The sequence below is a fragment of the Anoxybacillus thermarum genome (genome assembly GCF_000836725.1).
Classification (GTDB): domain Bacteria; phylum Bacillota; class Bacilli; order Bacillales; family Anoxybacillaceae; genus Anoxybacillus; species Anoxybacillus thermarum.
In genome coordinates, this window is sequence record NZ_JXTH01000018.1 from 1 (window position 1) to 42779 (window position 42779).

General features: G+C 41.3%; 43 protein-coding genes and 2 pseudogenes. 21 read left to right on the top strand and 24 right to left on the bottom strand.

Going from position 1 to position 42779, the window contains the following annotated elements; genetic code table 11:
* Nucleotides 1-143, top strand: a pseudogene (locus LH47_RS15115) (UPF0236 family protein); the annotation flags it as partial.
* A gap of 227 nt (nucleotides 144-370) precedes the next feature.
* The gene (locus tag LH47_RS06050; RefSeq protein ID WP_043965617.1) at nucleotides 371-3508 is read left to right on the top strand and encodes a DUF3427 domain-containing protein; all 3138 of its coding nucleotides are present in this window, start codon (nucleotides 371-373) and stop codon (nucleotides 3506-3508) included.
* On the opposite strand, the gene LH47_RS06055 is transcribed toward LH47_RS06050, so the two are convergent.
* The 6 genes from LH47_RS06055 to LH47_RS06080 all read right to left on the bottom strand — a co-directional run bounded on the left by LH47_RS06055 (nucleotide 3485) and on the right by LH47_RS06080 (nucleotide 8949).
* The gene (locus LH47_RS06055; protein ID WP_043965618.1) at nucleotides 3485-3889 is read right to left on the bottom strand and encodes a (deoxy)nucleoside triphosphate pyrophosphohydrolase; all 405 of its coding nucleotides are present in this window, start codon (nucleotides 3887-3889) and stop codon (nucleotides 3485-3487) included. The genes LH47_RS06050 and LH47_RS06055 overlap by 24 nt on opposite strands.
* Before the next feature lie 112 nt (nucleotides 3890-4001).
* On the bottom strand, nucleotides 4002-5360 hold the full coding sequence (gene rlmD, locus LH47_RS06060) for a 23S rRNA (uracil(1939)-C(5))-methyltransferase RlmD (RefSeq protein ID WP_043965622.1): 1359 nt from the start codon (nucleotides 5358-5360) through the stop codon (nucleotides 4002-4004).
* Between the two features lie 11 nt (nucleotides 5361-5371).
* Nucleotides 5372-6220, bottom strand: coding sequence for a DNA-3-methyladenine glycosylase family protein (locus tag LH47_RS06065; protein ID WP_084221265.1), 849 nt, complete (start codon nucleotides 6218-6220; stop codon nucleotides 5372-5374).
* A 51-nt stretch (nucleotides 6221-6271) separates the two neighbouring features.
* Nucleotides 6272-7102: a delta-lactam-biosynthetic de-N-acetylase gene (gene pdaA, locus LH47_RS06070; RefSeq protein WP_152619597.1), complete on the bottom strand. Its 831-nt coding sequence runs from the start codon at nucleotides 7100-7102 to the stop codon at nucleotides 6272-6274.
* Between the two features lie 36 nt (nucleotides 7103-7138).
* The gene (locus LH47_RS06075) at nucleotides 7139-8662 is read right to left on the bottom strand and encodes a fumarate hydratase (protein WP_043965695.1); all 1524 of its coding nucleotides are present in this window, start codon (nucleotides 8660-8662) and stop codon (nucleotides 7139-7141) included.
* A 92-nt stretch (nucleotides 8663-8754) separates the two neighbouring features.
* Entirely contained in the window at nucleotides 8755-8949 is a 195-nt protein-coding gene (locus tag LH47_RS06080; protein ID WP_043965626.1) for an SE1561 family protein, read from the bottom strand.
* A 114-nt stretch (nucleotides 8950-9063) separates the two neighbouring features.
* Here LH47_RS06080 and yfkAB point away from each other — a divergent pair, with 114 nt between their 5' ends.
* The gene (yfkAB, locus tag LH47_RS06085) at nucleotides 9064-10188 is read left to right on the top strand and encodes a radical SAM/CxCxxxxC motif protein YfkAB (protein WP_043965628.1); all 1125 of its coding nucleotides are present in this window, start codon (nucleotides 9064-9066) and stop codon (nucleotides 10186-10188) included.
* Nucleotides 10189-10484: 296 nt separating this feature from the next.
* Here yfkAB and LH47_RS06090 read toward each other — a convergent pair whose 3' ends face one another.
* Nucleotides 10485-11237: a YfkD famly protein gene (locus tag LH47_RS06090; RefSeq protein ID WP_235341072.1), complete on the bottom strand. Its 753-nt coding sequence runs from the start codon at nucleotides 11235-11237 to the stop codon at nucleotides 10485-10487.
* Between the two features lie 124 nt (nucleotides 11238-11361).
* Nucleotides 11362-12411 carry a calcium/proton exchanger gene (gene cax, locus LH47_RS06095; RefSeq protein ID WP_043965634.1) on the bottom strand — a complete coding sequence of 350 codons (1050 nt, stop codon included), beginning with the start codon at nucleotides 12409-12411 and terminating at the stop codon, nucleotides 11362-11364.
* A gap of 139 nt (nucleotides 12412-12550) precedes the next feature.
* On the opposite strand from cax, the gene LH47_RS06100 reads away from it, so the two are divergent.
* Entirely contained in the window at nucleotides 12551-13723 is a 1173-nt protein-coding gene (locus tag LH47_RS06100; RefSeq protein ID WP_043965636.1) for an MFS transporter, read from the top strand.
* Nucleotides 13724-13785: 62 nt separating this feature from the next.
* Nucleotides 13786-13935, top strand: a complete 150-nt coding sequence (locus LH47_RS06105) for a BH0509 family protein (RefSeq protein ID WP_009360828.1) — start codon at nucleotides 13786-13788, stop codon at nucleotides 13933-13935.
* Nucleotides 13936-14141: 206 nt separating this feature from the next.
* On the opposite strand, the gene LH47_RS06110 is transcribed toward LH47_RS06105, so the two are convergent.
* Genes LH47_RS06110 through LH47_RS06120 form a run of 3 tightly spaced genes read right to left on the bottom strand, consistent with a single transcriptional unit; the run spans nucleotide 14142 to nucleotide 15740 of the window.
* Entirely contained in the window at nucleotides 14142-14975 is an 834-nt protein-coding gene (locus tag LH47_RS06110) for a YihY/virulence factor BrkB family protein (protein WP_043965638.1), read from the bottom strand.
* 18 nt (nucleotides 14976-14993) lie between these two features.
* Complete coding sequence (locus tag LH47_RS06115; protein ID WP_043965640.1) at nucleotides 14994-15257, bottom strand: hypothetical protein; 264 nt, start codon at nucleotides 15255-15257, stop codon at nucleotides 14994-14996.
* A gap of 12 nt (nucleotides 15258-15269) precedes the next feature.
* Nucleotides 15270-15740 carry a low molecular weight protein-tyrosine-phosphatase gene (locus LH47_RS06120; RefSeq protein ID WP_043965642.1) on the bottom strand — a complete coding sequence of 157 codons (471 nt, stop codon included), beginning with the start codon at nucleotides 15738-15740 and terminating at the stop codon, nucleotides 15270-15272.
* 70 nt (nucleotides 15741-15810) lie between these two features.
* On the opposite strand from LH47_RS06120, the gene LH47_RS06125 reads away from it, so the two are divergent.
* Nucleotides 15811-16029 (top strand): DUF1128 domain-containing protein, encoded by a 219-nt coding sequence (locus LH47_RS06125; protein ID WP_019418581.1) that lies wholly within the window; start codon nucleotides 15811-15813, stop codon nucleotides 16027-16029.
* Here LH47_RS06125 and LH47_RS06130 read toward each other — a convergent pair.
* Nucleotides 16024-17001: an HD-GYP domain-containing protein gene (locus LH47_RS06130; RefSeq protein ID WP_043965698.1), complete on the bottom strand. Its 978-nt coding sequence runs from the start codon at nucleotides 16999-17001 to the stop codon at nucleotides 16024-16026. The genes LH47_RS06125 and LH47_RS06130 overlap by 6 nt on opposite strands.
* A gap of 183 nt (nucleotides 17002-17184) precedes the next feature.
* Between LH47_RS06130 and LH47_RS06135 the strand changes: the two genes are divergently transcribed.
* The 7 genes from LH47_RS06135 to LH47_RS06165 are packed head-to-tail and all read left to right on the top strand — an operon-like array spanning nucleotide 17185 to nucleotide 22656.
* Nucleotides 17185-17892, top strand: coding sequence for a phosphoadenylyl-sulfate reductase (locus LH47_RS06135; RefSeq protein ID WP_043965644.1), 708 nt, complete (start codon nucleotides 17185-17187; stop codon nucleotides 17890-17892).
* A gap of 13 nt (nucleotides 17893-17905) precedes the next feature.
* A complete protein-coding gene (locus LH47_RS06140; RefSeq protein ID WP_084221266.1) occupies nucleotides 17906-18952 on the top strand; it encodes an inorganic phosphate transporter in 1047 nt (348 codons plus the stop codon).
* Nucleotides 18953-18996: 44 nt separating this feature from the next.
* Nucleotides 18997-20076: a sulfate adenylyltransferase gene (sat, locus tag LH47_RS06145; protein WP_043965647.1), complete on the top strand. Its 1080-nt coding sequence runs from the start codon at nucleotides 18997-18999 to the stop codon at nucleotides 20074-20076.
* A complete protein-coding gene (cysC, locus tag LH47_RS06150) occupies nucleotides 20073-20660 on the top strand; it encodes an adenylyl-sulfate kinase (RefSeq protein WP_043965649.1) in 588 nt (195 codons plus the stop codon). The genes sat and cysC overlap by 4 nt, the downstream gene beginning before the upstream one ends.
* Nucleotides 20661-20669: 9 nt before the next feature.
* The gene (gene cobA, locus LH47_RS06155; protein ID WP_043965651.1) at nucleotides 20670-21443 is read left to right on the top strand and encodes a uroporphyrinogen-III C-methyltransferase; all 774 of its coding nucleotides are present in this window, start codon (nucleotides 20670-20672) and stop codon (nucleotides 21441-21443) included.
* 3 nt (nucleotides 21444-21446) lie between these two features.
* On the top strand, nucleotides 21447-22154 hold the full coding sequence (locus LH47_RS06160; protein ID WP_043965652.1) for a sirohydrochlorin chelatase: 708 nt from the start codon (nucleotides 21447-21449) through the stop codon (nucleotides 22152-22154).
* Between the two features lie 4 nt (nucleotides 22155-22158).
* Complete coding sequence (locus tag LH47_RS06165; protein ID WP_043965654.1) at nucleotides 22159-22656, top strand: NAD(P)-dependent oxidoreductase; 498 nt, start codon at nucleotides 22159-22161, stop codon at nucleotides 22654-22656.
* A 25-nt stretch (nucleotides 22657-22681) separates the two neighbouring features.
* On the opposite strand, the gene LH47_RS06170 is transcribed toward LH47_RS06165, so the two are convergent.
* Complete coding sequence (locus LH47_RS06170) at nucleotides 22682-23422, bottom strand: DUF4397 domain-containing protein (RefSeq protein ID WP_043965656.1); 741 nt, start codon at nucleotides 23420-23422, stop codon at nucleotides 22682-22684.
* A gap of 105 nt (nucleotides 23423-23527) precedes the next feature.
* Here LH47_RS06170 and LH47_RS06175 point away from each other — a divergent pair, with 105 nt between their 5' ends.
* A complete protein-coding gene (locus tag LH47_RS06175) occupies nucleotides 23528-23806 on the top strand; it encodes an acylphosphatase (protein ID WP_019418589.1) in 279 nt (92 codons plus the stop codon).
* A gap of 16 nt (nucleotides 23807-23822) precedes the next feature.
* Here LH47_RS06175 and LH47_RS06180 read toward each other — a convergent pair whose 3' ends face one another.
* The 4 genes from LH47_RS06180 to LH47_RS06195 all read right to left on the bottom strand — a co-directional run bounded on the left by LH47_RS06180 (nucleotide 23823) and on the right by LH47_RS06195 (nucleotide 27028).
* Nucleotides 23823-23969, bottom strand: coding sequence for a FeoB-associated Cys-rich membrane protein (locus tag LH47_RS06180; protein ID WP_043965659.1), 147 nt, complete (start codon nucleotides 23967-23969; stop codon nucleotides 23823-23825).
* 14 nt (nucleotides 23970-23983) lie between these two features.
* The gene (feoB, locus tag LH47_RS06185) at nucleotides 23984-25987 is read right to left on the bottom strand and encodes a ferrous iron transport protein B (RefSeq protein WP_043965665.1); all 2004 of its coding nucleotides are present in this window, start codon (nucleotides 25985-25987) and stop codon (nucleotides 23984-23986) included.
* The gene (locus LH47_RS06190) at nucleotides 25984-26214 is read right to left on the bottom strand and encodes a FeoA family protein (protein ID WP_009360812.1); all 231 of its coding nucleotides are present in this window, start codon (nucleotides 26212-26214) and stop codon (nucleotides 25984-25986) included. The genes feoB and LH47_RS06190 overlap by 4 nt, the downstream gene beginning before the upstream one ends.
* A gap of 97 nt (nucleotides 26215-26311) precedes the next feature.
* Nucleotides 26312-27028 (bottom strand): arginase family protein, encoded by a 717-nt coding sequence (locus LH47_RS06195; protein ID WP_043965667.1) that lies wholly within the window; start codon nucleotides 27026-27028, stop codon nucleotides 26312-26314.
* 179 nt (nucleotides 27029-27207) lie between these two features.
* Here LH47_RS06195 and cdr point away from each other — a divergent pair, with 179 nt between their 5' ends.
* A complete protein-coding gene (gene cdr / locus LH47_RS06200) occupies nucleotides 27208-29646 on the top strand; it encodes a CoA-disulfide reductase (RefSeq protein ID WP_043965669.1) in 2439 nt (812 codons plus the stop codon).
* 128 nt (nucleotides 29647-29774) lie between these two features.
* Here the strand turns inward: cdr and LH47_RS06205 are convergent, their stop codons facing one another.
* Nucleotides 29775-30464, bottom strand: a complete 690-nt coding sequence (locus tag LH47_RS06205; RefSeq protein ID WP_043965671.1) for a TerC family protein — start codon at nucleotides 30462-30464, stop codon at nucleotides 29775-29777.
* 225 nt (nucleotides 30465-30689) lie between these two features.
* Here LH47_RS06205 and LH47_RS06210 point away from each other — a divergent pair, with 225 nt between their 5' ends.
* The 3 genes from LH47_RS06210 to LH47_RS06220 all read left to right on the top strand — a co-directional run bounded on the left by LH47_RS06210 (nucleotide 30690) and on the right by LH47_RS06220 (nucleotide 35349).
* Nucleotides 30690-31139 carry a C40 family peptidase gene (locus tag LH47_RS06210; RefSeq protein WP_043965672.1) on the top strand — a complete coding sequence of 150 codons (450 nt, stop codon included), beginning with the start codon at nucleotides 30690-30692 and terminating at the stop codon, nucleotides 31137-31139.
* Nucleotides 31140-31306: 167 nt separating this feature from the next.
* Nucleotides 31307-33430 (top strand): bifunctional diguanylate cyclase/phosphodiesterase, encoded by a 2124-nt coding sequence (locus LH47_RS06215; protein ID WP_043965674.1) that lies wholly within the window; start codon nucleotides 31307-31309, stop codon nucleotides 33428-33430.
* A 20-nt stretch (nucleotides 33431-33450) separates the two neighbouring features.
* Entirely contained in the window at nucleotides 33451-35349 is a 1899-nt protein-coding gene (locus tag LH47_RS06220; protein ID WP_043965677.1) for a protoglobin domain-containing protein, read from the top strand.
* 34 nt (nucleotides 35350-35383) lie between these two features.
* Here LH47_RS06220 and LH47_RS06225 read toward each other — a convergent pair whose 3' ends face one another.
* Complete coding sequence (locus LH47_RS06225; protein WP_043965681.1) at nucleotides 35384-36865, bottom strand: methyl-accepting chemotaxis protein; 1482 nt, start codon at nucleotides 36863-36865, stop codon at nucleotides 35384-35386.
* A gap of 120 nt (nucleotides 36866-36985) precedes the next feature.
* Entirely contained in the window at nucleotides 36986-38053 is a 1068-nt protein-coding gene (locus tag LH47_RS06230) for a nitric oxide synthase oxygenase (RefSeq protein ID WP_235341070.1), read from the bottom strand.
* 219 nt (nucleotides 38054-38272) lie between these two features.
* Between LH47_RS06230 and LH47_RS06235 the strand changes: the two genes are divergently transcribed.
* Nucleotides 38273-38602, top strand: a complete 330-nt coding sequence (locus LH47_RS06235; protein ID WP_043965685.1) for a hypothetical protein — start codon at nucleotides 38273-38275, stop codon at nucleotides 38600-38602.
* Nucleotides 38603-38621: 19 nt separating this feature from the next.
* Here the strand turns inward: LH47_RS06235 and LH47_RS06240 are convergent, their stop codons facing one another.
* The 3 genes from LH47_RS06240 to LH47_RS06250 form a co-directional block, all read right to left on the bottom strand.
* Nucleotides 38622-39791 (bottom strand): immunoglobulin-like domain-containing protein, encoded by a 1170-nt coding sequence (locus tag LH47_RS06240; protein ID WP_043965687.1) that lies wholly within the window; start codon nucleotides 39789-39791, stop codon nucleotides 38622-38624.
* Nucleotides 39778-40260, bottom strand: coding sequence for a sigma-70 family RNA polymerase sigma factor (locus LH47_RS06245; RefSeq protein WP_084221267.1), 483 nt, complete (start codon nucleotides 40258-40260; stop codon nucleotides 39778-39780). The genes LH47_RS06240 and LH47_RS06245 overlap by 14 nt, the downstream gene beginning before the upstream one ends.
* Before the next feature lie 117 nt (nucleotides 40261-40377).
* Nucleotides 40378-41022: a peroxiredoxin gene (locus LH47_RS06250; protein WP_084221268.1), complete on the bottom strand. Its 645-nt coding sequence runs from the start codon at nucleotides 41020-41022 to the stop codon at nucleotides 40378-40380.
* Nucleotides 41023-41194: 172 nt separating this feature from the next.
* Between LH47_RS06250 and LH47_RS06255 the strand changes: the two genes are divergently transcribed.
* A complete protein-coding gene (locus LH47_RS06255; protein ID WP_235341071.1) occupies nucleotides 41195-42247 on the top strand; it encodes a 4Fe-4S dicluster domain-containing protein in 1053 nt (350 codons plus the stop codon).
* Nucleotides 42228-42542, top strand: coding sequence for a cytochrome b/b6 domain-containing protein (locus LH47_RS06260; RefSeq protein ID WP_200890852.1), 315 nt, complete (start codon nucleotides 42228-42230; stop codon nucleotides 42540-42542). The genes LH47_RS06255 and LH47_RS06260 overlap by 20 nt, the downstream gene beginning before the upstream one ends.
* A gap of 65 nt (nucleotides 42543-42607) precedes the next feature.
* On the opposite strand, the pseudogene LH47_RS15900 reads toward LH47_RS06260, so the two are convergent.
* Nucleotides 42608-42779: pseudogene (locus tag LH47_RS15900) on the bottom strand (IS1634 family transposase); the annotation flags it as partial.

Below are 42779 nucleotides of genomic sequence, written 5' to 3' on the forward strand. Positions count from 1 at the left end.
CCAAGCGGGTTGAACAGGCCAAACGGAAGGCAGGACGGTTGTGGGCAGATGTGGTGCGTCAGAATCTACCGTGTCTGCAGCGGTCATCCGGGACGCCGATCCATCAAGCGTTGTCGGCGCTTCGGGATTTTGGTTGGGTGTAAAAAAATGGAATACAATATCATCACTTCAAGATGAGGGATGAGAGTCCAAAAGCGCTTACGATATCAATTCCTGAAAATGGTTCGCTAACTAGTGATTGACAACACCCGTAGTGAACCGAAAAAATGTTCTCCACAAAGTCTTGACTGACTCATTTTCAATATAATAATGGAATAACTACATATATCATGGTAAAATTTTATAAAACATTCGTTAGGTGGTTTTATTTATGGATAAAAGTTTTTTCGAGGAACTACAACTTCTTGCTAAACAATATCCTGATACAAGCATTATACAACGTCTATCACCGAAAGATTATATTGAGGTTCTCGTTCTTCATTCTGCCAAACAACTTGCTCATAAGTTAAAAACTTTGGCTGAAGAAAACCGTTTTGATGAAATCATTCGATTAACTCAACACATTTCTGCATTAGTATCAAATAACAACGATTCTTTTTCCTTGCCGCTCTCTATGATCACATACACATATGGACAACGAGAAATACCAATTATAGAGGACTTTTTCTTATCTAGATTACACTTACTATATAATGACAAACATACAATGAAAAACTTCTTCAAAACATTAAAATATGAAATGCTGACAGCTGACTCTGTTGATTTGATGGTTAGCTTCATTCGGATGTCCGGACTACAATTATTGATTCGTCCATTACTTATGCTTGAAAAAGAACGTATTCCTGTACGTATCATTACATCGACCTATCTAGGCATTACAGAACCAAAAGCGCTTGAAAAACTTATGCAGTTTTCAAACGTACAAGTAAAAATAATTGATACGCATCAACAATCTTTTCATACGAAAGCATATATGTTTCATCGACGTTCAGGATTAAATACAGTAATCATAGGCTCATCAAACATTTCACACTCAGCCCTTATTAACGGACATGAGCTAAATGTGAAGCTACCGGATACAAGCTTTTTACCGATTTATGAGCATACAAAGCAAATGTTTGAGAAAATATGGGATCATACAGACACGATTTCTCTTGATCACGCCTTCATTCAAAAATATAAACAACAAACAATAAGGGAGGAAAACAAACCTCTAGCTGCTGAGCCAAAAGAAAAATATATCGTTACATCAAATGTGAAACCGAATGATATGCAAAAAAAAGCATTAAAAAACCTTGAACATACAAGAAAAAGTGGTAATACAAAAGGAGTCATTATCGCTGCTACTGGAACTGGAAAAACGTATTTAGCAGCTTTTGACGTAAAAGCATATGATCCAAAAAAGCTTTTATTTATCGCTCATCGTGAAGAATTGCTAGATAAAGCAATTGAAACGTTCAAACATGTGCTAGGTAACGATCATCTATTTGGGAAAATTACAGGGACAGTAAAACAATTCCATAAACCGTATTTATTTAGCACCGTTCAATCGCTATCTAAAGATGAAACGTTGCAAAAGTTTGGGCAACATGAATTTGACTATATAATTATCGATGAATTTCATCATGCCGAAGCACCTACATATCAAAAAGTTATTCGCTATTTCCAACCAAAATTTTTACTCGGCTTAACAGCAACACCAGAAAGAATGGATGGAAGAGACGTTTTGGCGATTTGTGACCATAATGTCGTATATGAAATACGCTTACGAGAAGCGTTAGAAGAACAGTTGCTTGCACCATTTCACTACTTTGGCATTTCAGATCGTACGGTGGACTATAGTCAAATTCCATTAAAAAACGGCATGTTTGATGAAGCGTCGCTTGTGAAAGCTTTAAAAACAAATGAACGAACAGATTTTATTATCGAAATGATTCGTACATATGGTTACGATGGTGATCGCATCATTGGGCTTGCATTTTGCGTAAATATTGAACATGCAAAATATATGAGTGAACAATTTAATAAACGCGGATATTGCACAACATACTTAACTGGTGAACATAGCGTGGAATATCGTGAACAGATTATAAAGAGACTAGAAAATCCAGACGATCCACTTGAATTCATCTTTACTGTTAACATTTTTAACGAAGGAATTGATATTCCAAGTTTAAATCTTTTATTATTTTTAAGACCTACCGAATCATCGACTGTATTTATTCAACAATTAGGAAGAGGACTAAGAAAAGTAAAAGGAAAAGAGTTTGTGACGGTTTTGGATTTTGTAGGAAATTACCAAAAATCGTTTATGATTCCGCTCGCTCTCGCTGGGCAACTGAACGACAAAGCGTTTGATAAAGATTCCCTCCGTGTTGCAATTACACACGAATTTGCCGATCTACCAGGCGGCGCATATGTCGATTTAGATCCTGTGACACAAAGAGAAATTTTAGACCGTATTGACTCCATTAAAATGAACTCGACAGATATGTTAAAAATGCTATATCAACAATTTAAAAATGAACTTGGACGGTCACCAGAAATATTAGATTTTTTATATTACGAACAATCGCCAACCTTAACGTTCTTTATATATAAGTATCGTTCATGGGTCAAAACAAAAGAAAAAATGAATGATATGAACGAGCTTGATCAAATGATTTTACACCACCCATTGATGTGTGAGTGCATTGAACGGCTAGAAAATCAACTTCCGATCAAATGGCCTTACGATTTTGCTGTTTTGCAATTAGCTTTTTTGCAAAAGGTTGTGTCTTGTGAAGATGTTGTAAAACAACTTTCCAAAAAGTTTGCTGTAGATGTGCCATTAGAAAAACACGAAAAAATGATTATGCAATCGATGGACCGCCTAGCGTTGCCGTATAAAAAACAAAAATGGGCGTTTGGACAACGAAATGGGCACCAATTTATACTGAATGACGACATTCTTGAGTTAACAGAAAACCAACAGTTTTTCAATTACATGAAAGACCGTATTGATTACGGGCTTATTGAATTTAGACGAACATATCGCCCCGAAAGATTTTTAGCTAAAGGAGAAAAGCTTACTCTTTATCAAAACTATACGAGAAACGATTTAATTTTCTTATTTGAAGCAGAAGTAAAAGAAGGATCGTGGCGAGAAGGAGTCAGTAAAGTTAGAAATCATTATTTACTGTTCGTCAATTTAAATAAATCGGAAAGAGTGAAAGAACATTTACATTACAAAGATTATTTTCTCGACCAAAAACATTTCCATTGGCAAAGCCAAAATCAAACGTCCCATCATTCTTCTGTCGGACAAAATTTTATTCGTCATAAAGAACTTGGAATTCATATTCACCTATTTGTTCGAAAGTTTGAAGACTTGCACGGAATGACATTGCCATTCACTTATCTCGGTGAAGTCGATTACGTATCAAGCTACGGAGATAAGCCGATGAGCATCACATGGCGCCTACATCATCCCGTGCCGGAAGATTTATATATTGACTTTATTCGCTAATAAAACGTCTACAGTCGGAATATCTGCGGGTGCCCATTCAAGAGATTTTAGATCTCCGAGTGGCACCCATCTTAATTCAGCATGTTCTTTCGCTTTCGGTTCTCCCTCAATAATTGTTGCTTTATATGTGAGTAAATTGACGATAACTTGAGGGTACTCATAATGCACTTCTTCAATTTTTTCATGCACTTGGATTGTACACCCTAATTCCTCATGAATTTCTCTTACTAACGTTTCTTCTTCCTTTTCCCCTTCTTCAATTTTCCCACCTGGAAATTCCCAAAGGTTAGGGAGTGACATCGTATTCGACCGAAGTGCGCACAACACACGATTTTGGTCGTCAAATATAACCGCCCCTACGACACGAACTGTTTTTTTCATGAACGTTTCCCCTCTATCTTCATTATTTTGCGAATACTTTCATTCTACAAAAAAGCCTTCCTTTTTTCTACGCCCGTACGAATGCATAAAAAGATTCCCTATGAGCGCCTTTCTACTTCCTCACCAACTTCGCCACACTTTCGACATGCGCGGTGTGCGGGAAAAGGTCAAACGGTTGAATGTATTCGACACGGTATTGTTTCGCAAGTGTGTCGATGTCGCGGGCGAGGCTTGATGGGTTACAGGAAACGTACACGACCGTTTTTGGTTTCACTTGTAAAATCGTTTTTAACAAAGCGTTGTCACAGCCTGTTCGCGGTGGATCGACGACGATAACATCGGGCTTCCAGCCTTCTTTCACCCATTTTGGCAACAATGTTTCTGCTTTTCCGACCGCATACGTGACGTTGGTGAAGCCGTGGCGTTCGGCGTTTTGGCGTGCATCGTCAATCGCTTCGGGAATCGTGTCCATGCCGCGCACTTCTTTCGCCTCGCGGGCGAGCCAAAGCCCGATTGTGCCGACGCCGCAATATGCATCGACGACGCGCTCGCTTTTCGTGAGCGCTGCTGCTTTTTTTACTTCATCGTATAGTTTTACCGTTTGAATCGGATTGAGTTGGAAAAAGGCGCGAGCCGATAGTTCAAAAGATAAGTCGCCAAGCACTTCTTGAATGTACGGTTCCCCTTCGAGAACGATCGTTTCATCGCCAAAAATAAGCGATGTTTTTTGCCCGTTTATGTTTTGCGCAATTGATTTCACTTCTGGCAAACGCCGCTTCACTTCCGCTACAAATAGTTCTTTGCGCGGAAATTCTTTCGTTGCTGTCACAATGACAAGTTGCACATCTCCTGTATAAAAACCAACGCGAGAAACGATTGTGCGCACGACACCCGTTTTTTTCCGTTCGTGATAAATCGGTATGCGCAAATCTTGAAAAATCGTTTTGACGACCGTTGTGACGCGATTTGTGGCATCATGTTGAATAAAGCAACGGTCAATGTCAACCAGTTCGTGTGAGTTCATGCTGTAGAGTCCAGCGATGACGCGCCCTTTTTTCACTCCTGTTTGAAATTGGCTTTTATTGCGGTAATGCCACGGATCGTCCATCCCAATCGTCGGACGAATATCGAGCGCTTCAATATTTAGTCGGCTATGCCGTTCAAGCGCTTGAATGACAATATCGCGCTTTGCTTCTAATTGCGCGTTGTAGTCTAAATGTTGCAGTTGGCAGCCACCGCATCGGTCATATACAGGACAAAGTGGCTTAACACGATGTGGCGACCGTTTTCTTATGCGTACGATTTTGCCTTCCGCATACGTCGGATACACATTCGTCGCTTGGACGACGACTTCTTCTCCCGGAAGCGCTCCCGGAACGAACACGACTTGTTTTTTAAAATAGCCGACTCCTTCCCCGTTAATGCCGAGCCGTTTAATCGTTAGTGGAAATTGTTGTCCTTGCTGTAGCATGATTCTCTCTCCTATTCGATACTTCTCCATAAATAAAATGTTGCGTAGCTTGCATACGGTTCCCACATTTGTTTAAATGCTTCCATTTCTTTTGCTGTCGGACGATGATCAAGCTGAAACCATCGTTCAATCGCTCGTTGCAAGCCAACATCTCCTTTCGGGAACACATTTGGACGACCTAAACCAAACAATAAAAAGTTTTGCACTGTCCATGGACCGATGCCGCGTATGGAAAGAAGCTGTTTCGCTACTTCTTCATCGGAAAGCGAATGCATCTCTTCTAAACGCAACTTCCCTTCTACAATAAGACGTGAAATATCAACAATATATTGCGCTTTTCGCTCACTTAACGACAAAGCCCGCAATTCATCATATGAAGCATTGGCGACGCGCTCAGGCCGCGGATAAATGTATACATCCCCGAGACGCTCACCAAATGTATGGACAAAACGTTCCGTTAGCCGATGAGCCACTTTCATATGAATTTGTTGGTGAATAATGCATTTCATTAAACAAAAATATAAATCAAATTCTAATACGAGCGGTGTTCCTTCGTGAGCGATAAACAAGTCCCGCAAATTAGTTTGCATAAAATGGTCGTGAATAGGCGCAAGTGATCTGTCCCAATGAAAAATGCGCGAAATGCGCGCGATCGCTTCTTCTTTATGCTGTTCGTTATCACACGACACGACAAACGCAGGTTTCTCTTTTGTTCCAACGCTTTTCACGCACGCAAGAAGCGGCTTTTCGTTCACATACAGCGGAACGGTGATTTCGTTATGATGAATACGTATAAGCGGATCGTTTGCGAGCCGTTCGCATACTCGCGTAAAATCGTATGGAGGCTGAACATGAATCATTACCATCTCTCCCCTTTCCCATTGTATCAAAACAAATCCCTTTGCACATCGTCAAAGGGAAAAAAGCCAAGAAGGGACGTCCATTTTTTCAAGCATAAAATCGTCTAAGCTTTTAAAAACGTATCCTTCTTTTCGCAAATCGTCAATAATTTTAGCAAGCGCATCGGCATTGTCTTTAGATACTGTATGCAACAATATAATGGCACCGGGATGAATTTGCTTCATCACATTGTTGTAAGCGTATTGCCATCCTTTTTGATCGTGAATGTGCCAATCGACGAACGCTAATGACCAAAAGACGTGGTAATAGCCAAGTTCTCGTGCGACCGCAAGCGTGCGTTCATCAAAAATGCCGCGCGGAGGGCGGATGTAACGCATATGTTTTTGCCCCGTCAACAACTCTGTTTTTTTTCTAACCATCTCAAGCTCTTCACGCAATTTTTCATCGCTAACGGTCGTTAAATCAGGATGATGCCATGAATGGTTGCCAACAATATGCCCTTCGTTTACCATCCGTTTCACTAAGTCGGGGGCAGATTGCAAATAATGGCCGGTCACAAAAAACGTAGCGGGAACTCTTTTTTGTTTGAGTACGTCTAGAATTTGTGCCGTATAACCATTTTCGTATCCGTTATCGAACGTTAAATAAATATATTTTTTTGTTGGATTACCTAAATAAAACGCATCGTATTTAGCAAGTAGTTCATCTAATTGTTTTCCTGCAGAAGGAGGGAGATGATTTTCACTTCGCTTAAATCCCCATGACATTGCTTCTATGTGACTAAACGGCAAACATAAAAAGAAGAGAAAGAAGACGATCGTTTTTTTCACTGCTTGCACCTCCATATTCATTTCAATGATAGGTTGTGCAAAAAGAAGCATAAAAAATCCGCCTAGCTAACGCTAGACGGATTTCCATTAAAATACACGTTCTTTAAATTGAGCTAATTTTTCAAGCGACGATTTTTCGATATCTTCATGTAAGCTATTTCCGTGCGAGTCCATCGTGACGACAGCTGTAAAATCTTTCACACGCAAATGCCACATCGCTTCCGGAATACCGAATTCCAAAAAGTCGACGCCTTCTACTGATTGAATACATTCAGCATAATATTGCGCTGCACCACCGATGGCATTTAAATACACGCCGCCATGTTCTTTTAACGCGGCGAGCGTTTTTGCCCCCATACCACCTTTTCCGATGACAGCACGAATGCCGAATTTTTTCATAATTTCTCCTTGATACGGCTCTTCACGAATGCTTGTCGTCGGACCAGCTGCTTTGACATGCCATTTGCCGTTTTCATCTTTTAACATAACCGGCCCACAGTGATAAATAATTTGACCGTTTAAATCAACAGGAGCATCGTGATCCATTAAATGTTTATGAATCGCATCGCGTCCTGTATAAATCATGCCGTTAATGCGAACGACATCGCCTACTTTTAGCGAGCGAATTTGCTCTTCTGTAATTGGCGCTTCAAGCACAACTTCACGAGCTTCGCTTGTCATTTCGGTTTCTTCTTGTTTGAAATCGACATTTTCTCCTTCTTGATATAACCATTCTTGAATGTCGCCTGTGTGCGGATCAATGATGACGCCTAAACGGCGAAACGCCCAGCAATTGTATGCGACAGAGACGAAAAAGCTGGCTGGAATGCGGTGCATGACGCCAATTTTACAGCCAAGAAGCGTCGTCTCTCCGCCAAATCCCATCGTTCCGATGCCGAGTTTATTGGCAGCTTCCATAATGTATTCTTCTAGTTTACGCAAATCTTCGTTCGGATTGACATCGTCAACAGGACGAAATAGTTGTTCTTTTGCTAAGTCGTACCCCGCAGAACGATCGCCGCCGATCCCAACGCCAATAAATCCTGCGCTACAGCCTTGCCCTTGCGCTTGGTATACCGCATGTAAAATACATTTACGAATGCCATCTAAATCGCGGCCTGCGCGACCAAGCCCTTCCAACTCGCAAGGCAAGCTATATTGAATGTTTTTATTTTCACATCCGCCACCTTTTAAAATTAAGCGAACGTCAATGTAATCTTTCTCCCATTGTTCAAATTTCATGACAGGCAACCCGATCCCTAAATTGTCGCCGCTATTTTCACCTGTTAATGAATCGACCGAGTTTGGACGCAGTTTCCCGTCTTTCGTTGCTTGAGCAACCGCTCGACGAATCGCCTCTTTCATTTCAATTTGATTGACCCCAACCGGCACTTTAATTTTAAATGTCGGCAACCCTGTATCTTGGCAAATCGGTGATACATTTTCATCGGCCATTTGAATGTTTTGCACGATCGTAGCAAGTGACATCGCTGCTCTCGTTCCTGCGTTTTCACGCAGTTTTGCTTTCGCAATGGCACGTCGTACATCTTTTGGCAACTTTGTTGACGTTTCAACAATTAGCTTGTACATACTTTCTTGAAACTTTTCCATCACCATGTCCCTTCCCCTTTGTTCAATATGTAACAATTTTTCGAATTATCCACTTGTATTATACATCTTTTTTAAACGCAAAAAAAAGCCGCTTAGCGACTTTTTTCCCAATCTTTTTTAAACCGCTCGTATTTCATTTCTAAATCATCAATCATTTGAATAAGACGGTCAATATCTTCTAACTCCGTCGTTTCTGGATCGATGGCTTCAAGCACTTCGAGAAACATATTTAAGCGCGTTTTTAAATAGGATAGTTGTAGATTTTGAACTGATACTGCGTTGCCCAACATCGTCACCTCGCTTTTTCTTTATCGTACACGATCGCAACATCGTTGACAATCGTTCCATTTCATTTGCATAATTATCGTTAGTCCTACTTTTTAAAATAAAGGAGATTCGTTATGGGAACATTATTGCGTCAAGCGATTACTCCTACGTTTGATCCGTGGGAAGCATATATGGACGTCGAACAGTATGGAAGCATGCAGTTAACGAATATTGAGTTTACAACAACGACCCTTTGCAATATGCGCTGTGAACATTGCGCTGTTGGTTATACATTGCGCACGAAAGATCCTGAGGCGCTACCACTCGATCTTCTTCTTCGCCGCCTCGATGAAATTCCACATTTGCGCTCGTTAAGCATTACAGGCGGTGAGCCGATGCTTTCGCTCAAATCTGTCGAGCAATACGTCGTACCGTTGTTAACATATGCACACGAACGCGGGGTGCGCACACAAATTAACTCAAATTTAACGCTCGATTTAGAACGATATGAAAAAATTATTCCTTACTTAGACGTTTTGCACATTTCGCATAATTGGGGTACGATCGATGATTTCGTTGAAGGCGGCTTTGCGATGATGGAGAAAAAGCCGACTGTCGCACAACGCGAGCGCTATTTTATACGCATGATCGAAAATGCGCGTGCCCTTTCAAACATGGGGGTCATCGTTTCAGCTGAAACAATGTTAAATAAACGGACGCGTCCACATATAGAAACGATTCATCGCCAAATTGTAAACGAAATGGGCTGTAAACGTCATGAAGTACATCCGATGTATCCGAGCGACTTTGCTAGCGGTTTAGAAACATTAACATTAGATGAATTGCGTGAGACGATTCATCATTTACTTGATATACGGGACGAGAACGTATGGATGTTGTTTGGTACGCTACCTTTTTATCCATGTAGCGACAACGAAGAAGATTTAGCACTATTAAAACGTTTATACGAAAGTAAAAATGTAACAGTACGAAACGACCCTGATGGACGTTCACGTTTAAATGTAAACATTTTTACAGGCGACATTATTGTCACTGATTTTGGCGATGAACCGACGCTTGGCAACATTCAAACCGACTCTCTTCTTTCTGCTTATGACAAATGGATGGCGTCTGACTTAGCCAAATCGTTGAACTGCCATTGCCCTGCGGTGAAATGTTTAGGGCCGAACGTGCTTGTGAAAAATCGCTACTATCCGGACGTCGATTTTACAACAAGAAAAGCAAAAATTAAACGGTAAGATAAGAAAAGCGCAAAGCGCCCCAATTTCGCCTAAAGGCAGCCCGCATCCTGCGGGCAACGGCAAAATGTCGCCATCCTTGGTTCCGCGAAGAGCGCACAAGTCCCACCGAGGAGAGCTCGAACCAATCAGTTGGGGAAAACTCACCGAAAGCTTCTCAGCGTGTCGCCGCAGCAGTGTGGGGCGGAGCGCATCACACCGATGGCGCTTGGAGCTAGACACTTTCCTAAATCTGAAATTTGATACTTTCTTATCTTTCGAAAAAGCTTGTCGGGGCGCTCGACAAGCTTTTTTCATCATCTTGGTACGTCGCTTGCGACAAATGCGAATGATAGGCGGTCTTGTACTGGAATCCAAGCACCAATCCCTTGCGACGTAACGTTTTTCACAACAATGCTCTTTTTCTTTCCTTTTAAGACGATATATACTTCACCATATGTCACTTTTCCTTTTTCGTTTACCGCAGGAGCGTAGGCGTATAAATATCCTAATTTTTTTGGCGGAACGTTATATGCTTGTTCTTTTTTTGTTCCGATGCCAATCCACGTACTAAAAGAGAGCGGCAAATTTGTCTTTTTCATTGCCGTTAGTAACATCATTTTTTTTACATCTTCTTCATTTGGGATGCTTGCAGTCAGTCCGCCGCGTACTTGTTTTTGCATCTCTTGTCGATATGTCAGTCGCGCTGCTGTTTTCCCACCGCGATTGTCAATGAAGTTTGTATTTACTTTTTGATACTCCCAATTCGTCGATGTTTCCGTCGATTCATAATTCAAAGGCCATTGTCCTAGATAAATTGTTGCTTCATAACCGATCGCAAACGGTGTGCTTGAAATCGACGATTCGTTTAAAAGGCGAATTAATTCCGGATTTTCAATTTTAACATTCGCCGATTGAAGCAGTTGTTTCGCTAATTCACTTGGTTGCAAATACGGCAAATTTTGCGTCGGATTCGGATACGTATTTTCTTTTGAAATGTCAATAACCGATGACGGGAGCTTGACAGTTGCTTCACTAACCGTTGGAATACAGAAGAAAATGAACATCATACTTAAAGCAAACCATCTTTTCATGCATAAACTCCTTTCCTTTTACATCGTTCATCGTTATTTTTTTCAAAAGTCAACAATTTATCCTCTCCGTAAAAAAAATCCGCCAGCGACAACTGACGGATTACAACAAATAAAATCCAATTCCCATAATCATATACGCCCCAAGAAGTGTCGCTCCCTCAAACCAGTTCGTATCTCCATCGTTGGAGAGAACAATCGTTAATAAAACAGCTGTCACCATCGCAACAAGCTCTGGAAGCGTAAAAACGAGTGCCATGTGCGTCGGGAATAAGAGGGAAACGAGCACTAATACAGGTGCAACAAACATCGCAATTTGCAGCGTCGAGCCGATCGCAATTTCAACAGCGACATTCATTTTATTTTTATATGCCATAATGATGGCGGAAGCATGCTCTGCAGCGTTTCCGACAATGGCAACAATAATGACCCCGATGAATAGTTCACTCCATCCGAATGAATGGGCGACGACTTCAAACGTATGAACTAAACTTTCGGATACGTAAGCAACTGCAACAGTAGCAAGAGCTAGAATGAGCATCGCTTTTCCTTTTGACCATTCTGGCTCTTCATGTTCTTCTACATCTTCTTTGTGTTGATATACACCGCGATGAGTAACGAGTTTAAAATATAACGCAGCTAAATAAAGGGCGATCATAATTATCGAAATACCGATACTTAATGATAACGTTTTTTGTTCATTCATCGTCATCGAAAATACTTCTGGAATGACAAAAGCAACTAAAATAGCAAATGTTAGTAAACCTGAATTATGACGCGCATCATATACGTTAAATGATTGCCGTTTATATTTCAAACCACCAACAAAAAACGATAAACCTGCCACAAGCAATAAGTTGCCGAGCACGGAACCCGTTAACGACGCCAACACGACACTCACTAAGCCAGCTTTCAACGCAAAAATGGATATAATCAATTCTACAGCATTGCCAAATGTCGCATTCAAAAGTCCACCGATGCGAGGACCTGCCACGATTGCCAAACTTTCTGTCGCTCGTCCCATATAGCTAGCGAGCGCAATAATTGTGACACAATAAACGACAAACATCGGCGTCGCAGGCCAATGAAATAACCTTCCTGCAACAGAAAGGGGAACACCGATGACCGTTAATAAAAAAAAGATGCGTTCCATCCAATCGTCTCCTTTTCATTTATGGGTTATCAACCATATTTTACACGAATCAACTCCCATTTTCATCCGTCTTTTTCGTTGCTTCTTCCCGTGAAACGCTTTAATATCGAACATAGTGAATATATTACAGGAGGGAATTATGCGACAACGTCATTTTTTTATTTTAGTTAGCATCGTCATGATTTCAGGTCTTTCTCAAGGGCTATTGTTGCCGCTTATTTCTATCATTTTTGAACAAAATGGTGTTCATTCGTCGCTTAGCGGCATGCATGCAACAGCGATGTACATCGGCGTTCTTGTCGTGTCACCTTTTTTAGAGCGTCCGCTTCGTCGCTACGGCTTTAAGCATTTAATTATGATCGGTGGAGCGATTGTCATCGTTTCGTTAGCGATTTTTCCGATTTCATCATCGCTTTTGTTTTGGTTTATGCTTCGATTGCTCATCGGAATTGGCGATCACATTCTTCATTTCGGTTCGCAAACATGGATCACATACGCTTCTCCCGCTCACCGACGAGGGCGCAACATTTCGTTATACGGCTTATCGTTTGGAGTCGGCTTTATGATCGGACCGCTTCTCGTTCCGCTCGTCCACATACATGAAGCGTTGCCGTTTATCGTTTCATCTTTGCTCAGCTTATGTGGCTGGATATTATTATTTTTCTTGCCACATACGTATCCAGAAACGGAAGAAGCAGAAAAAGTTGGAGCGGCACGCTTTTTTCACGCTTGGAAACAAGCATGGCCAGCTTTGTTGTTGCCGTTCGGCTACGGCTTTTTAGAGGCGTCGCTCCATAGCATGTTTCCGATTTATGCGTTAAGAAACGAGTTAAGTGTTGAGACAGTTGCGATGATGCTTCCAGCGTTTGCCCTTGGCGGCATCGCTTTTCAACTTCCGCTCGGAACGTTAAGCGATCGCTTTTCACGAAAAACGATGATTATGATTTCATTAGCCATAGGTGCCCTTTGTTTTGCTATCGCTACATGGTTTTCTTCTCCTGTTCAACTAACAACAACGTTTTTCGTTGCTGGTATGTTTGTCGGTTCGCTTTTTTCACTCGGCATGGCGTATATGGCGGACTTGCTGCCAACGTCGCTTCTTCCTGTCGGTAACATTTTATGTGGTATGCTATATAGTATTGGGAGCATATGCGGTCCTGCGATCGGTGGCGTTGTATTACAACAGCAAGAGGAATTATTTTTCTTTACCATGAGCTCTCTTTTGCTTCTTTTACTGCTCGCCCAGCGCCCGTTCACAAAATTTTCAAAATATTTTTCTGGAAAACACGAAAAAAACGTTGACGCTTTTTAACCTTCTGTTATATAATAAAACCAAACAAATCAAACTGTTTTAAAACAGAGGGGAGAGCGATCATGATGAGTAGAGAAGAAAGAAAAAATATGATTGAGTTTATTACAAAATTGCGTGGCTTTAATCAAGAACAACTTGTTTATATGACAGATGCAGAAATCGAACATATTTACAACCAAACATATTATCATCACGAAGAAATTGCAGAATAAGAGGGATGTGCAACACATCCCTCTTCTCTTTAATGGTATCCGTTTTGTCCGTTTGCGCTACTGCTCGTTTTATGTTTCGGACGGCTTTTTCCTTTTTGTTTTGTCCCGCCATCTTTTTTCGTTTTTTTCGTCACGTATAGTCCCCCTTCATCACCACTTTCACTTTTAATATGGTTTACGAACGCCCTTTTTATGAGAGGGAATGACTACCGTATGCGCATTTTTCCTTCTTTTTTACAACAAAAAATGGCGTTTAACTCTCCACCTAATACAATCATCATACCGGACAAATAAAACCAAACCATTAACGCAATAATGCCGCCTAGACTACCGTACATCGCCGAATAGTTACCGAACTGATTCACATAATACGAAAAAGCAAGCGAGACAACCATCCAACCGACCGTGGCAAATAGCGAACCGCTCCATACGTCGCGAAAACGAACATATTTGCTCGGCGCAAAAACGTACAACACAGAAAAAACAAAAAATAAAATGATAAAACTAACAAACCAACGAATCGTTTCCCATATGCGTAAAAAAACGCCCGAAAGCCCAAACGCTGAAAAAAGAAACGTGCCAATCATTTTACCGAATACAGGGAAAACAAGCGCGACAATAATGACGAAAATCATGGCAAATGTAAGTAAGATGGAAATACCGCGCGCAACAAGAAAGGAACGCGTTTCTTTCACATCATATGCACGGTTTAAAGCGCGAATAATGGCCGACATGCCGTTCGATGCAGCCCATACAGTCGCAAGTACGCTAAAGGACAACCATTTTCCGCTTTGTAATTCCATGAGCTGTCTCATGTTAGTTTCGATTAAATGTACCGTTTCGCTCGGAGCATATTGACTCAAAAAGGCGATTACATCTTCATGCGGGATGGGCAAATACGATAAAAACGTCAGCAAAAACAGCAAAAACGGGAATAGCGAAAGCAAAAAGAAATATGCCAACTCAGCCGATAAATCGAACACTTCGTCCTCATCGAACCGTTTCATGAGCTCTCGGACGACGGAAAAACTAATAATCATCTTTCAACACCTCGCTCCTTATGTCGAGCGTTTGCGAATCAGCTCCCCAATCCACTCCATCACTTGCGGCGTTGTTTCTTTTACTTCACTTAGTTTATTCACAATAAACTGCAAATCATTCACTATTTCGTCGACATGTTGTCTTGTTTGATGGACTGTCTCTTTTACTCCTTCCACATCATCCATCCACTCACGACACGCTTCTTTTACCACTTGACGCGCTTTTTTATTCGCTAGCAACAAAGCGACACCAGCCAATGCAAGCCATTTCCCCTTTCCCATCGCCATGCCTCCTTACAACGAATGATCTCGTTTTATGCGTTCTAATATATGTTTACATCCTTCCTCTACTAATTCGTACACTTCTTCAAAATTTCCTGTAAAGTACGGGTCTGGCACATCATCTACGCAACGGTTTGGCACAAAGTCCATAAATCGAGCAATCACCGCACGACAATCATCGCCGACAAGACGGCGAAGATGAGCGATATTATCGCTATCCATGCCAATAATATAATCAAATGTATGAAAGTCTTCTTTTGTAATTTGTCGTGCTTTCAATCCTGTAAAATCGATTTGTTTTTCTGTTAAAATGCGCTGTGTGCCATGATGAGGCGGTTTACCGATATGCCAGTTTCCTGTTCCTGCTGAATCAACAGAAATGACGTGATCAAGTCCTTCTTGCTTCACAAGATGTCGAAATACCGCCTCCGCCATTGGAGAACGACAAATGTTTCCTAAACAAACAAATAACACACGAATCATTTTATTTCACCTCTCAAAGTAGAATGAATAGTTAAACAATGATACAATGAACACAATCATGTATGAAAGGATGACGATTGTGCGTTTATCAGTTGAACAAATGATTGAGCAAATAAAAGAAAAATTAAAAGTATTAAATTTTGATGCGATTAAACCAGATCATTTCGATGAGCAACTGTATGATGAATTAAAAGATATATACGATATGGTGATGAAAAAGCCATCGTTTAGCCCGAGCGAAATGCAAGCGATCGCTGAAGAGCTCGGAAACTTACGCAAAAAATTATAAAATCGCCTGTCCAACGATAAGCAGCGACGGATGATCCGCGAGTGCAATTTCTTCACGTGTATCCGTGTACCGTACGGACGGACGTTGCATATGTTCAACAATTTTTGTGACGATCGCGTTTCTTCCGTCGCTCATTTTGACCATCGTTCCCGGCAAATAAGCAGGAATCGTCTCAACAAACAGCCGCACAAGCTGCTGGCTATACCGAATACCACTTCGCGCCATAATAATTTCAAGCGCTTCGTGCGGCGGCACAAATTCAGCGGAAATTAAATTTTCATATTCATTGGCAATGGCGCAAATTTGGGCGTACAAATGAATACTCGTTTCTTTTAATCCGCGCGGTGTACCTGAGCCGTCTGCATGTTCGTGATGTTGATACGCCATATGTGCACATAATAAACTAAGTTCCCGCTCTTTTCGTAAATATTCAAATCCCTTTACGGTATGATGCGCTTCTCCTTCAATTTCTTTTCCGATGTCATGAAACAACGAGCCAAGCGCGACATCGCGCAACTGTAAATCGTTCAAATGTAGCTTCTTCCCTAACTGTAATGCTAACAGCGCTACATTGACTGCATGAGCGTACGGCTGCGCTTCCACTTCAAGCGACGTCGCTGGAATGATCGCTAACACTTTTCTTTTTTTCACTTCATCAACGAGCTTTACCGCTAGTTTAAACAACAAGCGAAGCGGCAATTGCTCCCGCTTTCGTACTGCATCAAACGATTGCTGAACAACTTTAATCGCGTCCATCCACGACGGCATATCGAGCAACTCTTCTAAAGTAATGCCTTCAGACACCGCATCTTCAACAAATACGTAGCGAATGTCCATTTGTTTTAAACGCTCTACATATTTTGGATGAATTTTTCTTCCTGCTGCTAACAATACACGACGATGGCGATCATAAATCGGACGTGCCAATTCCATCGTTCGCTCATCGTAGTCTTCTAATAAAATGAGCCGCAAACATACTCCACTCCTTTCGACATCTCCCATACAAACAGTATAATCATGTTTTTTTTCGTTTGCCATGACGTTTTCCAAAAAATAAATTCCGATAGAAAAACTAGGATTGACATCCACTTGAATTGTGTTAAAATTTAAAACAATCAAACAGAAAGGGCGACGAATACGAAAGGGAGATGAGACATGATTACGTATGAAACGTGGGATGAAGTTCAAAAACCAACTTTTCCAATCGATAATAACGAAAAAGGAGCATTACATGTACTTTCATGGGCGTATGCCCATTATGGCGACGACCTTTTGTATGCGTGCAGTTTTGGCATTGAAGGCATCGTGCTCATTGATCTGATTTCTCAAGTAAAAGATGATGCTCACATTGTGTTTCTCGATACACATTTACATTTTCCCGAAACATACGAAACGATTGAACGCGTCAAACGAGCATATCCACGCTTGCGTATTCATTTACAAACACCGTCTTTATCACTTGCAGAACAAGAGAAACAATTCGGTGCAGAACTTTGGAAAAAAGACCCGAACAAATGCTGTGAACTAAGAAAAATTGTTCCGCTACGAGAAGCGATGACAGGAAAAAAAGCGTGGATTTCTGGGCTGCGCCGTGAACAATCGCCAACAAGACAACATGTTGAATTTATTAATCGTGATAAAAAGTTTCAAAACATTAAAGTTTGTCCAATTATTTACTGGACGTGGAAAGACGTATGGCGTTATGTGCATCGCCACAATCTCTCTTACAATCCGCTTCATGACCGCGGATATCCGAGCATCGGTTGTGCACCGTGTACAGTCCCTGCTTATACAGAAGAAGATTTACGTTCTGGTCGATGGGCTGGGCTAGGAAAAACAGAATGCGGCTTGCACGAATCATAAAGGGGGGAGTGGCTTGGTCATCGTTGCTTTTATTATTGCTTTTTTCTTTGCGATGAACATTGGGGGAAGCGGAGCTGCCGCGACCATGGGAGCTGCTTACGGTTCTGGCACATTGCCAAATAAACGAATCGCTTTACTCATATGCGCCGTCGCCATTTTCCTCGGCAGTTTAAGCGGAGGAGAAGTTGTGAAAACGATCGGCTCTGGCATCGTTCCTCCATCCATTTTACAAACAGAACTTGTTGTCATCGTCTTAGCAGCGGCAACGATTTCGTTATTTGCGGCCAACGCGCTCGGCATTCCGCTATCAACAAGCGAAATTACAGTAGGTGCGGTCGTTGGGGCAGGCATTGCGTATCAAAGCGTATATGTTGGCAAACTCCTATGGATCGTATCGTTTTGGCTCATTACACCGCTTGCTGCGTTTTCTTTCGCTTTTTTCATTAGCAAATGGCTAAAAGGAAAAACAGTCAAACAAAACAAATGGATCGGCTTTTTGCTTATTATTGTCGGATTTTTCGAGGCGTTTTCAGCCGGAATGAACAATGTCGCCAACGCGGTCGGGCCTCTCGTCGGAGCGGATTTACTATCCGTCCAACACGGGATCATTTTCGGCGGGTTATTCGTTGCCCTTGGAGCTCTTTTGCTCGGTAGCCGCGTATTAGAAACGAACGGAAAAAAAATTACGACGTTCTCTCAACTTGAAGGATGTATTATTTCAGGAATCGGAGCAACGCTCGTCATCGTTTCATCTCTTTTTGGTCTTCCCGTTCCGCTGACACAAATTACGACATCAGCCATTATCGGCATCGGCACAACGAAAAGCGGCTTTTCCATTTGGCAAAAGCAAATTGTCATTCAAGTGCTAAAAGTGTGGGTTGTCTCGCCTATTTTTGCATTAGCTGTTTCATATAGTTTAATTAAATTATTGCTTCATAGCGACGTCTATACAGCTATTGCCATTGTGAGCGTTTGTTTCGCCACGCTTGGAACGATTAGCTTAAAAAAAACGATCACAGAGGAACGCCGCTCGTTTCACGAACATGGCGGCGGCATTTAAACCTAGTTATTTTATAAGAATAATAAGTTTAGGGGGTATTAAACATGAAACAAATCGTATTAAGTAAAGCGGAGTTAAGTGACCTTGAATTACTTGCCATCGGCGGATATGAACCGCTCACCGGCTTTTTAGGAAAAGATGATTATGAGTCGGTTGTCGAAACGATGCGGCTTACAAATGGAGCGGTATGGAGCATCCCTATTACACTTGCCGTAACAGAACAACAAGCGAAACAACTATCGCTCGGAGACGAAGTCGAACTCGTGTATGACCGAACGGTATACGGCACAATGGAAGTGCAACATATATATCGCCCAGACAAGCGAAAAGAAGCACGTCTTGTATACCAAACAGAAGACGTAGCACACCCTGGCGTAAAAAAATTATTTGAAAAACCGGATATATATATCGGTGGACCTGTGAAGCTTGTGCGTCAAACAAATAAAGGAATTTTTTCGCCATTCTTTTTTACACCAAAAGAAACAAAGCAACGATTTGTGGAACTTGGCTGGAAAACAGTCGTCGGGTTTCAAACGCGTAATCCCGTTCATCGCGCCCATGAATACATTCAAAAATGCGCGCTTGAAATCGTCGACGGTCTTTATTTAAATCCGCTCGTTGGCGAAACGAAAGAAGATGACATTCCTGCGGACATTCGTTTAAAAAGCTATCAAGTGTTGCTTGAACATTATTATCCAAAAGATCGCGTCTTTCTCGGTGTATTTACAGCTGCAATGCGCTATGCAGGTCCACGTGAAGCCATTTTTCATGCGCTCGTACGTAAAAACTTCGGATGCACACACTTTATCGTCGGCCGTGACCATGCGGGAGTTGGCAGTTACTATGGCACGTATGATGCTCAAAAAATTTTCTTGCAGTTTACAAACGAAGAGCTAGGCATTACCCCTCTCTTTTTCGAACATAGCTTTTACTGCAAAAAATGTGAAGCGATGGCGTCAACGAAAACGTGCCCACACGATGCAGCCGCTCATGTCGTTCTGTCTGGAACAAAAGTACGGGAAATGTTGCGCGCTGGCGAAATGCCACCAAGCACATTCAGTCGCCCAGAAGTTGTGCGCGTGCTGATGGATGGTTTACAAACAGTCGGAGGTGGCCGTTCATGAATATCGTTTGGCATCAAGAAAGTGTAAAAAAAGAAGATCGACGAAAAAAAAATAAACATCATAGCTTCGTTCTTTGGTTTACAGGTTTGTCAGGGTCTGGGAAGTCCACGTTAGCAAACGCGGTAGCGAAAACATTATTTGAACAAAACATTCAATGTTACGTGCTTGATGGCGATAACGTGCGTCACGGCTTAAATAGCGATCTAGGTTTTTCTGCGGAAGATCGTACAGAAAACATTCGTCGCATTGGTGAAGTAGCAAAATTGTTCGTAGACAGTGGACAAATCGTGCTGACTGCCTTTATTTCTCCGTTCCGTCAAGATCGTCAACTCGTTCGCAGCAAGCTCGAGCAAGATGAATTTATCGAAATTTATGTTCATTGTCCGCTTGAAACATGTGAGCAACGCGATCCAAAAGGATTGTATAAAAAAGCACGAAATGGAGAAATTCGCGACTTTACCGGCATTGATTCACCATATGAGCCACCGCTTTTGCCAGAACTTGTCGTCGATACGGATCAATATTCAATTGAACAATGCGTTCAACAAATCATGTCCTATCTAAAAAATAAACAGTGGATTTAGGAGGAGACAATGGGGAAAGTATATTTAGTCGGCGCTGGTCCTGGGGATCCTGAGCTCATTACAGTAAAAGGATTAAAATGTATTCAACAAGCAGATGTTATTTTATACGACCGCCTCATTAACGAACAGCTACTGTCGTACGCCAAGCGCGATGCTGATTTGATTTATTGCGGAAAGTTACCAAATTACCATACAATGAAACAAGAGACGATTAATCATTTTTTAGTGAAGCATGCGAAAAGAGGAAAATATGTCACGAGATTAAAAGGCGGCGATCCTTTTCTATTCGGACGTGGTGGTGAAGAAGCACAAGCACTTATGAAACATCGCATTCCGTTTGAAATCGTTCCCGGAGTGACATCTGGCATCGCTGTTCCGGCATATGCGGGAATTCCTGTCACTCATCGCGATTTTAGCGGAAGCGTTGCATTTATCACAGGTCATCGCCGACTCGATGCAACAGATGCGGTACAATGGGAGCATTTAGCAAAGGGAGTCGATACGCTCGTCATTTATATGGGCGTGAAACATCTCCCATTCATTTGTAAACAATTACAATTGTACGGGAGACATCCACAAACCCCTGTTGCCGTCATCCAATGGGGAACGCTTCCCGAACAAAAAACGATCGTAGCGACGTTACATACGATTGTAGAAGCGGTAAAAAAACAATCCATCTCTAACCCGAGCATCATTATTGTCGGGGAAGTCGTTCGCCTACATGAACAGCTACAATGGTTTGAAACAATGTTAGAGGAAAAAATTGCACATGGAATGAGGTAGCATATGAAAGCTGTTTTGTACATTTGTCACGGAAGTCGTTCCATAGAAGGACAAAAAGAGGCGACCGCTTTCGTCGAACGCCTCTCTTCTTCCATTTCAATCCCTATCCAACACATATGCTTTTTGGAGTTGTGTGAACCGAATATTGTCACAGGGGTGGAACGTTGCGTTCATGATGGAGCAACTGCCATTTTAGCCATTCCACTTTTACTATTGTCGGCTAACCACGCGAAACGCGACATTCCATATGAGTTAGAAAAAGCAAAAAAGATGTTTCCCTCCGTAACGATTACATATGGAAAACCGTTCGGTGTACAACGTCATATCGTTTCCGCCATATCGAAAACAATCAAACGTGCTGATGCGATCGTGCTCGTTGGCCGTGGGAGCAGCGACATAGACACGCAAGCAGATTTTAAACAAATTGCTCATCTATTGCAACATGAAACAAACATATCCGTCTATCCATGTTATTTAGCAGCTGCTTCTCCTTCTTTTTCCGATGTTGTCATCTCGCTTGCAAAAGCAGCGAATTACAAACAGGTAGCTGTTGTTCCATACATTTTATTTTTCGGGCAGCTACTTGACTATATTCATGAAACGCTTCAATCACAACAAACAAGCGACGTATCGTTTACATTATATCCTCCGATTCGGACGTATGACGTATTAGACCGTCTCGTTGAAAAGCAAGTAAAAGAATGGAGGTAGGCGTATGTTTCCCCTTTTCATCCGAATGGAAAGAAAAAAAGTTGTCATTGCCGGTGGCGGACAAATTGCGTATCGCCGCCTCCTCCCTCTTCTTGATGAAGGGGCTTGCATTACCGTCATTAGCCCAAAAGCGATCGATGCCATTGTTCATTTAGCCGAACAAAAGCGAATTACATGGCATGCACGTTCGATTGAACCGAGCGACTATGCCGATGCTTTTTTCATTATTGCCGCAACGAACGATCCGAACGTTAATGAACAAATCGCTACCTATGCATCACCAAACCAGCTTGTCAATGTGGCAAGCAATCATCTTATCGGCAACGTTCATGTACCTACTTTTTTTTCAAGAGGGAAATTACAAATTGCCATCACAACAGGAGGAGCAAGCCCTGCATTTGCAAAACAAATCAAAAAACAACTTGAACAACAATTTGATGAATCGATCGCTCAACATGTCGAAGAATTATATAAACAACGCCAACAGCGAAAAGAGCTTTGATCATTTTGATCAAAGCTCTTTTTGTTTATGACTCTAATACTAGCACCTCTAATGAAGGAGTGCGGGATACGTAACCGACGGCAACGACCGTATAAGACTTATTCGGTTGGAAGCGCACATTGGGAATCGATAAAACAACTTGATTTGTCCCTGCTACCCTCACATCAACATGCAATTTTTCGTTAACAGGCGCTTCAATATAATTCGTCACTTTTCCAAACGAAGCATTTTGGAACAATACATCCCCACCACGTAGCGCAATATCTACTGCTGGCGCATCTGGTGAAAAATGAGCAAAACGCACTTTCGCTTTTCCGTATGGCGCATATGGTTCGTCGAGAATAGAAAGAAGTTGTAAGCGATGTACGTCACCAATTACCGCGAGCGTATACGTCATTTTCGGCAAGACTTGAATTGTTTGACTAAGAACTGGAGACGTCGTATGCCCTGCTGGATACACGTCGATGCGATGCTCTCCTTTTGGCACTTTCATATATTGGCTTAGTTGTTTATACTTCATATTGCGCAATATTTTTTGTCCATTCACGTATACGTCAACTGCTGGGGCATTCGGTGAGGCATGAAATACGCGGATACGTCCAGCATCATCCACTCGTTCTTCCTCGCGTGACTTCGCAAGTTTTTCTACATACTCCATATGTTTTCGCATATACTTTTCATATTGATCACGATCTTTATATTGATAATAACGCGCTAACAAATCATACATCACAGCTTTTTGAATGTAACGATCTATCTCGTTCACAACAGTTCCTCCTCATAAATCTTTTTTACGTATTCAACGTATGCAATACAAGGTAGGCTGTTGTATGATTTTTATAGAAAATTTTTTTGCGAAGGAGATAAACAAATGATCGTTCGTTATTCCGTTGTTGCGCACGGTCGGGTACAAGGTGTAGGGTTTCGCTACTTTGCCCAATATGAAGCAAGAAGACGAGGTTTGACCGGTTGGGTAAAAAATTGCGAGGCCGATCACATGATCGAAATGGAAGTTCAAGGCGAGACAGAGCGAGTAGAATCATTTGTTGATGAAATAAAAAAAGGACCACCGTTTGCACGTGTCGAACGAGTAGAACAATACGCCATCCCTACCGTCCCCCACGAAACGACCTTTCGCATCATCTATTGAAAAAAGCTGACCGAAGTCAGCTTTTTTCATGACAATTTGTGCCGCATGATCCTTTGACTGAACAAGCAGCGCATGTGCCTCGTTTACTTTTTTGAATAAAGCGGAAGATCGTCCATCCCGCATATCCGAAAATGACACATCCGATGACAACATTTGCGATCATGTATATCCCTTCCTTTAGAAGCCGAATAAGCTTCCGACTTGGTAAATGACAAACGAAACGATATAAGCTAAAACTAGCGCATAACCAATCGAAAACATCGTCCATTTTCGAGAACGTGTTTCTTTATAAATCGTCGCAACAGTTGCTAAACATGGAACATATAATAAAACAAATACCATAAAACTAAATGCAGATAGAGGGGTAAAGTGCGATGCCATAAGCCCTTGAAGCGATTCAACATCCGGTACGTGATAAATAATGTTCATCGTTGACACGACGACTTCTTTTGCTAAAAATCCGGTTAATAAAGCGGCACCCGCTTGCCACGTACCAAACCCAAGCGGAGCAAGGAACGGTGCAAGCACACCACCAATCATCGCTAAAAAGCTGTCATCCATATTTACATTCACACCGTGTGGACCGACATAAGATAATAACCAAATGGCAACAGAACCCCCGAAAATGAACGTCCCTGCTTTTTTCACAAAACCTTTTCCTTTATCCCACGTACTGCGCCATAATGCTTGCCATTGCGGCATACGATATGGCGGCAATTCAACGACAAATACAGATGCTTCTTCTTTTAAAATCGTTAATGAAAATAGTTTTGCAAGTATAAGAGCAAGTAAAACGCCGAGAACGTATAATGAAAGAACGACAAGCGCTTGATGTGTTGCGAAAAACGCCCCGACAAATAAAGCGTATACGGGCAAACGTGCCGAGCAAGACATAAGCGGTGTTAACAACATCGTCACAAGCCGTTCACGCGGTTGTTCAATCGTCCTTGCTGCCATGACGCCAGGGACATTACAACCAAACCCGATAATAAGCGGAATAAATGCTTTTCCATTTAATCCGACCGCTTCCATTAATCGATCCATGACAAGGGCTACACGCGCCATATACCCCGAATCTTCTAAAAACGAAATAAAGAAAAACAAAATGAAAATTTGTGGCACGAATACGAGAACACCGCCTACCCCTGCGATAATGCCGTCGACGATAAGGGCACGAATAAATTCAGAAGCCCCGATTGTTTCCAACATCGCTGTTACTACATTCGTCAACGGGCCAGCGAAAAATGCGTCAAGCAAATCGGAAAGCGGTGCTCCAAGCCAGTCGAATGTCAGCTGAAATAAAACATACATCGCTAATAAAAAAATGGGAATACCGACATATTTATTTGTGACAACAGCATCAATTCGATCCGTTAGCGTCACACGTTCGATTTCTTTGCGCTGTACGGATTGTTCAATGATTTCTTTTACAAACGAACGGCGTCGTTCGTAAATGAACTGAGCAGGTGGCATTTGTTCTGCCTGTTGCACTTCTTTTTCTGCTTGTTCATACAATGAGCGCCATGTTGCTTCTGGCAACTTTTCTGCTACATAATCACGAACGTAGCTATTCCCTTCATAAAACTGAATCGCTAACCATCGGACAGGGAATTTCTCCTCCGTTCCCCATGCAGCACGAAAGCGCTCAATTGCTCGTTCCATCGTTCCACCATAAAAAAGAGCAAGAGGCTCTGTTTGTTCTGTTGCTTTTTCAAGCAACAGATGCTCTACTTGATCGCATCCTTTTCCCGTTCGGGCAATGACAGGAACAACTGGCACGCGCAACATTGTAGCTAATTTTGTTTGATCGATGAATATACCTCTCCCTTCTGCTACATCGACCATATTTAAAGCAATCGCTAACGGTTTACCGAATTCTAAAAGTTGAACAGTTAACAATAAATTTCGTTCTAGTTGTGATGCATCGACAATGTTTAAAATTTCATCAAAAGACTCGGTCAATAAAAATTGCGTCACAACCCGTTCATCGCGAGAAAGTGGATGGAGCGAATATACACCAGGCAAATCAATTACTTTGGCTTGTTTGTTGCGCAAAACACCTACCTTTTTTTCAACGGTCACACCGCTCCAGTTTCCAACGTACTCGTACGTCCCGGTTAACTGATTAAACAACGATGTTTTCCCTGTATTTGGGTTACCCACGAGTGCAATATGCATCATAACGGCTTCACCTGAATGTTCATCGCTTCATTACGACGAATGCCGACGCATTGTCCACAATTTTCAATCATAAACGGTCCACCAAGGGGCATCGTACATTTCAAACAAATTTCCGCCCCTTCTGTGACCCCCATATCTAGCAATCTTCTTTTTACTAAATCGCTTACTCGCGATAAATCAACAATTTTTGCGCGCTCCCCAACTCGTAATTGCGTCATTGCAACCATACATAATCCCCCAATTAATAATGATAACCTTTTTCAATATTCATTATAGTACGCAAGGCGGAAAACATCTATCCTTTTTTATTGTGTTCACAAAATGTTACGACGCAGATGGTATCGGCATATGTTTGAAACATGTGCGTATAATCGCTTCGTTTGCTTGTTCATTTTTCACACAAAATGTTCGGTCTTCACCGCATACATCAACACCGAGCACATGCTTGTACCGAAAAAGATAGTCAATGTAAGTCAAAAGCATTTGTAACGACATCGTCCCTTGGTCCCAGTTTGTTTGCGCCTCTTGTGGGTGAAGCACATCTTTATCTATGCTAATGTACACATGTTTTGTCGGAATGGCGCGCACAATCGTCATTGGCGCATACATCACATCATTTTTTGGAAAAGTTGTGACATGTGAAGATACGTGTGAAGTTGTTGAACCGATAATGACAACGTGTTTTAATGTCGGAACATGTTTTTGAGCATATGATACCCATGAGCCACATGACAGAAGCGGAAACAACGTTTGTTCGTTCATGTCTGTATGATGATCAAACAATACGAGTGTAAACGGCTCATGAAACTGCTTAAGCAATACGTATGAAACATAATGATAGTTACCGCTTCCGATCAACGTCACCCCTCTCGTATGGCGACGTGCAATTCTTTTTTCAATTTCTTTTATCGCATCATCATCACAATATAAATTTGTTCCTTCGATGTCATACATATCGATCCATTCATGAGGAAAACGGAGAAGATTTCGTTGCCACGTATACGTGTTGTCGAAGTTTAAAAACGTTACACTTGGATGCATACCTTCCTCACCCTTGTGCAAGTTTTTTCTTCAACAAAATTATACAAACATCCCTATAATCAATACAACGATGTTCTTTCGTGAAATTATTCACATATTCGTCACAAAAAAATACTAATACCCCTTCATCTATAATTTTCTTTGTGATAAAATTCACAATACAAGGAGGTTGATCAATAATGAGCAAAAAAATTGTCATTGTTGGTGGGGTAGCTGGTGGCGCAACAACAGCGGCCCGTCTACGCCGTTTAGATGAACAAGCGGAAATCGTGATGTTTGAACGTGGAGAATATATTTCATTTGCAAACTGTGGTCTTCCATATTATATCGGCGGTGCCATCGCAGAGCGTGATGCTTTGCTCGTTCAAACGGTTGAAGGCATGGCGGAAAAATTTCATCTCGACATCCGTATTCAAAGTGAAGTCATTGCAATTAACCGTGAACGTAAAATAGTAGTCGTGAAACATTTACCAACAGGCGAAACATACGAAGAAAGTTACGACTATCTCGTTTTATCACCTGGAGCAAGCCCGATCAAACCTAACATTCCAGGCATAGAAGAAGCAAACGACTTATTCACATTGCGCAACATTCCGGATACAGATCGAATCAAATCATATGTAGATGAAAAGAAACCGAAAAAAGCTGTTGTCATCGGTGGCGGCTTTATCGGTGTAGAAATGGTGGAAAATTTATGGGAGCGCGGCATAAACGTGACGCTCGTTGAAATGGCGAAACAAATTATGGCGCCTGTCGACTACGAAATGGCAGCAATTCTTCATCAACATATAAGAGATAAAGGCGTGCGTCTCATTTTAGAAGATGGTGTCGCTGCATTTGAACAACAAGGAAAAATCGTTCGCTTGCAAAGTGGAACAACGATCGAAACGGACATGATCGTCTTAGCTATTGGCGTAAAGCCGGAAAATGAACTAGCTAAACAAGCAGGACTAGCTATTGGCGAACGTGGTGGCATTCAAGTCAATGAATATTTGCAAACGTCTGACCCATCCATCTATGCGATTGGTGATGCGATTGAGGTAATTGACTATATTAACGGCAAGCCGACTCACATTCCACTCGCATGGCCAGCAAATCGTCAAGGTCGAATCGTTGCCGACCATATTTATGGCCGGAACGTACGTTACAACGGAACGCTTGGCACAGCGATTGCAAAAGTATTTGATATGACGGTTGCGGCAACAGGAAACAACGAAAAAACGCTACAACGTCTCGGTATCTCATATGAAGTATTGCACATCCATCCAAATTCACATGCGAGCTATTATCCGGGTGCGCTCCCAATCGCTCTAAAATTATTGTTTGATCGCGAAACAGGGCGCATGTTCGGTGCCCAAGCGGTCGGTTACGACGGTGTTGATAAGCGAATTGATGTGATTGCAACGGCGATCAAAGGTGGAATGACAGTATTCGACTTACCAGACTTAGAATTAGCTTACGCACCGCCATATTCATCGGCGAAAGACCCAGTCAATATGGCAGGGTATGTTGCATCAAATATCATTGAAAACATGGTCGAAACAATTCAATGGCATGAAGTCAATCAATTAGTGAAAAACGGGGCATGTCTCGTTGACGTTCGTGAAGAAATGGAACGCGACATGGGATTTATTCCAGGCTCAATCAACATTCCGCTCGGACAATTACGTAAAAGACTTCACGAGCTACCGAAAGATGAAACGATCTACGTTTATTGCCAAGTGGGATTACGCGGTTATTTAGCAGCACGCATATTAACTCAACATGGCTTCCGCGTGAAAAACTTAGATGGCGGATATAAAACATACGCCGCTGTTTACAACGAATATGAACAACATCAGGCAGAGAAAGAAGAAAAACATGTGGAGCGTGTCGATATCATGAATGTTCAAGCGACAACAACATTAGATGCATGCGGACTTCAATGCCCTGGGCCAATTATGAAAGTATATCAAACGATGGAACAGCTAAAAGAGGGAGATGTAGTAGAGGTAAAAGCAACGGACCCTGGATTTGCTCGTGACATTCAAGCATGGTGTAAAAAAACAGGCAACACGTTACTAAAGACTACGTTCGAAAATAAAATGTTTATCGCCTATATCCAAAAAGGAACGACAGCACCGGCTCCATCTATTAAAGAAACGAAAAAAGACGGGGCAACGCTCGTTGTGTTTAGCGGGGATTTAGATAAAGCGATCGCATCGTTTATTATCGCATCGGGTGCCGCGGCAATGGGCAAAAAAGTAACGATGTTCTTTACATTCTGGGGACTAAATATTTTACGGAAAAAAGATGCTCCGCCGGTACAAAAAGATATGCTGGAGAAAATGTTCGGCATGATGATGCCAAAAGGTGTTCATGACCTCCCGTTATCAAAAATGAACATGGCAGGCATGGGACCAAAAATGATTCAATACGTCATGGAAAAGAAACATGTAGACGACATTGAAACATTAATGAAAAATGCTATGGCTGCAGGTGTCAAACTTGTCGCTTGCTCGATGTCGATGGACATCATGGGCATTAAAAAAGAGGAATTAATTGATGGAATCGAAGTTGGGGGTGTCGCAACATATTTAGGTGATGCAGAAGAAGCAGGCTTAAACTTATTTATTTAAAAAAAATCGGGCTATCTCGCGATCGAGATAGCCCTTTCAAGTATATTCACAGGGGGATCGGGGGAATACACTTAGCATTATTCATTATGACCGTTCTTTTTTGTTTTATACATATGTTCATAAAATTTTTATGCGATTTTTTGTTTATCCATTTTTTTATTTTTTACATATCCCGCTAGTAAAATGGAAGCTGTCACAACAATAAGGAATACGAGCGATTGCGAATCTTGAGAAAAAGCCATCCATTTTTTTATTTGTTCATCCTTTAATAACATCTCCCCCGCTGTCCACGCTAAAATGCCTGATCCAACATAAGGAATCCATTTATATTTCTCCATCGCCAACACAATCGCCTTTGATCCGAAAATCATAATCGGAATGCTGATTGCGACGCCGAAAGCGATCATGCCGATATGCCCCCCTGATGCTCCGGCAATCGCCACAACATTATCTAAGCTCATGACAGCATCAGCCACAATAATCGTCCAAATCGCTTTCCATAAACGGTCAGCGGCTTGTACATTCGCTTCTTCTTCTTCATTCACGAGCACTTTATACGCAATCCAAAACAACAGCAATCCCCCAATAAAATGGACAAATGGAATTTGCAATAAAAAGACGATAATTGCAGCAAACAATACGCGCAAAATAACCGCTCCAGCAGTCCCGAATAAAATGGCCCGATTGCGTTGCTTTTCCGGCAATCGACGCGTAGCCATCGCAATGACAATCGCATTATCTCCAGATAGAATAATGTCAATTGCAATAATTTTTAACAAAGCGACAATCGCTTCTGATGAGATGATCCAATCAAGCATTTGAACTCCCCTTTTTCAATATATTTCTCCCCTATCTTATCGTGAAGCTCGTCTACATTCAACTTTTCTATTCCGACATATATGTTAAATTCTCTGTTTATTTTTACAAAAACCGACCGTTGTAATGTATTTGTAACATAATTTAATGGCTATGTAACAATTTTTCGACATCTTTTTTGCTATAATGTATTCGTCGATGGAACGAGTCTTTTGGAGGTTCAAGCAATGAAAAAGTCTCTAGCTACTGCCGCTCTCTTCATGATTTTATGTTTCACTTTTTTTGCAAACCCTTTCAAAACAGAAGCTGCGTTTTCAGCCAAAACGCTCATCACTGAGGCTCATAAGGTGATTGGCACACCGTATCGTACAGGAGGAACGACACCAAAAGGATTCGATTGCTCTGGTTTTGTTAGTTATACATATAAAAAAGTAGGAATTTCCCTTCCACGTTCTTCTAGCGCCATGTATAAAAAAGGAAAATCAATTTCTCTCAAACAGCTAGCACCAGGAGATTTGCTGTTTTTCAAAACATCAAAACATAAGGGCGTTTCCCATGTTGCCATCTACATTGGCAACGGCCGCATGATTCATGCGACATCATCGAAAGGAGTTAAAATAGACTCAATTTATCAATCTTATTGGAAACAGCGTTTTGTCGGTGCAAAACGTTTATAAGGCGAAGGCAAGCACTTCATGCCGAACGTCTTTTCGACGCGAAGTGCTTGCTCTCGACAAAAAAGCAGGGGACACTCCCTGCTTTTTTCATTATTTTTTCATTTCCTCTCCTATTTCTCCGGTATATAATGTATGTAACATGGGGATGATGGAGGGACATAACACCGATGACAAAAAAAGAAAAATGGTCCATGGTAGTTAGCTCGTTGGCGTTCATTTGTTTCATAGCCATTTTGCTGTTTAGTTCAGCGCTAACAATGACATTTAAACAAAATCACTTTTTGTCAATTCATACATTGCTTGAGTTTTTCAGTATTACAGTTGCTATGGCTATTGCGTTTCAAGGATGGATTTCGTTTCCGCAAGCGTTGTCGCGCCGTCGCTTGCGCATTGCGACAACTTTTTTAGCCGTCGGCTGCCTCGATTTATTGCACACGCTTACATATAAAGAAATGCCGGGCATTGTGCTTGCAGATAGTTCCGTTCAGCTTGCGACTTCTTTTTGGCTAGCTGCTCGGCTTACACAAGCAGCATTTTTATTGCTCGCTTTTTTGCTTCCTGACGGACCGATTCAAGAAAAAGAGAAGCTGCTCGGTTTCTTCGTTCCTTTACTATATGTCGGGCTTGTGTCAATGATTATCGTTCATTTTGCACACTCCTTGCCACCGCTTGTCGTTGAAGGGCTAGGAACAACTCCCCTAAAAAACGGAGTAGAGTACGTGATCACCGCATTACACATCATCACGATTATTTTACTCATTCGACACTATAAAGCAAAACGGCTAGCACCAACGCTTGATGTCATCATTGGTTTCGTCTTTTTATTTTTAAGCGAGCTTATTTTTACGTTATATCGTAACGTTTATGATGTGTTAAACGTATTCGGACACGTATATAAAGTGATTGGTTTTTCTTACTTTTTACGCGGTTTATATTTAGCGTCGTTTAAAGAACCGTTTCAAGCGAGAGAGCGCGCCGAGCAAGCGCTCGCTAAAAGCAGAGAACAATTAAGAAAACAAGCTTTATTCGACGAGCTAACAAATTTACCAAATCGCCGCTATTTTATTGATACACTTCGTCGACGCTTGGAAATAGCGAAAGAAAAAAATGAAACTGTAGCGCTTTTTTTCCTTGATTTAGATAACTTTAAAAATATTAATGACTCACTCGGCCATGCAACCGGTGATCTTTTGTTGCAATTAGTGGCGAAACGATTAAGTCATTTGCACGATCATTTCGTCGCTCGCCTTGGGGGCGATGAATTTGCGATCATTGTTGCTGATGTTCCATCATTTGAACAAGTAGCACAACAGATGATTAATATACTTGGCGAACCTTTTTTCATTCGTCAAAAAGAGTTGTTTATTACAACAAGTCTCGGGGTGAGCGTATACCCAACACACGGGGAAGATGAAATGACTTTGGTTCAACATGCCGATATGGCAATGTATGAAGCGAAGAAAAAAGGAAAAAATCAATGGGCGATGTACGATCCAATGTTTGAGCAAGAGCGCATCCGCAAATCGCTCATTCGACAACGGTTACACGTTGCTTTAGAACAACGCGCCATTGCTGTATATTATCAGCCAATTATCGATATGGAAAAAAATCAACTCGTTGGGATGGAAGCGCTCGCTCGTTGGAAAGATGAAGAACTTGGCTTCGTTCCACCAAATGAATTTATTAGCATTGCGGAAGAAGACGGTTTTATTATTCCACTTGGAGAATATATTTTTCAAACAGCTATTTTTGATTTAAAACGGCTTCATGAACAAGGCATGACTCACGTATATGTCAGCATTAACTTATCGCTTCGCCAATTGAAAAGCGAGCAGTTTCTTTCTTTTGTACAACAATTATTAGAACAAACTTGTTTACAGCCGCACTATATTGAATTAGAAATTACAGAAAATATTGCGTTAAGCGATGAGAAGCAAGTCATCGAAACGATTCGTGCACTAAAACAAATGGGGATTCGCATCGCAATTGACGATTTCGGCAGCGGTTATTCATCAATCGCTTATTTGCGCCATATTTCTGTCGATACACTCAAAATTGACAAGTCGTTTATTTTCGAAGTCATCACAAACGAACATACTGCAAAATTAACCGAAGCCATTATTGCGCTTGCTCATCAGTTGCAGCTACACATTGTCGCTGAAGGGGTTGAAACCGATCAACACGTTTCATTTTTACACTCCACCCATTGCGACAAAGCGCAAGGCTATTTCTTTAGCCCGCCTGTTCCGTTTGAAAAAGTTGTGAAACAAGTTCAAGCTGCTCATATATAATAAAGGGGAGAATTTGGGGGATGAAACATATACAAGTAACAGACAAAAAGCGACTTCATCAGCTGCGTTATACAGGGGTAACAGAAGAAAAGCTACAATCCATTTACAATCATCGCAGCGTATTACAACCGTTAGTCAAAGGGATTGTGGAAGATTTATATAAAGAGATATTATCTATCCCTTCTTTGCGCAAATTAATTGAAGAGCATTCGACATTAAGACGGTTGAAAAAAACACAAATGACATATTTGAATGAATGTTTTGCAGGAATGATTGATGACGAGTATATTCAAAAGCGGTACAACATCGGCAAAGTGCACTCCGAAATCGGACTTGACTTGAAATGGTATTTAGCTACGTATACGAAATACGTTGACATCATTTACAAACATATTTCTCCTGTTTTGCCGAATGAAGCAATCAATATTTTATTAGCTGTTCATGCGCTATTTTCATTTGACATGCAGCTCACCCTTGAGGCATATGAAATGGCTGAAATTGAAAAAGCAGCACACCCGCTTCGTTACGAACTGCACAAATTACAACAAGTGAACGGATTTACAGAACAAGATTTGCAACATCTTGATCAATTTAGCGGCTATATTTCGTTTCGCGTCGATGCGATTATAGACGCATTTCGCCAATCGTTTTCACAACGGCTATGGGAAGAGTATTCATACAGTTTTTTTGAACGAGAAAAGTTTTTTCAGTATGTTAAAAACTTTTTGTTGCAATTTTTCCAAGAAAAAATTTACTATGACACTGAAGCATACTTTCGCATTATTCGCGACTGGAGTCGATTAATTATCGATCAAAAATATCATGAAAGCTTTTTCCATATTACGAGTGAATCTATTTGTGAAGCGATAAAAAAGGTGTTTTTGACAAAAGAATATTTGCATGACCCATATGTCGTTCAATATATTCACTCGTTCGAGCGATTTACGAAATTTACACTTTCAATTATGCAAGAAATTATTCGACCATACTTATTTTTACGCGATTTCGATTTTCTTGATATTTATGCCTATGAAATTAGTACAATCGATTTTGGACGTATTACGTGGATTGATGAGAAAACGAAACGATTGTTGCATCACATCGGCATAGAGGAAAAGCATCCGATTGGACGTCGTTGTTACGAGTTATTTCATCAACGTACCGTCCCTTGTTCAGGCTGTCCAGCGCTAGAAGAAAAGTCCGAACCAATGCTTGCTACATTTGAAAATGAAGGCGGATCACATTATTATAAAGTTCGGCTTTTGCCGCAAAATAAAATTTTCGAGCTATCTCGTGCCCTTCTCGTCATTCAAGATGTCACAAAAGAAGCTAAAGTGATGTTCGATACGCTTGAACGGTTGCTTCAACTTGCTGAATATCGCGATGATGATACGAAAAATCATGTGCATCGTATCGGCATTCTTTCAAGCATGCTTGCTCGTCTTGCTGGATGTGACGAACAATTTGTAGCTGATATTCAAATTGCAGCGAAATTTCATGACATCGGAAAAGTTGGTATCCCTGATTACATCTTAAACAAGCCGGGAAGGCTAACAAAAGAAGAATGGGAATCAATGAAGACGCACGTGCTCATCGGCCATCAAATTTTAGCTAATCTCGATTTACCTGTCATTCAAATGGCTGCAAACATTGCTCAAACCCATCATGAATGGTGGAATGGACAAGGATATCCAAACGGATTAAAAGGAGAAGAAATTCCGCTAGAAGGACGAATTGTCGCCATTGTTGATGTGTTCGATGCATTATTGTCCAAACGCATTTACAAAGACGCTTTTCCTCCAGAGAAAGTAAAGGAGATTTTACTTGATGGTCGCGGAAAACAGTTCGATCCGAAATTGATCGACTTATTCCTTACAATGTGGAACGATTTTCTCGAAACAAGGGACAAGCTATCATAAAAAGCGCCCCTAGGCTCCACTAGGGGCTGTTCTTCTATACCATTTGTTGCTGAATGGCTGCGGCACGATGGGCAGTTTCTGTCACATATGCCGCCATTTTTTCATTCGCATCTTTTAACTGTTCTACTGTTGCACTGACTTCTTCAAGCGCTGCACTCGACTGTTGAATGAAAACAGAAAAATCGCTAATGGAACGATCCATTTTTTCTCCTTGTTTCTCTAGCTTCTCGCTAATGATGAAAAAGTGAGAAAGTTGTTCTTGCAAATAAGTTAACGACTGATACAATCGTTCAAAATATACATTCACTTCATCCGTCAATGATTCATTTTTCGTTAATTGTTCACTCGTTTCATCCATCCGCTCTAACAGCTCATTGTTACTTTCGTTTACTTCTGCCAAATTACAAACGATTTGTTGTGTCGTTTCTTCCGTTAATACGGCCAACTTTCGAATTTCTTCCGCAACGACCGCAAATCCTTTCCCATATTCCCCTGCGCGTGCCGCCTCGATTGTCGCATTCAATGCCAATAAATTCGTTTGATTTGTAATTTGCTTAATTTGTTTCGTTAACTCATTTGTGTTTGCGATTTTACTCGTTAATGCATTTAATGTCGTTCTCGTCGCATGAATCGTCTCATGAAACTTTGCTGTATGTGTTAGTAAAAGGTGCATTTTTTGTATACCATCCTGCGCCATTTCACTTGATTGTACTGAATGTTCCTTTAATTGTTTAGAAGTTTCGTAAATTCGCTCACTCATCGTTTTCGCTTCTGCTACTTCATCATGAATATCAACGACTTGTTCACTTTGTGCTTGACCCGCCACCGCAGCTTGCCGAATCGCTTCTTTCATTTCTTCTTGCGATTGTACATTTTGAAGTACCTTTTGATGAATATGTTCCACATTTTCAATAATGTGTCTTAATTGTTGTTCAAGCTCATACCTTCTTGCACTTTGCTTTTCTTTTTCTTCATGCGTCTGTCCAACATGCTCAACAAGCTGATGAAACTGCTTACGACTTAAATGCAACAAAACAGAAAGCGCGATGCCTATCATCACATAAACGATAAAAACGGTATGCCCAGTTTTTTGAAACACTTGCTGAAACGGAGAAGGAGTAAGTGCACTGACAACTAAAACAATTGTTCCAAGCAACATCCCTGTCATAAACAATACGCGATACAAATGTAACACCGACAACACGACTAAACAAAAAGCGAGAGCGATTGTCCCTAAACTTCCCCCTGTCGTAAACAAGCTGCCTAATGTCGCAAAAAATAATACAAAAATAATAAAGTATGGGTATATGTGCTCATGCTTCTTTATTTTTTTTAACACGATATAAACGAGCACATGAAGCACAAGGCTTCCTCCATAAATGGCAATCTTCTCTACTTTCTCCCCAATCAAAATAAGTCCAATCACGCCTGTTAACGCACTAAACGTATAAATGAGAAACAGAAAAAAGTTTTTCTTCCTCATTTCTTCCATTTTGAGTTGCTCAATAAGATCCAATCAAGCTTCCCCCTTTTTCCTTTTTTCTATAACTATATCAAAAAAATAAGAAGATAGTAAATATTATTCTGAAAATTAGGAATATATTATCACAAAAAACACCGCGTGAATCGCGCGGTGTCATTCATAAGGGCGTTGTTGGTAAAAATAATTCGGTTTTACAATTGTATTATCATAATATTGGTGAAAAATGTGCGTCGTCGCTGGGGAAAGCGGAGGAATGAGCCACGTCCAACTGCCTGTGACTTTCCTTCCTGCTTCTTGTTCTTGTTGTTCAAAACGCTTAAACTGCTGGGCGGCTGTATGGTGATCAACAATGCTTACTCCTGCTTTTTTATACGAATATAAAACTGCCATATTTAATTCAACAAGCGCTTGATCTTTCCATAGTGTGCTATTTCTCGATGTATCAAGACCCATGCATGAAGCAATTTTCGGAAGCATATTATATCGGTAATCATCCGCGAAATTACGCGCCCCGATTTCTGTTCCCATATACCAACCGTTAAATGGCGCTGCTGTATAGCGTATACCACCGATCTCTAAACACATATCTGAAATAATCGGCACGGCGTACCATTTTAACTGCAAATCATGGAACCACGAAAACTTTGGATGTTCAATTGGCACTTCAAGTACGATATCTTTTGGAATCGGAAACAACTTAGGGTCGCGACCATCTACTTGGATGACGAGAGGTAGAATGTCAAAATGCGTTCGTTCCCCTCTCCAACCTAACTGTTCACACGCTTTCGTAAACGAGATGGATGATGAGTCTCCAATGACTCCATGCTCTGTTTCATAACCGGCATAACGAATTAACTGATGATTCCAAATACGAACACGTTCAGGACGAAAAATAGTAATAGTCGGACGAATTTTCCCCTCGTTTGTCGCGAAAGCAACATGATGGAATAGCCACTCCGCAATATCTTCTTCTCTCTCTATCGAACGTGCATCAAATACATGAAGCGTTTGCCAAAATAAACGTCCGATGCAACGATTGCTGTTGCGCCATGCGATGCGCGCCCCATGTTCAAGCTCTTCATATGTATGTTCATACGTTCCCGTTTGTTCAATTTCTCGTTTCACTTGTTGTAACCGCTCATATATTTCATCATCGTTTTTTCCTAACTCTGTATAGCATAAAGTGATAAATTGTTTTGCCTCTTTCCATAATGCTGTCAACGTCATTCCCCCCACCATCTCGTCTGTTTATACAATACACCATCTAGCAACAACAGCACAACAAAGAGCATATTCCACCCTTTGAACCAATTGTGTATAATAAAATGCAGGAAACAGTCTTTATCCGCATCACCACACATCCTAAACACCCCTTCCTGGCACCATACATGCCTGTCCCCTGTTTCCCTTTCTACATTTTTAAACGAAAGGGGGGCACCCATGGAGCATACGTTGCGACAAATTTTGGACAAGCTTGACAAAATGGAAGCTAACATGGCGACGAAACAAGAGCTTGCAGAAATCAAAGCAGAACTTGAGGAAGTCAAAGCAAATATGGCAACAAAGCAAGAGCTTCAAGATGTCAAAGCAAACATGGCCACGAAACAAGACTTAACGCTGGTCCAGCAAGCTGTGCTTGAAACAAATGAAATCGTCAAAAAACTTGAAAGTAAAATGGACAGCCATGAAAAGCTTTTAACTCTTCTTTCGAATCGCTCACTCGAACATGAAGCAGCTATTTCTATCATTCGTCCCCTTTTAGCAAAATAAACGAGGGGACTCCCCTCGTTTATTCAATGTGACTTAATACATATTCGTCTCCTTTTCGAACGATGACGACATAAAATACATTTATTTGTTCATTGGTACGCGCATTCATCACAGTCACTTTCACTTTTACTTCCTCTTTTTTACTTGCTTCATTCGGTTCCCAATAAACGATAGATGGCTCAACATTAGCTCGTTCTCCATTTAGAAATAACACTTTCGATCCTTCATATCCTTCGCTGCCTTCCACCTGTCCCCTATCAGGTGGCATTAATTCAGCGATCATTTGTTCATCAGACGATACAGGTTGCTCCGCTTCGTAAATCGTTAACGCATCATCAGCCATTTTATCAATAAATAACTTTCCTTCACTTGCTTCCATTGAAAAATTCACCTGTTCTTTCCCTTCATACATCGGATATATATGCAGCCCTTGACGATTCGTTCTCGTTAAAACAAGTGCGTTATAGCTACTATAAACGGAAAAGTCGGCGTCTTTTTCGCATGCTAGTTTCACATCTTTGCTTTCGCTCGTTTCAATCGGTTGTGCTTCTATATACGTTCGAAAGTTCGTTAACTTTTGATCGGCGACGTCAAATTCAATATATCCAGTTAAATGAGCCGTATCCGTATAATACGTGCGTACCGTACGATATTTCCCATTTGTCAACGGTTGATTTAACAATGACAAATCGATCCCGTCCGTCACTGTCTGTCCCTTATCAATTAATGCAAGCATTTCGATAAATGCGAGATCGTTCGTTAACGTTGTCGGTAACCATATCTGTTTTTTGTCGTCGTATCGCTCAATTGTATATGCATACCCGAACGAAATAACATCATCGCTTTTATTCGTCACAGAGAACTGGAGCTTTTGTTTTTTTGAATCATATGTGACATCATGAATAGTTATATACGAATCGGTCACTTCTGTCGTCATCATATCTTCCCTTTGCCCATGTTCCATCATCATTTCCACTTCTTCTGTCGTTTTTTCTTTAGCAGGTTGCGTCGGGTACAAGCTAATAGTCAATAATACACTTGCTGCGACTAAACCAACATAAGCTGGTCGAAGCAACTTTCGCTTCTGTTCTTTCTCTCTTTCTCCAATCCGTTCAATGACTTTATTTTTCAATTCTTCCGTCACGACAATATGTTCCATCTCTTTTTTATATCGCTCACGCAAAATCATACTCCCCTTTCAGTTTGTTTTTTAACATTTCTCTCGCACGCGCCAACAGCGAACGAACCGTACTTTCCCGCTTTTTCAGCAACTCGGCAATTTCCTTCGTTTGATACCCTTCATAGTAAAATAGATGGACGACTTCCCGATATTTTGTCGGAAGCGATGTGACTGCTGACATGACTTCGAAATGGTCATCATAATCAGTAGAAAAATGGGCCCACTCTTCGTATACATCCATATTGCGATACGCAAACCATTTTAATTTGTTTTTACATACATTGACTGTGACCCGAATCAACCATGCTTTCATATGTTCTTCACTTTGTATCCGATCCATATGTTCATATAGCTTAATAAACACATCTTGAAAGACATCTTCCGCATCGTGTTGATTTCTCATATACATGTACGCGAGGCGCAACACCATATTCCCATGTTCATCCATAGCACGCTGGATTTGTTCTTTTGTGCACAAAGATACGACCTCCTTTCGCTTTATATACAACTGAACAAACGAAAATGTTGCAGCCAATCGAAACTTTTTATCTTTTAAGTATACAAAAAGACAGCGAGTGATGTGCTCGCTGTCTTTTTATGTTCCCTTCGTACAAAACCACCAATCAAAGCAACTCATTTCTCCTTTTTTCGCTTTGTTTAGTCGTTCTGCTGCCTGTTGAATCGTGCGCGGCGGTGGCATAATGAGTCGGTCCCCTACAAGCTCATTGTGTGGCCAATTCGCTGGCATTGCTGCTTCATATGCATCCGCTGTCTGCAATGCTTTTACTGCTCTTACAATTTCGTATATGTTTCTTCCGACTGACTCCGGATACGTTAACATAAGACGAATAGTTCCTTCGTGATCAACAATATATACACTACGTACCGTCCGCGTTCCTTTCGTCGGATGAATCATCCCAAGTTGTTTTGCCACATGCCCAAGTTCATCTGCAATAATTGGGAATGAAATGTTAACATGGAGCTTTTCTCGAATCCATTCTACCCATTTTATATGAGAAAACACTTGCTCCACCGACAAACCAATTAATTCGGTATTTAACTGTTGAAATTGCGGTTTCATTTTTTCAAATGCTACAAACTCTGTCGTGCAAACGGGAGTAAAATCAGCCGGATGGCTGAAGAGGACAAACCATCGTCCCGCGTAATCATCTGGTAATGTGATCGTCCCCATAGTCGTCGCTACCGTCACCTTTGGAAAGCGATCCGAAATAAATGGCATACACATCCCTCCTACGTTTTACCGTTCCAGCTTATGCACCTCGCGCTAGGCGAGAATGTTGTCCTAATCAACTTTGTCACAAATTTGTCAAAAACAATGCGACTGTTCTTCTTTTCAACTGAAGTGTTCCTTATTAAAATACCTATTGGGGTATATAGATAAGGAGGTTTGGATGATGAGTGAAAAAATAAGCCGACGAACATTTTTAAAACGATCAACAGTCGCCAGCGCAACAGCAGGGATATTACTTGCGACAAAAACACCCGGATATGCACAGACGGACAAATCAGATGAAAGTATGTTAATTGGTTCGCTTATTGACTTGACAAAATGTGATGGTTGTGCAGCTTACGACACTCCTCTATGCGTCACAGCTTGTAGACAAAAAAATGAACATCGTTTTCCACAACCGCAAAAACCAATCAAAGACTATTGGCCTCGGAAAAAACATGAAGACTGGTCCAATGAAAAAGACCGAACAGACCGTCTCACTCCTTACAACTGGACATACGTTGAAAAAGTGCAAGTAAACTGGAACGGCGAAACGAAAGAAGTTGCCATCCCAAGACGATGTATGCATTGTCTTGATGCACCATGTCAAAAACTTTGTCCGTTTGGAGTGATCGAGAAAACGAAGCATGGGGCGGTAAAAATTGATGAAAACTTCTGTATGGGTGGAGCGAAATGCCGAACAGTTTGCCCTTGGGATATCCCGCAGCGCCAAGCCGGTGTCGGGTTATATATGAAACTTGCACCTGAATTAGCTGGTGGGGGCGTCATGTACAAATGCGACATGTGTGCTGATTTACTTGAGGAAGGAAAAAGCCCTGCTTGCGAAACTACCTGTCCAAAAGGCGCAATTGAATTTGGTCCGTACGAACAAATTCGCAAAAAAGCATATGAACGCGCAAAAGAAATCGGTGGCTTCATCTATGGAGACGTAGAAAATAGCGGTACATTAACACTTTACGTCTCAGACGTACCGTTTGATAAAATTAACGAAGCCATTGAAACAAAAAAACAAGAAGAAAACGACACGCGTTTCGGTCGTCCGCATATGAAGCCTGAAGTCGAAAATATGTTAGAAACAACGCACGGATATATGTTAGCTACGCTCATCGCTCCAATCGCTGGCGCAGCCGCTGCAGGCATTACCGCTTACAAAGTTTTATCTGGACAGAAGAAAAAAGAAGGGGGAGACGCTCATGAACAAGAAGAAAAATAAAATTTACCGTCAACCACTTCCGAATCGCTTCGTCCATTGGGGTGTTGCTATCTCCATTATTATGCTCATCATTACCGGAATTGGCCAAATGCCGGTATACGGTCGCTATTTGATCGTGCAACCGTTTGGTACAAAATGGCTCACCTCATATGAAATCACATTATGGGTGCATTACTTTTTTGCGGCTACCCTTCTTTTCTTTACAACGTATCATATCGTCTACCACGTTGTAACTCATATTTCGCACCTTGGTAGGGCGGAACAAAAGGATTTTTTATTCAGTTTTTTAGAATAACTTTTAAACCAACACCAAAAGCGATGGTATCCTTTTTTTACCATCGTTGGTCGTTCTTTATCCCATTAGACGTAAATGCTCTCGTCCATCCCTAATCCTTGCAGAATCCTTCGCTGCTCGTACGTGAGCGGTTGACCTAACGCGCGTTGAATTCGTCCATCCGGCAGTTCCAACAGGACGACTCTGACATACCAAAACAATTGAAAAATCGCTTGTCCGGTCGGTCGGGTCAGTTTC

Excerpts from the sequence above, each read along its gene's own strand:
- LH47_RS06235 (WP_043965685.1), top strand. The coding sequence starts at position 38,273 with ATGGAGCATACGTTGCGACAAATTTTGGACAAGCTTGACAAAATGGAA.
- LH47_RS06050 (WP_043965617.1), top strand. The coding sequence starts at position 371 with ATGGATAAAAGTTTTTTCGAGGAACTACAACTTCTTGCTAAACAATAT.
- LH47_RS06065 (WP_084221265.1), bottom strand. The coding sequence starts at position 6,220 with ATGATTCATGTTCAGCCTCCATACGATTTTACGCGAGTATGCGAACGG.
- LH47_RS06205 (WP_043965671.1), bottom strand. The coding sequence starts at position 30,464 with ATGCTTGATTGGATCATCTCATCAGAAGCGATTGTCGCTTTGTTAAAA.
- LH47_RS06255 (WP_235341071.1), top strand. The coding sequence starts at position 41,195 with ATGATGAGTGAAAAAATAAGCCGACGAACATTTTTAAAACGATCAACA.
- rlmD (WP_043965622.1), bottom strand. The coding sequence starts at position 5,360 with ATGCTACAGCAAGGACAACAATTTCCACTAACGATTAAACGGCTCGGC.
- LH47_RS06075 (WP_043965695.1), bottom strand. The coding sequence starts at position 8,662 with ATGGAAAAGTTTCAAGAAAGTATGTACAAGCTAATTGTTGAAACGTCA.
- cobA (WP_043965651.1), top strand. The coding sequence starts at position 20,670 with ATGGGGAAAGTATATTTAGTCGGCGCTGGTCCTGGGGATCCTGAGCTC.
- LH47_RS06125 (WP_019418581.1), top strand. The coding sequence starts at position 15,811 with ATGACGATTGTGCGTTTATCAGTTGAACAAATGATTGAGCAAATAAAA.
- LH47_RS06135 (WP_043965644.1), top strand. The coding sequence starts at position 17,185 with ATGATTACGTATGAAACGTGGGATGAAGTTCAAAAACCAACTTTTCCA.
- LH47_RS06055 (WP_043965618.1), bottom strand. The coding sequence starts at position 3,889 with ATGAAAAAAACAGTTCGTGTCGTAGGGGCGGTTATATTTGACGACCAA.
- LH47_RS06240 (WP_043965687.1), bottom strand. The coding sequence starts at position 39,791 with ATGATTTTGCGTGAGCGATATAAAAAAGAGATGGAACATATTGTCGTG.
- yfkAB (WP_043965628.1), top strand. The coding sequence starts at position 9,064 with ATGGGAACATTATTGCGTCAAGCGATTACTCCTACGTTTGATCCGTGG.
- pdaA (WP_152619597.1), bottom strand. The coding sequence starts at position 7,102 with ATGCTTCTTTTTGCACAACCTATCATTGAAATGAATATGGAGGTGCAA.
- cdr (WP_043965669.1), top strand. The coding sequence starts at position 27,208 with ATGAGCAAAAAAATTGTCATTGTTGGTGGGGTAGCTGGTGGCGCAACA.
- LH47_RS06160 (WP_043965652.1), top strand. The coding sequence starts at position 21,447 with ATGAAAGCTGTTTTGTACATTTGTCACGGAAGTCGTTCCATAGAAGGA.
- LH47_RS06210 (WP_043965672.1), top strand. The coding sequence starts at position 30,690 with ATGAAAAAGTCTCTAGCTACTGCCGCTCTCTTCATGATTTTATGTTTC.
- cax (WP_043965634.1), bottom strand. The coding sequence starts at position 12,411 with ATGGAACGCATCTTTTTTTTATTAACGGTCATCGGTGTTCCCCTTTCT.
- LH47_RS06110 (WP_043965638.1), bottom strand. The coding sequence starts at position 14,975 with ATGATTATTAGTTTTTCCGTCGTCCGAGAGCTCATGAAACGGTTCGAT.
- LH47_RS06105 (WP_009360828.1), top strand. The coding sequence starts at position 13,786 with ATGATGAGTAGAGAAGAAAGAAAAAATATGATTGAGTTTATTACAAAA.
- LH47_RS06220 (WP_043965677.1), top strand. The coding sequence starts at position 33,451 with ATGAAACATATACAAGTAACAGACAAAAAGCGACTTCATCAGCTGCGT.
- LH47_RS06165 (WP_043965654.1), top strand. The coding sequence starts at position 22,159 with ATGTTTCCCCTTTTCATCCGAATGGAAAGAAAAAAAGTTGTCATTGCC.
- LH47_RS06120 (WP_043965642.1), bottom strand. The coding sequence starts at position 15,740 with ATGATTCGTGTGTTATTTGTTTGTTTAGGAAACATTTGTCGTTCTCCA.
- LH47_RS06260 (WP_200890852.1), top strand. The coding sequence starts at position 42,228 with ATGAACAAGAAGAAAAATAAAATTTACCGTCAACCACTTCCGAATCGC.
- LH47_RS06175 (WP_019418589.1), top strand. The coding sequence starts at position 23,528 with ATGATCGTTCGTTATTCCGTTGTTGCGCACGGTCGGGTACAAGGTGTA.
- LH47_RS06115 (WP_043965640.1), bottom strand. The coding sequence starts at position 15,257 with ATGGGAAAGGGGAAATGGCTTGCATTGGCTGGTGTCGCTTTGTTGCTA.
- LH47_RS06180 (WP_043965659.1), bottom strand. The coding sequence starts at position 23,969 with ATGATCGCAAATGTTGTCATCGGATGTGTCATTTTCGGATATGCGGGA.
- cysC (WP_043965649.1), top strand. The coding sequence starts at position 20,073 with ATGAATATCGTTTGGCATCAAGAAAGTGTAAAAAAAGAAGATCGACGA.
- LH47_RS06215 (WP_043965674.1), top strand. The coding sequence starts at position 31,307 with ATGACAAAAAAAGAAAAATGGTCCATGGTAGTTAGCTCGTTGGCGTTC.
- LH47_RS06090 (WP_235341072.1), bottom strand. The coding sequence starts at position 11,237 with ATGATGTTCATTTTCTTCTGTATTCCAACGGTTAGTGAAGCAACTGTC.
- sat (WP_043965647.1), top strand. The coding sequence starts at position 18,997 with ATGAAACAAATCGTATTAAGTAAAGCGGAGTTAAGTGACCTTGAATTA.
- LH47_RS06190 (WP_009360812.1), bottom strand. The coding sequence starts at position 26,214 with ATGGTTGCAATGACGCAATTACGAGTTGGGGAGCGCGCAAAAATTGTT.
- LH47_RS06250 (WP_084221268.1), bottom strand. The coding sequence starts at position 41,022 with ATGCCATTTATTTCGGATCGCTTTCCAAAGGTGACGGTAGCGACGACT.
- feoB (WP_043965665.1), bottom strand. The coding sequence starts at position 25,987 with ATGATGCATATTGCACTCGTGGGTAACCCAAATACAGGGAAAACATCG.
- LH47_RS06195 (WP_043965667.1), bottom strand. The coding sequence starts at position 27,028 with ATGCATCCAAGTGTAACGTTTTTAAACTTCGACAACACGTATACGTGG.
- LH47_RS06100 (WP_043965636.1), top strand. The coding sequence starts at position 12,551 with ATGCGACAACGTCATTTTTTTATTTTAGTTAGCATCGTCATGATTTCA.